Genomic DNA, 57,407 nt, shown 5'->3' with positions numbered 1-57,407 from the left:
TGGGTGAGAACTCGACCCTGGTGCGGGCGCGGGTGGCGGAGAAGCTGGCCTGGCTCGGCGTCGCCATCGACCCGGCGGCCAACCGGGCGAAGGCGACCCGCATCTCCGCCCAGGAGAGCCGCGTGCCGGTCTTCATCATCCCGACCGACGAGGAACGGATGATCGCCCGCCACACGCTGGGCGTCATCGCCGCCGATCAACTGAGCCGGGCGGCCTGAGTGTAGCGGATGCCGGCCGCTTTCCCTCTCCCGAGATGGGAGAGGGAAAGCGGCCCGGATAAGGAAGAAGTCATCATGGAACAGGTCCCCACATCTCCGGCCACAAGCCCGACCGAGAATGTCCGGCTTGGCATCCTGTCGATGCTGCTGGCGATGGTCCTGATGACCATCATGAACGCCCTCGCCAAGATCCTGGCGGAGACCTACCCGCTGGGCGAGGTGACCTTCTTCCGCAACCTGTTCGCCCTGCTGCCGGCGGTCGCCATGGTCGCCGCGGCGGGCGGGCGGAGCTGCCTGCACACCACCCACTGGCAGGGGCATCTGTGGCGGGCCGTCGTCGGTCTGGCATCGATGGTGCTGCTGTTCTGGGCCTATCACCTGATGCCGCTGGCGAATGCCGTGGCGATTTCCTATTCGGCGCCGCTGTTCCTCACCGCCCTGTCGGTGCCGCTGCTGGGCGAGAAGGTCGGTGCCTTCCGCTGGGGCGCCGTGGTTGTCGGTTTCGCCGGCGTGCTGATCATGGTGCAGCCCGGCCCCGACATGATCGACCGCGGAGCGATGGTCGCGCTGACCGCCGCCGTCTGCTACGCCCTGGCGATGATCGCCATGCGCCAGCTCGGCCGTACGGAAAAGCCGGTGACCACCGTCTTCTACTTCACCGTGGTCTCGACCCTGCTCAGCGCACTGGCCCTGCCCTTCGGCTGGACGACACCGGACGGACATGCACTGCTCCTGATGGCGGCGATGGGGATCGCCGGCGGCGGGGCGCAGTATTTCAGCACGCGGGCCTATTCGCTGGCCAGGGCGGTGGTGGTCGGCCCCTTCAGCTATGCCAGCCTGATCTATGCGACAATCCTCGGCTGGCTGGTCTGGGGCGATGTGCCGGCACCGCATGTGGTGATCGGCGCCACGGTGGTCATCGGCAGCGGACTGCTGATCCTGTACCGCGAGACCCGCCGGGCCTCCTCCGGTGACGAACGGGCCGGCTCCTCCCGGAAAGCCCGCAATGCCGGCCCGATCAGGACCGCCTGAATACCGAAGCATCAATGGATTTTGGTTCCAAGGAAGGAACAGGCATCATGGTTACGACCGATGTCCAAGGCAGCACTCCGGCCCCCCGCCTGACTGGCCGGTTTCAGCTGATCCACGGCGGACGGACCGATGCCGGCCGCGACACCCGACAGGATGCGACCGCCACCGAACGTCCAACGCTGTTCTCCCCAAGCCGCAAGACGGGACGCCCCGAACATCCGGTCTGCGCCATCGTCGGTGGCATCGGGCTGGCGGCCAAGCTGGATCTGCTGGCCCGACTGGTGGCACGGGTCGATGTTCTGGCGCTCGGCGGCGGCATCGCCAACAGTTTCCTGGCCGCCACCGGCACCGACATGGGAGCCTCGCTGTGCGACCATGACCTGATCGACCAAGCCCGCCGGATCCTGGACAAGGCGAAGGCATGCGGCTGCGAGCTGATGCTGCCGGTCGACGCGGTGGTGGCGAGCGACGTGCGCGCGGGAGCGGAAGACCGCGTCATCGCCTGCGCCGCCATCGGGCCGGAGGACATGGTGCTCGACATCGGGCCGGCGACGGTGGCCCGGCTGACCGCCTGCATCGAAACGGCCCGGACGGTGGTCTGGACCGGACCGCTCGGCGTCTACCGGATCGCCCCCTTCGACGGCGGCACCAACGCGCTGGCCTGGTTCATCGCCCGCCGGACCCGCGACGCCGGCCTGCGGTCGGTCGCGGCCGGCGAGGACACCATCGCCGCACTGGCCGCCGCCGGGGTGGAGGAGCGCTTCAGCGAACTCACCACCGCCGATGCCTTGCCCGCCTGGCTGGATGGGGATGTGCCGCACGCGCTGCCGGCCTGACGGGACGACTTCCCGGGGCCATGCGCCCCGACATTGCAATTCCTGCGGGTTGAAACCCGCTTCCTGCGGTTAAATCAGGTCTCCGCCCCAATCGGCACGGGACCGCAACGGAAAGACTGGAGCACATCATGGCTGTACGGGTAGCGATCAACGGTTTTGGCCGCATCGGCCGTCTGGTTCTGCGCGCCATCTACGAGAGCGGCCGCAAGGACGTGGAGGTCGTGGCGATCAACGACCTCGCCGATCTGAAGGCCAACGCCCACCTGCTGAAGTACGACAGCGTCCACGGCCGCTTCCCCGGCACCATCGAGACCGCCCAATCAGAAGACGGGGGCGGCGTGCTGATCGTCAACGGCCACTCCATCAAGGTCGTGCAGGAGCGTGACCCGGCCAAGCTGCCGTGGAAGGATCTCAACATCGAGATCGCCATGGAATGCTCTGGCATCTTCACCAAGCGCGCCGATGCCGCCAAGCATCTGGAAGCCGGTGCGCAGAAGGTGCTGATCTCGGCCCCGGCCACCGACGAGGACATCACCGTCGTCTACGGCGTCAACCACGACAAGCTGACCGCCGAGCACAAGATCGTCTCCAACGCGTCGTGCACCACCAACTGCCTGGCGCCGGTCGCCTTCGTGCTGAACAACCTGGTCGGCATCGAAAAGGGCTTCATGACCACGATCCACTCCTACACGGGTGACCAGCGGATCGTCGACACCAACCACAAGGACCTGCACCGCGCCCGCGCGGCGGCCCTGAACATGATCCCGACCTCGACCGGTGCGGCCAAGGCCGTCGGCAAGGTTCTGCCGGAACTGAAGGGCAAGCTGGACGGCACCGCCATGCGCGTGCCCACGCCGAACGTGTCGGTCGTCGACTTCAAGTTCACCGCCAAGCGCGCCACCTCGGTCGAGGAAATCGTCAAGGCGATCTCCGAGGCCGCCAACGGCGCCCTGAAGGGCGTTCTGGCCGCATACGACGAGGACCTGGTGTCCTCGGACTTCAACCACGATCCGCACAGCTCTACCTTCGCGCTGAAGGAGACCAAGGTCATCGATGGCAATTTCGTCCGCGTCATGGCGTGGTACGATAACGAGTGGGGCTTCTCCAACCGGATGGCCGACACCGCCGTCGCGATGGCGAACGCCAAATAGAATCAGCCCGACCCAGACCAGAAGGAGCCGGACGATGAGCAAGACGATCATGTGGGCCGAAACCGACGCCAAAGGTTTCGAGTCCGAGTGCCTGTTCAACGAGGACAGCCGCCACTACGAAGTGATGGTCTGCGCTTCGGGCCGCCGGCTCTGCCGGTCGGAGTCCTTCCCGGCCCAGTCCGACCCCATGCAGGGGATGAGCGACGACGACCGCCAGCGGGCGTTGCACTGCGCCGAGCGGCTGGTAACCGAGATCGAACACGATCTGGGCGACCGCTGACAGTACAGTTGCGAACGGCCCGGGCCGGCATCCTCGCGGTGCCGGCCCTTTCGTCGTTTCTCAGCGCACCTAACCATGGGCAGCGAAATCGGCGGTCCGTTCGACGAGGTCGTCCAGGTTGCGGCGGAACTGCTCCAGCGCGAAACCGGTGCCGAACATCCGCCACAGCCAGTCGGTCGGCATGTCGCGCGTCCGCCGTTCGGCCCGCGTGCGGTCGATGCTGCTGCGGTAGGCCGCCAGCGCATCGGCAAGCGCGGTGGAACGGTCGGGAGGCTTTCCGCCAGCCAGCGCGTCGGCCAGACCGCGCAGGGTGGCAGCCCCCGCCGCGGCGACCGGTGTCCAGTCGGGACAGATCGCTCGGTCCGGCAGGTCCTGCCGCGGCTCCCCCACCGCGCGGCGCAGCATCACCACATCGTGCCGCAGCCGCATCAGGGTGCGCAGCAGCGGATCGGGATCGGGCAGGTCGGCCAGTCGGCTGTGCCGCTCCCGCGCCGCCTCCCCCACCAGGGTCTCCAGCCGGTTGAGGGCTTGCCGGGTCCGCACCACCAGCCGGCTCATGACGGCCTGCGAGGCGTCATCGGTGGCTGCCAGCGTGTCGAGCTGTTCGGCCATCAGCCGCGCCGCCTCCGCCGCCGTGTCCAGCACGGACCTCGAGGCACGGGCCGGCGCCACCAGAAGCGAGACAACGATGCCGACAACACAGCCGAGCCCGACCTCCAGCATGCGGTCGGTGGCAAAGCTGAGCGGGCCGAGACTGGCCCCGGACGTGCCGAGCAGCACGATGATCGCGGTGATCGGAGCGATGCGGAAACCGGCCGACAGGGCGGCGAGGTAGGACAAAGGCGCCACTGCCGCCAGCAGTGCCGCCGCACGCGCCAGACCGTCCGTGTGCGGGATCAGAATGGCGATCACCCCGCCATAAACCACGCCGACCAACGATCCGACGAAGCGGTCGAGCGCCGCCTTCAGCGATCCCCCGACATTGCTTTGGGTGACGATCAGCGCCGTGATCACCGCCCAAAAACCCTGCGGCAAGTCCAGCACATCCGCCAGCGCGAAGGTCGCGAGGCTGGAGGTGGTCATCCGCAGGGCGTGCACCAGTCTCGACCGGCTCCGCGCCATCCAAGCCACCAGCACGCTCGGCCATCCGCTCATCCCATCAGTCCCGGTCAATCTTCGACTGATGCTCAGTGTCCGGCATGACGAGGCAAACCACCAGAGACAGTGCGGTGCGGCGGTCCGGGGAGCGCCATTCCGCCAGTGTCGGTCACTCCTCCTCCTCGTCTTCCTCCTCGTCCGGAACCTCCTCGAAGACGATCCGGTCTCCGACGGCGTAGAGCATGCACTCCTGGCTGCCGCCGGATTGTCCGCACCGCTCCAGCGCCGCCGTCTTCGCCTCCTCCTCGCTGTCGCGATCCCAGACTGTGGCCCAGCGGCCGGCCAGGGTCACGGCCAGCGCCTTGTGGCCGGGATTGCGCTGGTAGTTCACCATGCCGACCTTGCGGGTGTGGTCGCTGACGAAGGGTACGCTCGCCGGATCGAAGCGGCCGCTCCCGACAATCTCGACCGGCATCGGCACGAACCCTTTGGGGGGCATCACCACCTCGTCGCCCACCGCATAGAGGGTGCAGGGTTCTTCCGCACGGTACTGGCAATATTGCAGGGCACTGCGCTTGACGTCGTCCTCGGTCCGGCTGTTCGACTTGTTGGAGAAATAGGCGTAGTTGCCCTTGGCCGAGATCGCCAGCGCCTTGGGCGACGGCAATCCCGGATAGATCGCCAGCGCCTCGCGAGCCTTGGCGTTGAGATAGGGGATGGCCGACACAGTCAGCGGCCGGGCCGGCGGAGCGGCCGGTGCCGGGGTCGCGCCGGGGGCCGGGATCGGCTTTGGAACCGGGGCCGGAGCCGGGACCGGCGGAACGGCAAGGGCCGCGACCGAAACGGGCGCCCGCTCCGAAGGCGCCGCCCCGCCCAGTTCGGCGATCCGCGCCTCGGCGATGGGGGTGAAGGTGCCCTGCGGGAACTGCTTCAGATAAGCCTCGAACAGGCCACGGTTGGAACTGCCCTTGATGCTGTCCCAGAACAGCGTCTCCTTGTCGGCACCGGCACCCGCAGCGGTCGCCGCGTCGGCCGGGGGCGTCGTCACCACCGTGGTCGGACCCAGGAAATAGAAGCGCCCCTCGATGGGAGAGGCCGACACCCAGGGCTGCTGGACACCGCCGGAATTGCGCTTCACCGCGATGCCGACATCGTTGAAGACATCGAACACCGTTTCGCCCGGCTTCAGCATGGCCTTCGACAGCGCTTCGGTATAGGGGCTGTTGGAACCGGCGCCATCGGCCGCCACCGCGCCCGGCTGGGTCGCATAGGCGATGATGGTACCAGCCGGCGCCTGCATCTGCGCCAGACCGGGAGAGGCCGCGCGCATCCCGCGCCCACCGAACGGATTGTTGCGGCAGGCGTCGAGGATGACGATGTTCAGCCGGCTTTCCGCCAGCGCCATCTCGTCCAGCACACTGGCGACATCGATCAGCTCGTACCGGACATCGGCCTCCTTCTCCAGATTGGCGGAAACCGGCAGCAGATAATTGGTGCCCCGGGCCTGCATGCCATGCCCGGCATAGAAGAACAGCCCGACATCGGCCCCCGCCAGCTTGGCGCCGAAGCTGCGGATTACCCGTTCGGTGGCCGCGCGGTCCAGATCCAGCTGCGGGGCTCCTCCGATCAGCTCGAACCCGGCGGCGCGCAGGGAATCCGCCATCGCCTTGGCATCGTTGGTGGGGTTGGGCAGCCGTGGCGCGTACTGGTAGGTGCTGTTGCCCAACACCAGCGCCACACGCTTTTCCGCCGCGGCCTCGCCCGGGCCGGCCATCCAGACGAAAAGCGACAGGGCGAGCGCGACGGTCCGTCCCAGGGTGTTCACGGCAATCTTCCTTCGGATCGAAAGTGTTATGACCACTCTGCCCAGGCAACGCCGCGGGTTTCAAGGACGGCGACGTGCCTCCTGCTCCGGCCGGACATCCATTTCGTCGCCCGCCCTGGCAGCGGCTGCGCGGACCGCGTCAATGAAGACCCGCAGGGCCGGGGCCATCTGTCTCTGGCGCGGATAGCACAGGAACCGGCCGGGAAAGGCGGCGGACCAGTCCTCCAGCAACGGAACCAGCCTTCCCGCCGCGATATGCCCGGCCACCGCATCCTCGACACAGAAGCCGATCCCGATTCCCTGCAGGGTCGCGCGCAATGCCATGTCCTTGTCGTTGAAGATCAGCGGCCCGTCGACCGCGACCTCGAACCAGGATCCGTTCCCGAAGAACTCCCAGGCATAGGGCATCACATGGCCCGGCCAGCGCCAGCGGATGCAACGATGATCGACCAGATCGCGCGGATGCGCCGGCCGGCCATGGTGATCGAGATAATCGGGCGATGCCACGGCGATCTGCCGCAGGTCCGGACCGAGGCGCACGGCAACCATGTCGCGGTCGATCACTTCGCCGATCCGGATGGCCGCATCGAAGCCGCCGGCCACCAGATCCACCACCGCATCATCCAACGTGATGTCCAGCACCACATCCGGAAAGTCCCGCGCGAAGTCCACCAGCATCGGCTCGATGTAGCGCTCTGCCGCCGCGCGGAAGCTGTGGACGCGCACGATGCCGGACGGGCGGTCGCGATACTGGCGCACCTGCCCGATGGCGTCGCCCAATTCGGAGACGGCCGGCTGCACGCGACGGAACAGGTTCTCACCGGCGTCCGTCAGCGCGACGCTTCGCGTGGTCCGGTTGAGCAGCCGCACCCCCACCCGCTCCTCGAACCCGCGCACCAGTTGGCTGAGCGCCGAAGGGGAAACGCCCAACCGTTCCGCCGCCCGGCTGAAGCTCAGCGTCTCGCCGACGGCGAGGAACGCGCGAAGCTGGTTGTAGTCGCTGCCGGAGAGCATGGGATCCATGGGTCAAGAAGAGCATTCTTCAGTCTAGCTTACAAGTCTGATCAGGAATCCGGACATTCTGTAAACAGATCACGGGATATATCTCTGGTCGCGAAAGGAGACTTCCCATGACCACATGGTTCATCACCGGCATCTCGCGCGGCCTCGGACTGGCGCTTGCCAAGGCGGCCCTTGCCGAGGGCGATACCGTCATCGGCACCGTCCGCACCGGCAAACCTGACCTCCCCGCTGGACGCGGCACCCTGCATGTCCTCACCGTCGATCTTGCCGACGGCGATGCGGCCGAGGCTGCCGTCGGCGAGGCCTTCGCTCTTGCCAGCAGCATCGACGTGATCGTCAACAATGCGGGCTACGGCCTGCTGGGGGCGGTCGAAGCGGCGAGCGACGAGGAGGTCGCCCGATTGTTCGCGGTCGACGTGTTCGCCCCCTTCCGCATCATCCGGGCCGCCCTGCCCCGCCTGCGCGCCCAACGGACCGGCCACATCGTCAACATCACCTCCATCGCCGGACGGGCGCCCGGCGCCGGTTCCGGTCTCTACGCCGCAGCCAAACACGCCCTGGAAGGACTGTCCTCCAGCCTTGCGCAGGAGATCGGCCCGTTCGGCATCAAGGTGACGGCGGTGGCGCCCGGTGCCTTCCGCACCGACTTCCTGTCCACCCATTCGATCCGCAAGAGTGCTGCCGAAGACGCGGCCTACGCCGACAGCGTCGGGCGGATGTCGTCCGCCTTCGACGGCATGGCCGGCCGCCAGCTCGGCGATCCGGACCGCGCGGCGCAGGCCATCCTGACCGCCGTCCGGTCCGACACCCCGCCGCTCCATCTTCTGCTGGGGTCCGACGCCCTCGGCCGCGCCCGTGCCAAGCTCGATGCCGTGATCGCGGAAATCGACGCCTGGGAAACGGTGACCCGCGGCACAGACTTCACCAACCAGGGCTGAGCCACGCGGCAGGCCAACGGGCGGGAGACTGGAACAGCCGGGAGATCTGGAGGACCGGCATCGTCTCCCGTCCCGGTGCCTGATTGCGAACGGCCGTTCACATGTGTTGCGCAAACTGTTCATGACGCTAACCAATGACATTCAATGGCATTGGTCAGACTGCGCACTCCCAAGGGCTGGCACGGGCCGGCCAAGAAAATCGCACTGGGAGAGGAACGCCGTGCTGAAGACCACCGCCCACTCAATGGCCCGCACCGCGGTCGCCGCCGGGCTCGCCGCGCTGCTGATGACCGGAGCCGCTACCCACGCCGCCACCGCCGCCACCGCCACTGCCGATGACGGGTTGCCGAACGTGACCATCCTGGCAACCGGCGGCACCATCGCCGGCACCGGCGCCACCAGCACCACCACCGTCGGCTACACCGCTGCCAAGGTCGGAGTCGACAAGCTGATTGAAGCGGTGCCGGAGCTGAAGAAGGTCGCCAACGTCAAGGGCGAGCAGGTCTTCCAGATCGCCAGCGAGAACATGACCAACGAGCATTGGCTGAAGCTGGCCAAGCGGGTCAACGAACTGCTGGCGCAGAAGGACGTCGACGGCATCGTCATCACCCACGGCACCGACACCATCGAGGAAACCGCCTATTTCCTGAACCTGACGGTCAAGAGCACCAAGCCGGTGGTGATCGTCGGCGCCATGCGCCCGTCCACCGCCATCAGCGCCGACGGCCCGGTCAACCTCTACAACGCGGTGACGCTGGCCGGCTCCAAGGACGCCGTCGGCAAGGGCGTGCTGGTCTCGCTGAACGACCAGATCAACGCCGGCCGCGACGTGACCAAGACCAACACCTCGACCGCCGACACCTTCCGCACGCCGGAACTGGGCTTCCTCGGCTACATGCAGGACAACAAGGCGCACTTCTACCGGCAGGTCGTGCGCAAGCACACCGCGGAGGCGGAGTTCGACATCTCCAATCTCGACAGCCTGCCGCAGGTGGACATCGTCTATGGCTATGCCAACAACAACCGCACGGCGCTCGACGCCCTGGTGAAGGCGGGGGCCAAGGGCATCATCCATGCCGGCGTCGGCGACGGCAGCCTGTCCAACGCGATGAAGCCCGGCCTGGTCGACGCCCGCAAGCAGGGGGTGGTGATCGTCCGCTCGTCCCGTGTCGGCAACGGCATCGTCGCCCGAAACGGCGAGGCCAATGACGACGAGCTGGACTTCGTCGCCAGCGACACCCTCAACCCGCAGAAGGCCCGCATCCTGCTGATGCTGGCGCTGACCCGGACGACCGACACCAAGGCCATCCAGAAGATGTTCTACACCTACTGATCCGCCGGCTGATCCGCTGCCGGAGCGGGAGGGCGTTCGCTCTGCCCCGACCCTCCCCTCCCCCTTCCGGTCGGCATCCGACCTCGACATTTGCGCCGTTGACCGGACCGCCCTCCATCGTCCTTGATCGCCCTCCGTCAGATCGCGGCACAACAGCGCCGCGCCTATCGATGGTGGAAGTCAGGGAAGCGGATAATGTTCGTCGGACGGAACATCTCATTCTACAGGCCGCGACCGACGGCAATTGCGCTGCGGAGCCGGATTTACCGGACCGTGATCGCCGCTTTACTCGCCAGCACCGCGGCTGGACTGGCCGGATGCTCGACCGCCCACGTCACCACCCCGGCCCGTTCCGCCACCGAACAGCTGTTGATCTCCACCGCGGCCGACCAGGCGGCGGAGCGTCTGGCCGGGCGGCTGGCGGTGAAGGGAAGCGTCTATGTCGATGCGGCCGGGGTCGAGGGGTATGACACCAAATATGCCGTGTCCGCCGTGCGCGACGCCCTGCTGCGCCACGGGGCCGCCATGGCCGAGACCCGCGACAAGGCGGCCACCATCGTGGAACTGCGGGTCGGCGCCCTGTCGGTGGACAGCGAAAGCTCGCTGCTCGGCATTCCCAGCATCGACATTCCGATGCCGGTCAGCGGCACCTCCTCCACGCCAGAGATCTCGCTGTTCAAGAAGGAACTGACGCAGGGAGTCGCCAAGATCGCCGCCACCGCCTACGACAGGACCTCCGGCACGCTGGTATCGTCCAGCGGCCCGCAATACGGTTTCTCCAACCGGGCTGAATGGGTGCTTTTGCTGATGCTGAGCTGGGACACCAACGACCTGCTGCCGCCCGACACCCGCCCCGATCCGAAGCCCTGGGATGACTGAACCGGATGAGCGGCCGCCGTCCTTGGCCGCACCCTTGACGGCCGGATCCTTTCTGCAGCCTTATCCAGGCATCGAAACGCGGAAGGAACCCAGAGAATGACCGGTGGCCTGCCGTCCTGGTTGCTGTGGGCGCTGCTGTCGGCGGGATTCGCGGCACTGACCGCCATCTTCGCCAAGGTCGGCGTCGAGGGTGTCGGTTCCGACATGGCGACGTTGATCCGGACGGCCGTCATTTTCGCGATGCTGATCGGCATCGTCGTCGCGTCGGGCCAGTCGCTGTCGCCATCGGCGGTGTCGGGCCGGACATGGCTGTTCCTCATCCTGTCCGGCCTCGCCACCGGGGCGTCGTGGCTGTGCTATTTCCGCGCCCTGAAACTGGGATCGGCGTCGCAGGTGGCACCGGTCGACAAGCTCAGCGTCGTGCTGGTCGCGCTGTTCGGCGTCCTGTTCCTGGGCGAGAAACTGTCGGGGCCGAACTGGCTGGGCGTCGTGCTGATCGCCGCCGGCGTCATCCTGCTGGCCTTCAAGTAACGCCGGAGCCGCTGCGCCTCCTTCTCCCCCATCAGGCCGTCCGAACATGGCGGAGGAACTCCTCCGCCTGATCGCGCAGGGATAGCGCCTGCCGACCGAGGTCGGCGGCGGCGGCACGGACCTCCGAGGCCATCGTTCCGGTCTCGTGTGCGGACTGCGAGACCTCCTCGATGTTGTGGGTCACCTCCGCCGTGCGGTCGGCGGCACGCTGCACCGACTGGGCGATATCGGCGGTGGTGGCGCTCTGGCGGTCGGCGGAGACGGCAATGCGGCCGACCAGGTCGCTGACCGACATCACCTTGCGGCCGATCCCCTCGATGGCGTCGACCGCATGGCCGGTCACTGTCTGGATTTCCGCCACCTGCCGGGCGATGTCGTCGGTGGCACGCGCGGTCTGATTGGCAAGTGCCTTCACCTCGCCCGCCACGACGGCAAAGCCCTTGCCGGCCTCGCCAGCCCGCGCCGCCTCGATGGTGGCGTTCAGCGCCAGCAGATTGGTCTGGCCGGCGATCGACTGGATCAGGGTCACCACCTCGCCGATCCTGCCGGCGGCGGCGGCCAGCCCGTCCATCGTCCGGTTGGTGGCTGTCACCTCCTCCACCGCGCTGCGGACCATGCGGGCGGAGTCCTCCACCTGCCGGCCGACGTCGCCGATCGAGCCGCTCAACTCCTCCGCCGCAGCGGCAACGACGCGCACGTCGTCGCTCGCCTCGCCCGCGGCGGTGCTGACGGTGTGGGCACGGACACTGCCGTTTTCCGCGATGTCGTGCAGGCGCTGCGCATTGGCCTGCAACTGGGTCGTGGTGGCGCTCAGCACGCCGACAACACCCAGCAGCGATCCTTCGAAGGACTGCGCCACCTCCTCCATCGCCGCGCGGCGTTCCTGCATCGACCGGGTGCGCTCCGCCGCCTGGGCCTCGTGCAGCTGGGCAACCTCCAGCGCATTGTCCTTGAACACGCCGAGCGCCTTGGCCATGCCGCCGATCTCGTCCCTGCGGCCCAGCGCCGGGACGGCGACCGACAGGTTGCCGCGCGCCAACGCCTCCATCGCGTTGCGGATGTCGGACAGCGGCCGGAACATGCGCCGCGCCAGCAGCAGGCAAACGGCGGCGACCAGCAGCGTCACGACCGCACTGATGACCGCGATCATCGCCTGGGTGTCGCGGATCGCCGCGAAGAACTCCGCCTTCGCGACGCCGACATAGAGGATGCCGACGACACGCCCGTCCGGTGCCTTGATCGGGTCGTAGGCGGTGTAGAAGGTCGTCCCGAGAATGTCGGCCTGCCCGCGATACGGCACGCCGCGCGTCAGCACCGCATCATAGACCGGTCCCTTGGCCAGCGTCGTGCCGACCGCGCGGCTGCCGTCCGGTTTCAGCACATTGGTGGCGACACGGCGGTCGCCCATGAACAGGGTCGCGGTGCCGCCGACCAGCCGCTTGACCCGGTCCACCGGCTCGAAGACGTCGTTCAGGGCGCGGTCGCCGGCATAAAGCTTGCCGTCGCGCACGTCGAACGCCTGCCCATACTGGTTCAGCACATCCCAGGCAACACGCATGTTGGTCTCCTGCCGCTCCATCGCCATGCGCTCGGCATAGCCGGTCAACAGAAGCTCATTGACTCCGAATGTAGAAAATACAAGCAATAGCAAGCCGCTACTGCACAGAAGAGCAGTCTTTCCCGCAAGAGACAAAGCCCTGATCGTCATGCCAACCCCCAATTTCACCTTATAATAGGCGCCTTGTTCTTCTTTTTCGGCACCTGCCCTTTTGGGCAATCGTCTAATCAAGTGAAAAGCGGGAGAAGAGTTAAGGAAGTGTTATAATAAATCCCTGATTCGTCTTCGGGTATTTGCCTCAGTCATACGGATTGATCGAGGGGCAACGGTCGGCGGGAAAGCTTCGTTCGGCAACCGGCAACCCGCATCGCCATCGTTGCAGATGCACGAAAAGATTCCGTCCTGCGGTATGCCTCCGACCGCAAAGGACGCACAGGCTATGCATTAAGGAATATGACTACAATTCCGGACCTGACATCCCTCTCACGATGTCCCTATCAAGGGCACCGCCACAGGGTTGGCGTCGCGAGCGTCGGGTCCGCCGGAACCGGCTATTGGGTCCGGCCAGCGCCGATTCCGGTCAGGCTGTCAACGATGCGCACCAGTTCGACGACGGACCGGGCCTCCATCTTGCGCATGGCCTGACCGCGATGCAGCTTGACCGTCGCTTCGCTAAGGCCGAGGTCGTCAGCGATCTGTTTGTTGCGCAGGCCGAGGACCACCATCATCGTGATCTCGCGCTCGCGCGCGGTCAGGGTCTCGAAACGGGCGCGCTGGGTGGTCAGGCCGCGTTCCTGGCTGCGCCGCACGCCATGGGCGGCGATGGCGGCATGGATCGCGTCGAGCAGTTCCTGGTGATGCACAGGCTTCGTCAGGAATTCGAAGGCCCCCGCCTTCATCGCACGCACCGACATCGGCACGTCGGCATGCCCGCTGATGAAGATCACCGGCAGGCTGTTGCCGGACTGAGCGAGCTCCGCCTGGAAATCCAGGCCGCTGCGCCCCGGCAGCCGCACGTCCAGCACCATGCAGCCGACGTCGATGGCTGGCCGCTGCTCGACATATTGCTGCACCGAGCCGTAGCTCCTCACCTGCAGCCCGACGGAATCAAGCAGCCCTTCCAGCGCTTCCCGGACGGCTTCGTCATCGTCGATGATGATGACGGTCTCCTCCGCCGGCATGGCTTCGGCATTCCTCACCATCACTGTCCTCCGGGCGATACGGGCATCATGAATTCGAACACGCTGCCACCGGAGATGCCGGGCGTGGCGGTCAATCGCCCGCCATGCAGCTCGACAATCGACCGGCTGATCGACAGGCCCATGCCCAACCCGTCCGGCTTGGTGGTGTACAAGGCGCGGAAGATGCTGTCGACATCCGCTTCGGCGATGCCCGGCCCGCTGTCCTCGACCCGGACGCGGATCCAGCCGTCGCCGCTGCCGGTGACGATCCGCAGCAGCCGTTCGGACCGGTCGGCGGCCGATATCGCCTCGATGGCGTTCATCACCAGATTCAGGACGAGCTGCTGCAACTGCACACGGTCGCCATGGACCCAGGGCGGGCCGGCCTGCAGGTCGGTTTCCACCGTGATGCGGGCCCGCCGCAGCTCCGCCCGCACCAGTTCCAGCGTCTCGGCGATCAGCGCGCTGATGTCGACCCAGCCCGGATCGGCCGGGGTGCGGCGGGCCAGCGCGCGGATGCTGCGCACGACATCGCCGGCGCGCTGGGCGTCACGCACGATCCGCTCCACCACCACCCGGGTCTTTTCGAGGTCGGGCTGCGGTTGCGACAGATGCTGCAGGCAGGTGCCGGCATTGGTGACGATCGCCATCAGCGGCTGATTCACCTCATGCGCGACCGCCGCGGCCAATTCGCCCATCATGGTCAGCCGGCCGATATGGGCAAGGTCGGCCTGGGCCGTCCGCAGGGCCTCCGCAATCCGGCGACGCTGGGTAAGGTCGCGAAACACGAGGATCGATCCCACCGGATCGCCACGGTCGTCGATGATGGCGGAGCATCGCTCCTCCACCACGAGTCCGTCGGTGGCGTTCCCATCAGCCTCGCCCCCGCCACGGGGCAGCAGCCGCGACTGCCGTTCCGGCGGGGCGAAGTCGCCGCTGCGCAAGACGACGGCGGAGAAATCCTCCAGCGGCTTGCTTGTTTCCTCGTCCACCACGACGAAAACGGCAGACAGCGGCTGCCCGGCAGCGTCGGCCGCGGTCCAGCCGGTCATCGTCTCCGCCGCCCTGTTCATGAAATCGACCCGGCCGTCGCGGTTGCACAGGATGACGCCGTCGCGGATGCTGGCGAGGGTGGCGGCATAGCGCCGCTCGCTGAGGCGGAGCCTGGTGTCGCTGGCATGCTTGTACAACGCCATCTGGATCACGGTCCGCATCTGCGGCTCTTCAAAGGGCTTCAGCAGATAGCCGAAGGGCTCCGTCAGGCTGGCGCGATGCACCACCTCGTCATTGGCATAGGCGGTCAGGAAGACGATGGGAATGCGTTGGGCATCGCGAATCCGGCGAGCCGCCTCGATCCCGTCCATCTCTCCTTCCAGGCGGATGTCCATCAGAACCAGATCGGGCTGCTGGCTGCAGGCCAACCGGACGGCCTCCTCGCCGCTGGCCGACATGCCGACGACCACATGGCCCATACGGGACAGTTGATGCTGAATGTCGCGTGCAACGATGCGGTCGTCTTCGACGATCAGGATGCGTGCCGCGATCATTCGCTTCCCCGATTGCGCCCCCTCAAAGGAAAGGTGACGATGAATTCCGAGCCTGTGTTGAACCTGTATTGCAGATTTCCGTGCAACTGACTGGTCAAGTCCGAAACAAGCTGGAAGCCGACTGATTCCATCCTATCGGGATCGAACCCGTCGGGCAAGCCCACGCCGTCGTCCCGGACGGATAGCCGGCAGGCTTGGCCATCCATCGTCAAGGCGACGTGCAAAACGCCGCCGCGCCCGCCCGGATAGGCATGCTTCAGCGCGTTGGAGACCAGCTCGTTGACGATCAGCCCGCAGGGCACTGCCCGGTCGAGGTCCAGCTTCAGGTCGTCCAGCCCTGTTTCCAGCCGCACCGCTCCGGCTTGGCGGGAATAGGCCCGTAACAAATGGGCACAGACCGACTCCAGATGCTCGCGCATGGGCACGCGGGCGAAGTTGCCCAGACGGTACAGGCTTTCATGAACCAATGCCATCGACCGCACGCGGTCGCGGCTGTCGGCAAACAGGGCGGCCACTGTCTCGTCCTCGATCCGGCGGGACTGGAGGTTCAGCAGGCTGGTGACGAGCTGCAGGTTGTTCTTAACCCGGTGGTGGATTTCCTTCAACAGCGCGTCCTTCTCCTCCAGCGTCGCCGTCTCCAGCGATGCCGCGGCCTGGGCACCGAGCAGGGTCAGCACATTGACCCGCTGCTGGGTGAAGGCGTAGGTCGCCAGCGCATTCTCCAGATGCAGAAGACCGACGACCCGTCGGCGGCGGACCAGCGGCAGGCAGAGGATGGAGCGCGCCTCCGTCTCGTGGAAATAGGGATCGGCGGACAGCGGGCCGGCGGCACGGGTGTCGTCGACGATCACCGCCTCCTGGTCGCGGATGGCGCCATGGATGATGGCGTGGGGCAGCGGGAAGCGGTCGGCATCCTCCTGCACCAGCCGGACCGACACGCCGTAGAGGCCGGTCGTCGCCTCCGCCTCCACCCGCAGGCGCTCGCCGCGGGCGAGGATCAGCAGGCCGCGGCTGGCCCCCGCATGCTCCAGCACCAGGGTCAGCAGGGTGGTGGTCAACTGCTCCACCCCCGACTGGTCGGAGACGGTGCGCAGCGTCTCCAGCAGAGCGGCCAGATCGATCCCGTCGAAGCCGCGGGGCGTCTCCGGGACCGCCGCCTCGCCCGCCTCCAGAAGCAGGGAGGGATAGCGCCGGGCAAGTTGCCGGACCTTGGCCGACGCCCCCCAGGCGCCGTAACGCTCCGCCGCTTCGCGGATGCAGGCGAATTCCAGTGTCGGCAGCCCCATCCGGCGGTAGAAGCCGGCAGCGCACTCCTGGGCCAGCGCCTCCACATGCGGCAGGCCGGTGCGGCGGGCAGCCTGCGCGGCGCGGTCATAGCCGCGCATGGCATCCTCGGTCTGCCCCTGCGTGCGCGCCACCTCGGCCGTGACCAGCGCGAACCGGGCATCGAAGCTGTCGGGGCTGTGGCCGGCCCATTCGCGCAGTTGGGCGAGATGGCGGGAGAGCATCATCGCGTGGCGGGCGCGCTCCTCCGGCTCCGCTCCATCCATCGCTCCAGCCCTGGCCAGAGCCGCATGAAAATGGAACTCCGCCATCTCCCAATGGCCCGACGTGGTCCACAGCAACCCCTCTGCCCGTTCGGCCGCCTCGACCGCCGCACGCATCCCGCCGGCGATGCAGCGGAGCTGAAGCGTGCGGATCCAGTGCCAGCATGTGGCGATGTCCAGGCTTGGGTTGGCCAGCAGCCGTGCCTCGAAGGCGGCATTGTCGAAACCGCGCCCGTCGAAGGAGTCGAGCGCGTCGGTCCGTCCTTGCAAGGCGCGCAGCAGCTGCAATTGCGTGGTCAGGATGTCGGCACACAGACCGAACTTCACCTGCCGCACATAGGCGAGCCGCGCCTCGGCGATGCGCTGCACCGTCGTCACCGGGTCGCCCGACGCCAGCATGCTGGTGACCAGAGTCACGCTGGTGAAGCCGCCATAGGTGACGTCGCCGGCCTCCCGCGCCTCCTCGAACGCCCGCAGAAGCAGGGCGCGCTCGCTGCGGATATCGCGGGTCCAGGGCACGACATGATAGGCGAAGGTCATCAGCACCCGCGCCCGGTAACGGGTCCGCCCCTGCCGCTCCGCCAGATCGTAGCCGAGCCTGCCGAAGGCGTAGCCGGCGGCGTAATCGCCGAAATACGGCCCGGCCATCATGCCGAGATAGGCGAAGCCCAGCGCTGAGGCGTCGCTGCGCCCATGTTGCAGCGTCAGATTAGCCATCCGGCAGAGGATCAGGCAGACAAGGTCGCGGTCGCTGAAGAAGGCTGGCGGCAATGCTGCGGCCAGCACGTCCATCGTCGCCCGGCTGTCGGGATCGCCGACGGCGGACAACGACGCCAGCGACGCGATCGGCCGGCCGCCGATGGCCGCGCGCAGCCGCGCATATTCCTCCTGCGCCAGGGAGGCAGGCGGGTGGGCGGGCCAGTCGATGCCGGCGCCGCGCAGATAGGCGAGACAGGCGTCGATGGCGCGGTCGCTGCGGTCGATGGCGGTGTAGACGGTGACCAGAAGGGCGGTGATGGCGGCCCGGTCCGCCGGACATTCGGCCCGCCCGACCAACCCGAGCAGCCTCAGCTCCGCCCGCCGCAGATCGCCGCTAAGGAACTCGCATTCGGCCTGCAGATGCTCAAGCGCGAAGGCCAGCCGGTGCCGGCGCTCCCATTGGCCGCCCTCCAGCAGGCGCAGGCCCGCCAGCGCATAGGCGAGCGCGGAGCCATGGGCGCTCGCCGCCTTGGCCTGATGTCCGGCGGCGAGGTGGAGTGTCGCCACCTCCTCGCGCTCCCGCCCGTCCTGGATCAAGGGAAGGCAACGGTCATACTGGCCGACCAGCGCGAACAGCCGCTCGCCCGACAGCTCGGTGGCGAAGCCGCTGTGCAGGGCGCGGGCGATGTCGAGATGAAGACCAGCCCGTCCCTCCGCCGGAACCAGGGCATAGGCTCCCTCCTGCACCCGGTCGTGAAGGAAGCGGAAACCATCGCCCTCGCGCAGCAGCAGCCCCTCGGCCAGCACCGGCTTCAGGTTCCGCTCGGTCTCCGCCTCGGTCAGGCCGCCCGCCCGCGCCAGGGTGGCGAGCGGAGCACGGGCGCCCAACGCGGCAAGGCGGGCCAGAAGATCGCGTGCCCGCGCCGGAAAGCGGCCCAGACGTTCGGTCATCAACGAGGCGATGCTGGCACCCGACCGTGCCGTCTCCACCGCCGCCGGATCCCAGTCCCAGCGCCTGGCCGCGCGGTCGAACCACAGCCGGCCGGAGCGCTCCAGCGCGGTCAGAAGCTGCACGGCGAAGAAGGCGTTGCCGCCGGTCCGGTCTTCGACCAATGCCGCCAGCGCCGCCACCTCCTCCGGCCTGCGGTCCAGGCTGTCGGCGACCAGCCGGTGCAGGTCGTCGGACGACAGCGGACCCAGGGTGATCTCGCTGCAATCGATGTCCAGACCGGCGACTCCGGACCGGGAGGTGGCGTCCCTGATCCGGTCCAGCAGGGCGGTCAGCGGGTGATCCGGTCCCACCTCGTCGCTGCGGTAGGCGCCGACCAGCAGAAGGTGGTTGATGCTTCCGTCGGCGACCAGCCGGTCCAGCAAATCCAGCGTTGCGCGGTCGAGCCATTGCAGATCGTCGAGGACCAGGACCAGCGGGTGATCGGGACGGGCGAAGAGCTGGAGCACCCGGCGGAACAGCAGGTCGAAGCGGTTCTGCGCCTCCTGCGGTGGCAGCGGCGGGACCGCCGGCTGTTCGCCGATCAACAGGGAGAGATTGGGAATGAGCGCGGTCATCAGCGCACCGCCGTCGCCCACCGCCTTTCCCAGGTCGCGGCACCATTGGTCGCGATGGGGAACCGGCAAGGCCAGGATGCGCGTGACCAGCCCGCGGAAGGCTTCCGCAAGGCTGGCATAAGGCAGGTCGCGCCGGCCCTGGTCGAACTTGCCGGCGGCGAACAGGCCGCGTGGCGGCACCAGCTGTTCCTCCAGTGCGTGGACGACCGCCGACTTCCCCACTCCCGACCGGCCGGAAATGAGGACGACGCCCATCCGACCGCGGCCGGCAACCCGGTCGAAGGCTGCCTGGAGGACGGCGACCGGTTCCTCCCGCCCGTAGAGCCTCGGCGGCGGCTCCAACCCCTCCGGCAGGTCGTGCAGGCCGGGCGGAAAGTCGGGGATGCGCCCCTGCCCGTCCCAAAGCTGGAGGGCATGGCCGAGGTCGCGGACAAGGCCGCCGGCAGTCTGGTAGCGCTCCTCCGCCGTCTTGGCGAGAAGCCGCAGCAGGATGCCGGAGATCGCCGGCGGCAGGTCGGGCGCGTGCTGCGACGGCGGAATCGGGGCACGGGCGAGATGGCTGTGCACCCATTCGGTTGCATCGCGGGCGGCGAAGGGCAGTTCCCTGGTGAACAGCTCGTACAGCGTGACGCCCAGGGCATAGAGGTCGCTGCGCCGATCGACCGGGCGGTTCATCCGTCCTGACTGCTCCGGCGCCATATAGGGCAGCAGTGCAGCCGGGCGCTCCACCTCCTGGCGCTGCGGATCGGACAGGTCGGTCGCACGGCCGAATCCGGTCAGGCGCACCGCCCCATCCTCCCCGACCAGCAGGTTGAAGGGCCGCAGGTCGCCATGCAGAAGCCCGCGGCGGTGCAGCTGCGCCACCGATCCGGCAATGCGGAACGCCAGGGAAAGCCGCTGGCGGAAGGTTCCGACGACAACCGAAGCGGTGGACATGTAAGGGGCGGAGGCTGCCAACGCCGACAATGGCTGCCCGCCGGGATCGGCCAGGGTCAGCACCGGAACGGTGCCATGACGCAACAGGTCGAGGGGCTTGACCGCCCAGGCGGGATCGAGCAGGCGGAACAGTTCATGCTCGCGCCGCAAACGAGCCAGAACCCCGTCGGCCGGGGCCGCCGGCTCGGCCATGCGGGCCAGGATCGGAAAGGGCTGCCCCGGCCGCGTCACCCGCAGCAGCCGGGTTTCCCCGTCGCCACCCAGTGCGTGGGTGCCGGAGCCGGCCTCCGTCAGATGGTCGAGATTGGGCTCCATGACACGGCCTTTCCCCAGAATAGCGGGGACAGGATAGCGGCATTCCCCGGCAGATGGGGAAATTGCCGCGACATCGTGTCGAGCCGCTCAGGCAAACGGATGCCGGCCCGGGAGTCCGGCAGGAATCCCAGCGGGAGCGCAGCGCGGCGCACCCACCGGCATCAGGGCGTCGGCCGCCGTGTTGCGGCGGGGCCAGCTGCGCGGCGAAATGCCGACCAGACGGCTGAAAGTGCGGGTGAAATGGCTCTGGTCGGCGAAGCCGCAGGCCAGCGCCACATCGGCCAAGGTCTGCGACCCGTCGCGCATCAGCGCCTTGGCGTGGTCGATCCGCCGTTGCAGCAACCATTGGTATGGGGTGGTGTTGGCGGTGCGGCGGAAGGCCCGGACGAAATGCCCCACCGACAGCCGGCATTCGGCAGCAAGATCCGCCAGACGGATTTCCCCGTCCAGGTTGGCGGCGATCATCTCCTTCACCCGCTTTTCCTGCCAGGGCGCCAGCGTGCCCCCGGTCCTGGCTGTGCTGACCCGGCCATAGGCGGTCACGATGTGGGTCGCCAGGGCCGAGCAGACATGGTCGACATACAGCAGGCTGATCCGCTCGGGGAATTCGAGCGTCGGCAGGATGGCCGATGCCAACGCCCGCACCGTCGGATCGTCAACCGGGGTGCTGGGCCTGATCGACAGATCCTCCAACCGGCCGCCGCTGGTATCGGGGCAAGCGCTCTCCAGCGCCGCGCGGGGCAGATGAAAGGTCAGCGTGTCGAAGGCCGTGTACATGTGGCAATCGATCCTGCGGCGGTAGTCGTGGATCGTGGTCAGGCCGGCGATGTTGCCGGGCTTTTCGACAAGCCTGCCGTCGACCCAGATGTCGGAGCGGAAGTTGGACAGATGATGGCTGACCAGGAAGGCATCCTCCGATGCCGGACTGAAGCGGCCGACTCCTCCGGCAATGCACCGGATCCGCGCCACCCCCACCGTGCTGCCACCCGAGCCGAGAACCAGAACCTCAGGCTTTTCCGGCGTCGGAACGTAGCGCATCAGCAGATTGCTCTGTTGGGCCGAGGCCATGGGGCATCTCCGTTGGCGTGCTGGCGGGGCCTTCCAAGGAAGAGGAGCCACCGCCTGACTTGCCCACACAGAGTACCCGCGACCATATGCCGCAATCCACTAGACGCAGATTAGCCCCGGCAGTGTTTAGGTCGAGCAGCCCTAGACCTTGGTCTAGGTTTCCGACCTTCGATACAGGATTTCCCCGATGCGATTACTAAATTAGCAATTTCAGAGGAAACGGTCGAGCGCGGCGATTGCCGTTTCAGGCGCCGACATGTGGGGCAGATGCCCCGACGCGTCCAGGATCTCCAGGGCGCTGCCCGTCAGATGGTCTCGCAGGAACTCCGCTGCTTTGCACGTCACCGCGGCATCCTGCCGGGTCTGCAGAATGACGGCAGGGACTTTGACGTCTGCAAGGCGGCTGCGGACGTCGCTGTGCAGAATGGTCAGCAGCAGTGACAGCGCCATGTCCGGGCGCATCGCCCGCAAGGTCGCAACGAACTCGCACACCGTCGGATCCTGCGCCGGGCGGGAGACAACCGTCTGGCCGAAGCTGGCCGTCCACTGCATGTAGTCGTGGGTAGCGCTGTCGATCAGACGGTCGATGTCGGCAGGGTCGAAACCGCCGCGATAGTCGCCGACATTGCGATAGCAGGCCGACGCGCCCAACATCACCAGCTTGCGGAACAGGGAGGGCGCCTGGATGGAGGCTAGCGCCGCCACCATTCCCGCCACGGAATGGCCGACGCGGACGCAACTCCCGACCCTGAGGGCGTCGAGGACCGCCACCACGTCGCAGGCATAGGCATCCAGCGTGCCATAGCTGGCATATCGGCAATCGGGACTGGAACGGATCGGCGGTTCAGCGGCGGTTCAGCGGCGAAGCTGCCGGCCGACGGCGCAACCGGCCTGGACCACCGCCGCCTCCGCCCTTCGCACATGGCGGGTCATGCTGGCGAAGGAATGGGGAAGCCCGTCATGCAGGACCAGCCGGTGCGGGATACGGGCCTGTACCAACCTTTGGGCGAGGCGCAGGCTGTCGTCGCGCAGGCAATCCAGCCCGGCCGCCGCCACATGCAGCGGCGGCAGCCCGCGCAGGTCGGCCAACAGGGGCGCCGCCGCAGGATCGCGCGTGAATCCGCCATGGCCGAGATATTGCTGCCAGTACCAGCGCATCCGGTCCGTCGTCAGGCCAAAGCGTCCGTCTCCGAACAGCCGGTGCGAGTCGGTATCGAAATCATGGGCGAACATGCCATAGAGCAGCATGGCGAAGGACAGAGGCGGACCGGGCTCGTGCCGCGCATCGAGGGCGAGGCCGAGCGCAAGGTTGGCGCCTGCCGAATCGCCGCCGACTGCGATCCGTTCGGGATCGAGGCCATGGCAGGCGCCATGACGCACCACCCAGCGCAGGGCGGCCAGCGCCTCTCCGCGCTGATGGGGAAAGCGCCGCTCGGGCGCGAGGCTGTAGGCGACAGCGCAGACGACCGCGCCACTGTACTTGGCCAGCAGTCGCAGCAACCGGTCATGGGTATCGATGGAGTTCACGACGAAGCCGCCGCCGTGGAAATAGATCAGCACCGGCAGAGGATGGCCCTGGGCGTCGTCATCCTCGGACCCTGCCGGGGGCCGGATCAGCCGCAGACGCAAGGGACCGGCCGGGCCATCCACGATGACATCCCGGACGTCGGCAGACAGCGCCGGGCCATTGAGGAAGGCGTGGTGGCGCTCCGCCGCGTCGCGGGCCTCGGCCAGCGGCAGGCGCAGCGGGTCGGCGGGAACCAGACCGGCACGGGCGGTCAGTTCCGCCAGCTCTATGACCTGCGGATCCAGCAGGTCTCGCTGAAGCGGCAGAACGGTGTCCGGCATCGACGCTCTCCCCGGAAGTCAGAGGATGTAGGACATGACGAGGTACAGCACCGCTTCGCCATCTCCTGCATTGCGGTAGCGGTGGGGGGCGTCCGCCTCGAAAAGGATCGAATCGCCCTCCTCCAGCCGGTGACCGCCATCGGCGGTGGCGATCTCCACCCGGCCTCGGCCGACCAGGATGTTCTCGACGGTGCCGGGGGAATGACCGTCGGACGCCTCGTCGGCGCCCGGAGCCAAGCGCAATTCGTAGAACTCCACCTGCCGCTCGCCCTTCAGCGGGAAAAGGGCGCGGGAGGTGAAGAGCCCATCGCGGGAGGTCAGGCTGCGCTGCTCCACCCGCCGGATCACCGTGGTACCGGCGTCGGCGCCGCTGCTGAGCAGGCTGGAAAAGGACAGGTCCAGCGCCTTGGCCACCGTCCACAGCGTGCCGATGTCGGGACGGTGCCGCCCTTCCTCAATGGCCAGCAGAATATGCGGATCGCTGCCGGACAACTGTGCCAGCCCCTCCACCGACAGACCCTGGCGCCGGCGGAAGCCGCGCAGATTGTCGCCGATCACCCCAACCAGCCGGTCGAGGGACGGCGGAGTGGAGGATTGGACGGCGGATGGGGCGGTATCGATCGTCATGGCTCCAGTCTCCTGCGGCAGGACCGGCCGGAGCGACGCGGCTCACCCCGACAGCTGGCGGAATAATTGAACACCATTAATTCCTATATTGCAAGTAGGAAATTTCATGCACATTATGTGGATTACAGAGATTTTTGAAATTAAAACACATTATTAAATTGTATATTCTGAAGCGACGTACAGAAATGCAGAGCGCTCCGCGTATCCGGGATCGCCGGACAGACGGAGCGCTGGTTGGATCGAATGATGGGCGGCGTGCCTTTCAAGGCACCGTGGCGTCAGAAGCGCAAGCTGTCACTCGTGGCGCTGCTTTCCGGCAAAACGTTCCAGCGCGCGGCGCGCGGCGTCGAAGGCGTCGCGGATGGCAGCATCGGCGCTCTCGTGGCCATGGCTGCCGGGTTTGTCGCTGTGAACGACCAGTTCGTCTCCGGGCACGGACAGGGCGACCTGGACGGAAAACTGCTTGCCTTGATGCTGGTGGCGGTGCGGAACCTCGAAGACCACGCGCTTTGCCATGATCGTCCCGAAGAAGCGGTCGAGCTTGTCGGCATGCTCGCGAATCAGATGCTCCAGGGCGGGAGAGGGCTCGATGTTGCGGAAGGCGATCTGCACCGGTTGACGCATGACCATACTCCTTGTTCTACGCGCGGGACGGGGCGCTTTGGCGACTTCCCCCCGCGGGGCCCGCCTCCTCCGCCGGCCCTTCTGTAGAGAACCGGCGAGGGGGCTTGGTGATCTCAGGATCGCACACTGGCGGATTCGCGCATTAATCTGGGTCAATGCGGCCTATGGTTGACAGCTGTAGACTCCCGCCCGTTTCCAGGCCGAACCGGGTTTCAGGTCAGGCCGATCAGACGGATCAGGGTCAGGCTGATTGCCCCCAGAACCAGCAGGCAGAGGATGACCGCCGCGGTGACCCGCCCACCGGCCCGCGCCACCGTCCGCACGTCCACCCCCAGCCCCAGCGCCGCCATCGACACCACGGTCAGCAATGTCGCCGCATGCTCCATCGCCGGCAAGGCAACCTGCGGAATGAGGTCGAACGAGCGCAGGGCGATCATCGCCAGGAACCCCTGGATGAACCACGGCACCAGATGATGGACCGGCGGGCGGCCCGGACGCGGACAGTCCGCAGCCGTCGCCGCCCCCTCCTCGCCCAGCTTGGGTGCCAGCAGCGACAGCAGCAGGCAGACCGGCCCCAGCATCAGCACCCGCACCAGCTTCACCAGCGTGCCGATCTGCACGGCGGTGGCACCCAGCGGTGCGGTGGCGGCGATCACCTGCGGCACGGCATAGACGGTCAGACCGGCCAGCGCGCCATACTGCACCCCGCTCAGCCGCAGCCCGATGCCGAGCAGCGGCAGGCCGAGAACGACAGCGACACCCAGCACGGCGGTGAAGGCAATGGAGGCGGCGACATCGTCGCTGTGCGCGTCGATCACCGGCGCCACCGCGGCGATGGCCGAGTTGCCGCAGATCGCGTTGCCGCAGGCGACCAGCACCGCCATCCTCACCGGCAGGCCGAGCAGACGCCCGATCCCGAACCCGGCCAGCAGCGCCAACGCCACCACCCCGGCGATGCCCAGCAGCAGGGCCGGCCCCGCCGACAGGATGGTCGCGGCACTGACCGACGCGCCAAGCAGAATCACCGCCACCTCCAGCAGGATCTTGGCGGAAAAGGCGATGCCTGGATGCCAGCGCGCCGACGGCGTCCAGGCGGTGCGGAGCGCGGTGCCGATCAGGATGGCCAGAACCAGCGCCTCGATCCACGCCTCGCCGAACAGAGCCACCTCGGCCGAAGCGGCGGCGAAGGCGAGAGCCGTGACGGCAACGCACAGGGCAAGGCCGGGCAGAAGAATACGGGCATGGAAAAGCATAGGCTTTCCCGGCACCCCCTTTGCGGGTGCCACGGTGTCAGGAACCATGGGATGGGTCTCCGGAAGCAGTTGGGAACAGAAAACACCGTTCCCATGCGTAAAATTATGAAGACCGCTTCCGATCACATCCAACGCAAAGATATGATCAATTCGATAATTTTGATTTATGGATCAGGCGGGAAGGCAGTCGTCGAACTCGGGTGCCTGCCAGGATCCGCCGAGGTCGACGTTGCGCAGCAGAAGCACCAGCTCGTCGCGCGAGCGGGTGACGGCGGTGTAGAGCCAGCGCCAGCGATGCTCCCGGAAGGCGGCCGAATCGTCGACCACCGTGACCGACGGGAATTCCGACCCCTGGGAGGCGTGGCAGGTGATCAGCCACGCCCAGTCGTAAAGCTGGATGTCCTTGCCGACCCGCGGCTGGACCATCCCTTCGGTGTAATGGGCCTGGAACATCCAGGGATGGACCATCAGCTTGCTGCGCGACCGGACCTCGTCCTCCATCTGCACGCCGAGCGACCACAGCCCGGCGTCGCGCCCCTGCCCTTCGGCCGCCGGACGGGTCAGGGCGCCGATCATGCCGTTGTAGAGCCCCTCGTCCTTCTGGTTGCGCCGGCAGATGACCCGCTCCCCCGTCTGCGGCATCACGGAGTCGTGGCCGAGCAGCTTGCGCATCCGCTTGGTATAGGTGGTGCGCACGCGGTGGGTGCCGCAGATCGCCTGAGACGACGGCCGCATCACCAGCGACTGGGTGCGCTGCTCCAGCGGCAGGACATGGACCTTGCCGACCGAGCCGAAACGCCGGGGCATCTCCTGCCGGCGCAGCAGGTGGGCCAAGCGGATGACCGGGCTTTCGCGGGCGGTGCGGTGCGGCTCGGTCAGGCGGAAATCGGGTTCGCCGCTGGTGAACAGCCCCTGGCCGGAAACCGGCGGCAGCTGGTAATCGTCGGCGATGACCAGGATCTTCTTTTCGGTCCGCATCAGGTCGCGCGCCAGATCGTCGCCGATCATCGATCCCTCGTCGCAGACGATCAGGTCGGCGTCGGCCACCGGCCCGTCGCTGCGGCGGGAGAAGAACAGCTCGCCGGTGTCGCCGTCCTTGCGCGGGGCATAGAGCAGCGAATGCAGGGTCGCCGCCCCCTCGATCCCCTTCTGGCGCAAGACCTGGGCCGCCTTGCCGGTGGGGGCGCCGACCACATAGTCGGTCAGCCGGCGGCGTTCCAGCAGATGCTCCAGCACGAAGGCGGTGGTCTTGGTCTTGCCGGTCCCGGCCTCCCCGGCCAGCCAGAAAACCTGCTGGGCACTGTCGTCCTTGTACCAAGCGTCGATCGCCTTGATGGCGCGATGCTGCTCGTCGGTCGGGGTGTCGGACTGCATTGGATCGAACCGGGATCAAACCATGAATGAAGATGGCACAGTAGTCCGACCGCCCACCGCCGGTCCATAGAACTTCGCTGCGGCGACACCATCTCCTCCGGGACCATGGTTTCAGAGGAACCGGTACGCATGCGTAATCCCTATTGGCAGGGTCCTGTCACCTCGAATTTCGACGGGCTGCGTTTTTTCAATCCCGGCGAACCGGAAACCGACCGCGGCTTCCGCGAACTGCTTCGCTGGCAGCTGGGCCGGAAGGCGGTCAAATGGCCGCGGCAGGTGGCGGTGACGCCGGTGATGCCGGCCCGGAGCGTCGCCGGTCTCCGCGTGACGGTGGTGGGGCATGTCACGACCCTGGTGCAGGCCGCCGGGCTGAACATCCTGACCGACCCGGTTTGGTCCGACCGCGCCAGCCCGGTCCGCTTCGCCGGGCCGAAGCGGGTGACCGCGCCGGGCATCCGCTTCCACGACCTGCCGAAGATCGACGCGGTGCTGGTGTCGCACAATCATTACGACCATCTCGACGTGGCGACGCTGAAACGCCTGCACGACCGCGACAGGCCGCTGATGGTCACGCCGCTCGGCAACGACGTCATCCTGCGCAAGCATATCCCGGGGGTACGGACCGCGGTGGGCGACTGGTGGAGCCGGTTCGAACTGGCCCCGGGGACCGAGATCCACATCGTTCCGGCCAACCACTGGTCGGCACGCACCGGGCGCGACCGGCGGATGGCGTTGTGGGGCGGCTTCGTCCTGCGCACGCCGGCCGGATCGGTCTATTTCGCCGGCGACACCGGCTATGGCACCGGCGCGGCCTTCCGCGCCATCGGCGGGCGACTGGGGGCTTGCGATCTGGCCCTGCTTCCCATCGGTGCCTATGAGCCGCGCTGGTTCATGGCGGCCCAGCATTGCGACCCGGACGAGTCGGTGCGGATCATGCTGGACGTCGGGGCGAAGAAGGCCGTCGGCATCCATTGGGGCACCTTCGCCCTGACCGACGAGGCGCGGGACGAGCCGCCGCAGCGGCTGCGCACCGCACTTGCCGGCCATGGCATCGATCCTGCCCGCTTCGAAGTGGGCCATCCCGGAACGGTGGTGGACGCATGACCGGCTTCACCGCCGGCTCAGACGATGCCGAGATCGCCGCGGTCACCAACGATGTGCTGGGCCATTTCGGCGGCAAGCAGGCCAGCGCCACCCCGGCGGATGTGGCGGCGCCGCGGCGCTGAGGCATCGGCGCCGCCACCGCCGGCTTGCTCACGCGGGTGTCGGCGCCTGTTCCGGCAGGACGCCGGAGGCCTTCAGTTCCCGCCAGAAGTCGGCCGGGATCGGCTGGCCCATCAGCGTCACATTCTCCTGCACGCGCGCTGGATTCTTGGTACCGGGAATGACCGAGGCGACGACCGGATGCGCGGCACAGAATTGGAGGGCCGCGGCGCGCAGATCGACGCCATGGCGCTTGGCGATCTCCGCCAGCCGGTTGCGGGCCGCCACCTTGTCGGGCGACGCCTCCTGATATTCGAAATTTTTGCCCCCAGCGATGATGCCGGAATTGTAGGGGCCGCCGACCACCACATGCACGCCGCGTTCGGCACAGCGCGGGAACAGCTCGTCAAGCGCCGGCTGGTTCAGCAGGCTGTAGCGTCCGGCCAGCAGGAAGACGTCCGGATCCGCCCGCTCCAACGCCATCACGCAGGGCTCCACCCGGTTGACGCCCAGGCCCCAACCGCCGATCACCCCCTCCTCGCGCAGCTGGGTCAAGGCGACGGCGGCACCCTTCATGGCGGTGTCGAACACCTCCAGCCAGCGGTCGCCATGGGCGTCCTCGGCGCAGTCATGGATATAGGCGATGTCGATGCGCGCCATGCCCAACCGCTGCAAACTGTCCTCGATGGAGCGCCGCACGCCGTCGGCGGTGTAGTCGTAATCGACGCGGAACGGCAGGCCCTTCACAAAGGGACCATGCTGGCCGCCCTTGCTGGCGTCGGCGCGCAACAGCCGGCCCACCTTGGTCGACAGGACGAATTCGTCACGCGGGCGGCTGCGCAGGACATGGCCGAAGCGGTGCTCGGAAATACCCGGTCCATATTCCGGCGCGGTGTCGAAATAGCGGATGCCGGCGTCCCAGGCGGCGTCGAGGGTGGCTTCGGCTGCCTCGTCCGTCACCTCCTCGAACATGTTGCCGAGGGGCGCCCCGCCGAAGCCGAGTGGGCCGGGCGGTGCGAAATGGGTGCTGTTGGACATGGGATGGCCTTTCCGTCATTGGAGCTGGTCGATGCTCCCGGTCAACGCCGCGCTTCGGCCGGCCGTTCCTGCCTCATCCGGCCTCTACAGACTGTCCAGCCGGCGCTTGATTGGCATTCCGGCGATGCCCAGCTTGCTACGCGGAATAGATGGGGATCAGGGCGCAGATGGCGACGGGAGCGGACGAAAGCACGGAAATTCTCGCAGAAGCCCACCGTATTCTCGCCGCCGGGGAGGAAAGCGCCTTGACATCCCCGGCGACGCTGGGCGATCTGGCCGCCCTGCTCGCCGATATCTTCGACGAAAGCTACACCGCCGAACGGGTGCTGGCATTGCTGACGCCCGCCCGGCGCCGCGCCTTGACGAGCCGCTTCGCCGCGCCGGATGCGAGAGGCGGCGCCGGGGTCTGGCTGCCGGCCGAGATTCTGGACCGGTTGCGCAGCGTCGCCGACACGCCGCTCGACGCCATCCGCGCCCTTCTGGACAGCGGGCGCGGCCTACCCGAACCTGGCAGCGAGGAGCATTGCCGCAAGCGCCGTTGCGCGCCCGAGGTGCTGCTTTCCGACCCCGGCGGCTGGCAATGCCGGACCTGCGGCCTGACCGGGCGGGTCGATCTGCCGCCCAATCCCATCGTCGCCGGCCACCTGACCGGCCAACGCGCCCGCATCGCCGAACTGCACGCCCTGGCCGCCGCGATCCATGACGGCTGGGGTGCCGGCGCGCGCTTCACCGTTGCCGATGCCGCCGCCCACCGCCAGCCCGGCATCCCAGGCGACCGCGACCGGCTGAAGGCGCTGCTGGCGGACCTGCTGCGCGACGGTCTGCTGGAAGAGGCGCCCGGCCCGCGCGGCGGCGCCGGCTACCGCGTGCTGGAGGAACCGCCGGACTGGCTCGCCGACGCCCTGGCCGAGCGCCGCCACCAGCGCGAGGCGGAGGCGCGTGTCCGCGAGGACCGTGCCGCCGCCCTGCGCACGGTTCTGGAGAACGGGCTGACCCACGTCACCGCCGGCGGGGAGCTTGTCGAGATCGCGCAGAACGACCGCGGCCTGGAATTGCGCTTTCCTGCCATCCCATCCTGGGACTTGCGGGAAAGAGATGAAGCGGCAGGGCCATTGCCGCTGGGATGGACGGCGGCGGGCGCTGGTGCCCCCCTGTCGCCCGTCACCAGCGTCGAACCCTGGCTGGCCGCCGCGCTCGACGCCGGCGCCACGGTGGCGCCGCTGGGAACCGCCGACCCCGATGCCGAGGATTGGGGATATGAGGAGTGGCCGGACTGAAACGCCATCCGGCTTACAAATCAACCTCCAGCGTCACCTTCACCGGATCGAGCACCACCATCGTCTGAAAGGACTGCACCAGGTCATTGTCGGCGAACAGACGGCGCGACAGAACCTCGTAGCTCGCCATGTCCGGGACCAGCAGGATCAGGACGAAGCTCGCCTTGCCGGTGATGAAATAGCATTGCTGCACCTCGGGAGCCTCGCGGAACAGCCGCTTGGCGGCGGCGATGACGGGCGAACGGTCATTGACCGTCTGGACCTCCACCACCACCGTCACGCCCTGCCCGACCGCCACCGGATCGACGACCGCCACATTGCGGCGGATGATTCCGGCCGTCTCCATCCGCGCAATGCGGCGCTGCACCGCCGGGGCGGAGAGATGGACCGCCTCGCCGATCTCCCGCTGCGAGGTCTTGTTGTCCTGTTGCAGGATGCGCAGGATCGCGCGGTCCTGCTCGTCGAGCTGATCCGGCGGGCGAGCGATCGTTGAGCGCATGGCGGCTTTCGCGAAAAAATTATGCATCGACCGGGCGAAACTTAAACGCCCAGCGCACCCCCGTCACAGTATCTTTTCGTTCGAACCCATCTGCGGGAGCCCGCGCGTGACGAACGCCTCCTTCGACTCCACCACGCTCGCCCGGCCGGAGCCGGCGCTGCTGCCGCTACTGGTCCTGCTGGCGTCGCTGCTGTCGCAATATGTCGGGGCGGCCTCGGCAAAGTCGCTGTTCCCGCTGGTCGGGGCGGAGGGGGTGACCGGCCTTCGCGTCGGGCTGTCGGCGCTGATGCTGCTGGCGATTCTAAGGCCCTGGCGCAGCCTGCCGGGACGGGCGGACCTGGGCAACCTGCTGGTCTATGGCGCCACGCTGGGGGCGATGAACCTGTCGATCTACCGTGCCATGGAGCTGATCCCCATCGGCATCGCCATCGCCATCGAGGTGACCGGACCGCTGGCGGTGGCGCTGCTCGGCTCGCGCCGGCTGAAGGATTTCCTGTGGATCGCCTGCGCCGTGGCGGGCCTTGCCCTGCTGCTGCCGTTGCGGGAAGCATCCGGCACGCTGAACCCGGCCGGCATCGCCTATGCGGCGGCGGCGGCCTTCTGCTGGGCGCTCTACATCGTGTTCGGCAAACGCGCCTCCGCCCTGCCGGGCGGGCAGGCGGTGGCCTGGGGCATGCTGGTCGCCGCCAGCTTCACCGTCCCGCTCGGCATCGCCCATGCCGGTGGCGGACTGCTGGTCCCGGCGGTCCTGCTCACCGGGCTGGCGGTGGCGGTGCTGTCCAGCATGGTGCCCTACCTTCTGGAGATGATGGCGCTCCGCCGCCTGCCCAGCCATGTCTTCGGGCTTGCCGTCAGCGCCTCCCCCGCGGTGGCGGCGCTGATCGGCTTCCTGATGCTGGGCGAGCGGCTGAGCGCGCTTCAGTGGGCGGCCATCGCCTGCATCATGTTCGCCTCGGCCGGCAGCGCGCTCGCCAAGGGCAGGCGCGGCCGGACGTGACGCCCTTCTCCCGTCAGGTTGCCCGGACGGGCCGGTCGGTGGCGGGGATCTCAAGGTCGAGCAGCGCCGACGCCAAGCATTTGCCATGGGCGTCGAGCGCCAGGGACCGCGTCACACCGCCGCCCAGCGCCTGCCGCATCACGAAGTTCAGGGCGCCGACGCTGGGGATGGTGTAGCGCACCACCTCGCCATGGACGACCTCGTGGAACAGCTCCTTTACGCGGTCGGCGGTGACATGGGCCTCGATCAGCGGATAGTCCGCCTCGTCGAAGGCGATGACGGAGATGTTGGAGATGTCGCCCTTGTCGCCGGTGCGGGAATGGGCGATGTCGCGGAGTTTCATGTCAGGCCTCCATAAACTCGATGGCGGGCTTCGCCAGCTCGCGGGGCAACAGGGCGGACAGCATTGCCACAACGTCCTTCGCCGATTTGGTGGCGCCGCCGCCGCTGGCTGGGCCGTTGGTGTAGAGGGTTTCCACCTCGTTGCCGATGCGCTGCGCCTCCTTCAGGCTGCCGGTGCGGCCGACGACGCGGACGCGCACCTCGTAAGGCTCCTGCCCGCCAGCGGTGGACAGTGCGCCGCCATGGATGGAATCGACGCCAATCAGGTCGAAGCGCAGCTCGGTCGTCGCGACTCCGGTCAGCGCCAGACGTTCGCGCACGATCTCCAGTGCCAGCCGACCGCGAGCAAGCGCGCCGGGTCCGGCGTAGGAGATCTGCCCCTCGCCGATGAAGCTGTCGATATAGCCGACCGAAACCTTCAGCGTGCCGGGACGCTGGCGCCCGGTGGCGCCGGTTACCCGCACCCGGTCCGGCCCCTCCTGGACAAAGCGGACCTGCGAGAAATCGGCCACCACGTCCGGGGTCAGATAGGCGGCGGGGTCGTGGATCTCGTAGAGCAGCTGCTCCTTGCAGGTGGCGGTGGTCACGGCGCCGCCGGAACCGGCCACCTTGGTGATGACGGCGCTGCCGTCCTCGCCCACCTCGGCAATCGGGAAGCCGAGCCGGGCCAGATCGGCCACGTCCTTCACACCGGGGTCGGCGAAATAGCCGCCGGTGACCTGACCAGCGCATTCCAGCAGATGGCCGACCACCGTTCCCTTGCCCAGCCGGTCCCAGTCCTCCATCGACCAGCCGAATTCGAAGATCTGCGGGGCGAGGAACAGGGCCGGGTCGGCGACGCGACCGGTGATGACGATGTCGGCCCCGGCCTTCAGCGCCGCGACGATGGGAGCGGCGCCGAGATAGGCGTTGGCCGAAACCAGCTTGCCGGCCATCGCGGACACCGGCTCACCGGTCTCCTCGATCCGGTGGTCGCCCGACTTCAGCGTCTCCAGCACGTCGTCGCCGGACACCGCGGCGATCTTCAGCCCGCCGAGGCCGAGCGAGCGGGCGATCTCCCGCGTCCTGGCGGCGGCGGCGGCCGGATTGGCAGCGCCCATGTTGGTGACGATGCGGATGCCCTTGGCATGGCAGGGCCGCAGCACCGCCAGCATGCGCTCGGCCAGCAGCGGATCGTAGCCTTGAGCCGGGTCCTTCAGCTTGGCGCCCTGGGCGATGGCAATGGTGCGCTCCGCCAAGCATTCGAAGACGAGATATTGGATGTCGCCCTGTTCGGCCAGTTCCACGGCCGGTTCGATGCGGTCGCCGGAATAGCCGGCGCCCGATCCGATGCGGATGGTTTTCATGATGGTGCTCCTGTGTGCGGCCGCCTGTTCAAAACGATGCTTGGGCCGCGTCAGAAGGGAATGACCCCAAGGACGGCCGCGGCGACGGTCATGACCACCGAGGCGGCGAACAGGTAGGGGATCGAGAATTTCTGGTGCTCGCCCAGCCCGATGCCGCACAGGCCGACGACGAGGAAGGTGGCGGGGGTGAGCGGGCTGACCGGGAAGCCGACCGTCATCTGGCCGAGAACGGAGGCCTGGGCGATCTGGATCGGATTGCCGCCCAGCGTCTTATAGACCTCGGCCACCACCGGCATCATGCCGAAATAATAGGAGTCCGGATCGAACAGCAGGCTGAGCGGCATCGAAAGGATGCCCAGCGCGAAGGGGACATGCTGCGCCATCTCCGGCGGGACGAAGGCGACGGCGGACTGGGCCATGGCCGTCAGCATCTTGGTGCCGCTCATGATGCCGGTGAAGACGCCGGCCGCAAGCAGGATGCTCGCCATCATCAGCGCCGCCTTGGCGTGGGCGTCGACGCGGTCCTTCTGCATCTTGACGTCGGGATAGTTGATCATCAGCGCCAGCACGGTGCCGATCATGAACATCACCACCGGATCGACCGCGCCCTCGATCATCACGGCCATGATGACGGCGGTCAGGATCAAATTGACCCAGAACAACTTGGGACGGCGGATTTTGATCTGCTCCGGCGTCAGGACGCGCAGAGCCGGGCCGACCGGAGCTGAGCCGACCGGGGTCCCGCCCGCCGCAACCGCGCCACGGGCGAGGCCGAGGCCGAGGCGGCGCTCCTCGCGCTTGCCGAGCAGGAAGGCGACGGTGAAGATGAACAGAAGGCCGACGCCCTGCACCGCGATCAGCGGGTTGAAGATGTCGGTCACCGGCACCTTCAGCGCGGCGGCCGACCGGATCATCGGTCCGGTCCAGGGCAGGAAATTGACGCCGGCCGCCATCGACACGCACAGCGCCAGGATGCGCTTGTCCATGCCCAGCCGGTCATAGAGCGGCAGCATCGCCGGAATGGTGATGAGGAAGCAGACGGCACCCGACCCGTCGAGATGGATCAGCAGCGCCAGCAGGGTGGTGCCGACCGTGATGCGCGCCGGCCGGGTGCCGACAACGCGCAGGATGCGGTCGATGATCGGATCCATCATGCCGGCGTCGGTGACGACACCGAAGAAGATGATGGCGAAGACGAACATGGCGGCGGTCGGCGCGAGCGACCGGATGCCGGCAATGATGAACTTGCTGGTCTCCAGACCGAAACCGCCCACCAGCGCGGCGATGATCGGCACGGCGATCAGCGCGACCAGGGGCGACATCCTGTTGGTCATGATGACAACCAGCAGAACGACGATGGTGGCCAAGCCGAGTAACGCGAGCATGTGACCTCCTCTTTGACCGTTGTTATTGTTGTTTGACGTCCGCTGCACGAACTCTTCGCTCCCTGCGAAGGATCATGACGGAGTCCGCGGGCGACCGGCTGCGATCCCCGAGTAACGCCGCCCAAGCGGATTTCAACAAAACTTCAACTTTTGCAAAACCTGCCGGCAGCAGGGCTTTTCACAGCGCTATCATTCTATCGGACCGTGCCGAACCGGCGGCTTCGATTGACACTGTACGAACCCACAATCAGATTATAGAAATGAATTTGTTGTATCACGGTAATTTGATTCTTCTATAAGAGGCCGGCCATGATCCAGGGAGTGAGACATATCAAGGCCTTCGTCGCCGTCGCGCGGCTCGGCAGCTTCACCAGGGCGGCGGCGGAGGTCAACCTGTCGCAGCCGGCGCTGACCGTGCAGATCCGCCAGCTCGAAGAGAGCTTGGGCGTGCGGCTGTTCGACCGGAACAAGCGCCATGTGGTTCTGACCCAGGCCGGTCGCGACCTGCTGCCGGCCTTGCAGCGGGTGCTGGCCGAAATGGATGCGGTGATGAGCGCCAGCCACGATCTGGCCGGGCTGCGGCGCGGATCGGTGTCGGTCGCCACCCTGCCGTCCGTCGCCGCCGGCCTGTTGCCGATCGCCATCCGCCGTTTTGCCGCCGATCACCCGAACATCGATGTGCGGGTCAGTGACGTCGTCGCCGAGCGGATCATCCAGCTGGTCAAGGCGGAGGAGGTGGATTTCGGGATCGGCAGCCGGGTTGGCCCGGACCGCGACGTCGAAGTGACCGATTTCCTCACCGACCGGATGTGCGCCTTCTTCCCCACCGACCATCCGCTGAACGGGCGGCGTCCATTGCTGCTAAAGGACATCGTTGCATTTCCCATGATCCTGACGGCACGCGGCACCAGCGTGCGCTCATTGGTGGAGCGGGCGCTGGAAAAGGATGGGCTGGAGATCAGCCTGTCCTGCGAGGCGAACTACATGTCGACGGCGGTCGGCATGGTGCGGGCCGGGCTTGGCGTTTCGGTCCTGCCGCAGTCGGCCGTCGATGCGGCCTCCTGCAAGGGCATCGTGGTCGAGCCGATCCATACCGCCGGGCTGGTGCGCCGAATCGGCTTCATCCGCAAGGCCGGCCGTTCGCTGTCGCCGGCGGCGGAGCGATTCGCCGCCCTGCTGCGCGATGTCGCCGGCCCGTCGCTCGCCCACTTCTCCAGCATGGCTGACACCACGAAGCGGTAACGCGACCGGAAGAATTTTTTAACCGGACGGCGTTATTTTCATACCGAAATCAGCCAATCCGATTTCAGACGTCCCTTTGTATTGTAGTATATCAGTTGCCGCCCCCCGAATGCGCGCGACATGAAGGCCCCCATGAAACTCCTGGAAAATCTGACGATACGGGCGAAGCTGACCGCACTGGTCGTCTTGTCCGTCCTGGCCCCGGCGGTCGTGATCGCCATCAGCAGCAGCTTCGCCCACCAGCGCATGGTCGACGACCGCATCGACACCATCCGCTCGGCGGTGGAACTGGCGGTGGGTCTGGCGAAGGGGCTGAACACCGAGGTGGAGGCGGGAACCCTGCCCCGCGAGGAGGCGTTGGTACGCTTCCGCAACGCGGTGCATGCGATGTCCTACCATGACGGCGCCGACTATCTGTTCGCCTACGATCTCAACGGCATCGCCGTCGCCAACCCCTCGAACCACAAGGCGGTCGGTACCGACCGCACGGGCCTCCAGGACAAGGCCGGCAAATATTTCGTCCGGGAGATCGTGGAGACGATGCGCCGGCAGGACAGCGCCATCATCCATTATGTCTGGCCGAAGCTGGGGTCGGACGTGCCGCTGCTCAAGACCAACTATGTCCAGCGCTACCAGCCGCTGGGCCTGATCGTCGGTTCCGGCGTCTACACCGACGACATCGACGCCGCCTATCACGAGTTCCTCGTCAGGGCTGGCACCGCCACGGTGGCTCTGATCGCCGCGCTGGTGCTGATCGCGTTCCTGGTCAATCGCGACATCGTGCGCTCGCTGCACCGGCTGCGCGACAAGATGACCGCGCTCGCCGCCGGAGACCTCGGCGTCACTTTCCCGGAGGCGACGCGGCGCAACGAGATCGGCGGCATGGCCCAGGCGCTGCAGGTTTTCAAGGAGAACGCCCAGGCGAAAGCCAGCCTGGAGGCGAGCCAGGCCGAGCAGGCGGAGCGGGCCGCGACCGAGAAGCGCGACGCGATGACGCAGCTCGCAAGCCATTTCGAGCAGACGGTCGGCAACCTGATCCACGATGTGGCCCGCGAGACCGACGGCATCGAACAGCGGGCCCAGGACATGACGCGCGCCGCCGATCAGACGGGTACGCTGGCCGGCGCCGTCGCCTCTGCAACCGAACAGACCTCGGCCAATGTCCAGACCGTCGCCGCGGCGACGGAGGAACTGACCAGCTCGATCAATGAGATCAGTCGTCAGGTCGGCGAGTCGGCGCAGATCGCCCGCGAAGCGGTCGAAAGCGCCGAACGGGCCAATGGCAAGGTCGAAGGGTTGGCCGGCGCGGTGGAGCGGATCGGTGCCGTGGTGGGCCTGATCAACTCCATTGCCAGCCAGACCAATCTGCTGGCGCTGAACGCCACCATCGAAGCCGCCCGCGCCGGAGAGGCCGGAAAGGGTTTTGCTGTCGTGGCACAGGAGGTCAAGGCACTGGCCAACCAGACCGCAAAGGCCACGGAGGAAATCGCCGCCCAGGTTGCCGGCATCCAGGGCGAGACCACGCAGGCGGTGCAGGAGATCAAGGGGGTGGCGCAGGTCATCGGCCGGGTCAACGATGTGGCCACCTCCATCGCGTCGGCGGTCGAACAGCAGGGTGCGGCGACCCGCGAGATCAGCCGCAACATCCAGCAGGCCGCCCAGGGCAGCCATGAGGTGTCGTCCAGCATCGGCGGCGTGAACCTCGCCGCCGGCAAGAGCGGCAAGGTCGCCTATGAGGTGCTGGAAAATGTGCGGCAGCTGTCCGTGCAGACCGACAGCCTGCGCGAAGAGGTCGCCCGCTTCCTGACGCAGGTGCGGGCCGGCTGAACGGCCATCCGGGGACGCATCGCGGACGCCGCGTCCCCGCCCCCGGCCGCTGGACAGGTAAAGTCAGGTCAAGTCAGGTCACTGGCGCCGGGTTGAACAGGGTCAGCGCGTTCCGCAGCCCCCAGTGATCGGCCCAGGTCTGCCTGCGGCCGCTCGCCACCTCCAGGATTAGGCGGAACAGCTCCCAGCCCACATCTTCGATGCTGGCTTCGCCGGTGGCGATGCGGCCGGCGTCGACGTCGATCAGGTCATGCCAGCGCGACGCCAATTCCGTCCGCGTCGCCACCTTGATCACCGGTGCCATGGCAAGTCCATAGGGCGTGCCGCGGCCGGTGGTGAACACCTCGATGTTGCAGCCCGAGGCAAGTTGCAGCGTGCCGCAGATGAAGTCGCTGGCCGGGGTGGCGGCATAGAGCAGCCCCTTGCGCGTCGCACGCTCGCCCGGCGACAGCACGCCGGCAATCGGGCTGGTTCCCGACTTGGCGATGGAGCCGAGCGCCTTCTCCACCACATTGGCAAGGCCGCCCTTCTTGTTGCCGGGGGTGGGGTTGGCACTGCGGTCGGCCGAACCGACCTGGAGATAATCGTCGTACCAGCGCATTTCACGGATCAGCGCGCGGCCGGTCTCCTCGTCGATGGCGCGCGGGGTGAGCAGATGGATGGCGTCGCGCACCTCCGTCACTTCGGAGAACATGACCGTCGCCCCTGCCCGCACCAGCAGGTCGGCGGCATAGCCGACCGCCGGATTGGCGGTCACCCCGGAAAAGGCGTCGCTGCCGCCGCATTGCAGCCCGACGACGAGGTCGGATGCCGGGCAGGTCTCGCGCCGCCGCTCGTTCAGTTGCACCAGCCGGCGGTCGGCCATCTCCAGGATGGAAGCGACCATGTCGCCGAAGCCCTGATGACGTTCGTCCTGCAAGGTGACGATGCTCGGCTCGCCCCCGGCCGGCAGCAGCCGTTCCGGTTGGAGCTTCTCGCAGCCTAGTCCGACCACCATCACCGCCCCGCCCAGGTTGGGGTTGCGGGCGAGGTTCTGCAGGGTGCGGATCGGTACCGCCGCCCCCGGCGCGTTGATCGCCACCCCGCAGCCATATGTGTGGTTAAGGGCCACCACGTCATCGACGTTGGGGTATTTCGGCAGCAGTTCCTTCTTGATGCGCTCGATGGCGAAATCCATCACCCCGGCGACGCATTGCACGCTGATGCTGATGCCCAGCACATTCTTGGTGCCGACCGTCCCGTCGGGATTGCGGTAGCCCTCGAACGTATAGCCATCCAGAACCGGAGCGTCGGGCGGAACGGCGGTGGCGAGCGGCAGCGTGTCGAGTTCCGGCGGATCGGGCAGGCGGACCAGCGATTCCTCGATCCAGGCGCCACGGCGGATCGGGCGGGCGGCAGTACCGATCACCTGACCGTAGCGGACAATCGACGCCCCTTCCTCCAGATCGGCGAGCGCCACCTTATGGCCCTGCGGCACAAAGTCGGTCAGGACCAGCCCGCACTCGAACTCTGCCCCTGGCGGCAACCCGCCGGAATTCACCACGATCGCGACGTTGTCCTCTGGATGGACCAGGATGTAGAGAGGCTTCTGGGTCATGGCTTGCCCTGACTGTTTGGTCGGGTTGGAGGCGTTGCAAAGCGGCTTCACCGCACCAGACACGGCCGCTTGTTGTCGAACGTCCAACCGGGGATCAGATACTGCATCGCCGTGGCGTCGTCGCGGGCGCCCAGACCATGGCGCTTGTAGAGGTCGTGCGCCTTCGCCAATTCGTCCATGTCGATCTCGACCCCCAACCCGGGCTTCTTCGGCACGGCGACCAGTCCGCCCTCGATCCGGAACGGCTCCCTGGTCAGGCGCTGGCCGTCCTGCCAGATCCAGTGGGTGTCGATGGCGGTGATGCGGCCGGGAGCGGCGGCGGCGACATGGGTGAACATCGCCAGCGAGATGTCGAAGTGGTTGTTGGAGTGCGAGCCCCAGGTCAGCCCCCACTCGTGGCACATCTGGGCGACGCGGACGCTGCCCTGCATGGTCCAGAAATGGGGATCGGCCAGCGGGATGTCGACCGACTGAAGCTGGATGGCATGGCCCATCTGGCGCCAGTCGGTTGCGATCATGTTGGTGGCGGTCGGCAGACCGGTGGCGCGGCGAAACTCAGCCATCACCTCGCGCCCGGAATAGCCCTGCTCGGCGCCGCAGGGATCCTCGGCATAGGCCAGAACATCGCCTTTCCCCTTGCACAGCCGGATCGCCTCCTCCAGCGACCAGGCACCATTCGGATCGAGCGTGACGCGGGCCTGGGGGAAGCGGCGGGCCAGCGCCGTCACCGCCTCGATCTCCTCCTCGCCGCGCAGCACGCCGCCCTTCAGCTTGAAGTCGTTGAAACCGTAGCGGTCATGGGCGGCCTCGGCCAGCCGCACCACCGCGTCGGGGGTCAACGCCACCTCGTTGCGCAGGCGGAACCAGTCGTGCTTGGCATCCGCTTCGCTACGGTAGGCCAGATCGGTCTTCTTGCGGTCGCCGACATAAAACAGGTAGCCCAGCATCTCCACCGCGTCGCGCTGCTGCCCCTCGCCCAGCAGGGCCGCCACCGGCACCTCCAGGAACTGGCCGAGCAGGTCGAGCAGCGCCGCCTCCAGTGCCGTCACCGCATGGATGGCGATGCGCAGGTCGAAGGTCTGCAAGCCACGACCGCCGGAATCGCGGTCGGCGAAGGCGCGGCGGGCCGCATTCAGGATGTTGTTGAAGGCGCCGACCGGCTGGCCGACGACCAGGGCGCGGGCGTCCTCCAGAGTCTGACGGATCTTCTCGCCGCCGGGAACCTCGCCGACGCCGGTGTGGCCGGCGCTGTCCTTCAGGATCACCACGTTGCGGGTGAAGTAAGGGGCATGGGCGCCCGACAGATTCAGCAGCATGCTGTCCTGGCCGGCGACCGGCACGACCAGCAGTTCGGTGACTTTGGGCGAGGACATCTGAATGGCCATGATGCGGGGTCTCGACAGCGGGAATGCGGGGAAAGCGTATCAGGCGGCTTGCAGCAGCGCCTGGGTGTAGCCGAGCGCGAAGGCGAAGAAGCGCTCGCGATCGGGATCGAGGTCGGAGAAGGGCACATGATCGGGGCAGAGGATGCCCTGGTATCCGACCTCGCGGTAGGCGCGGATGCAGGCCGCCATATCGACCGAACCCTCGTCCGGCATCGCCTCGCGGAAGTCGAGATAGCCACCCTTGATGTTGCGGAAATGGACCATGAAGATGCGGTTCTGCGGACCGAACTCGCGGATCGCCTCCAGCACCGTTTCGGTCGGGTTGCGCGACATTTCGGCGATGGTGCCCTGGCAGAAATTGAAGCCGAGCGACTTGCTCTCCGGTGCCAGGGCGACGAAGCGGCGCAACCCGTCGAGCGAGCCCAGCACATGGTGCACACCGTTCAGCCCGCCCGGCGGATAGGCCGGATCGTGCGGATGGCAAGCCAGTTTCACGCCGGCTTTCTCGGCAGTCGGCAGGATGGCCTCCACCAGATATTCGATGGCGCGCCAGCCATCGGCCTCACTGATGCCGCCGGCCTCGTTCGCCATCACCTGACCGCAGGTCTCCGGCGCACCGCGCGATGCCAGCGGGGAGGGCTTGGTGCCGGTGTCGTCCTCCGGCAGGACGGTACCCCAGTAGGAGAAGCGGGCGTCATTCTCCGCCTTGTACTCGTCGGCGCGGAAAATGCTGCACTTCATGCCGCCCCGGCCTTCGACCACCCCGGTGCGGGTGATGCCGACCATAGCGACGGTGTATTTCACCGTATCGACGCCGCCGTCCGCCGCGGCTCGGATGTTGTGACGCAGCCGCTCCGCCGTCGCCGCCGCCTTCTCCGGCGCCCGCAGGCTGTCGAGCAGGATGGAGCCGACATCAAGCGCCAGACAGTCCAGCGTCAGGCCATGGCTCTCCACCCATTTGCGCTGGGCGGCGACCTTGCGGCCGTCCCACAGGCCGGCCGCGACATCGTCGTTGGCCATCACCGGCGCGTTCGGCCGGCTGTCGATGACGATGCCCCTGGCGCCGAGCTGGGCGGACAGGCGCAGGCGCTTGTCGGTGGGATTGATGAGCTGTTCGCCGATATACATTGGGAAGACCCTTTGCCAGACCGTTCGACGCTGGAATTTACTTCTTCAGTTCCATCCGCTTGATCTCGCCGACGATGACGAGGTAGCTGACCGCCGCGATCAGGGCGTTGGCGCCGACGAAGACCAGGGCGCCGTTGAAGGAACCGGAGCTTTGGATGATGTAGCCGATGACGATCGGCGTCGAGATCGACGACAGGTTGCCGCACATGTTGAACACGCCGCCGCTGAGGCCGGTGATCTCCTTCGGCGCGCAGTCCGACATGACGGCCCAGCCCAGCGCACCGATGCCCTTGCCGAAGAAGGCCAGCGCCATCAGCGAGACGACAACCCACTGCAGATCGGTGTAGTTGCAGGCGATCATCGCCATCGACATCAGCATGCCCAGCACGATGGGCGTCTTGCGCGCCGCGGTCAGGGAGTAGCCCCGGCGCAGCATGGCGTCAGACATCACACCGCCGAGGATACCGCCGACGAAGCCGCAGATCGCCGGGATGGAGGCGATGAAGCCGGCATTCAGGATCGACATGCCGCGGGCCTGGACCAGATAGACCGGGAACCAGGTGATGAAGAAATAGGTGATGGCGTTGATGCAGAACTGGCCGAGGAAGATGCCGACCATCATGCGGCTGGCGAAGAGCTGGCGGATGTAATCCCACTTCGCCCCGCCTTGCGCGGAAGCCGCCGCCTTTTGGCCGTCATCCATGTTGATCAGACCACCGCCGGCCGCGATGTGGTCCAGTTCGGCCTGATTGATGCCCGGATGGTCCTTGGGGGCGTAGACCGTCTTCATCCAGACGCCGGCCGTGACGATGCCGAGGCCGCCCATGACGCCGAACACCCAGTGCCAGCCGAAGGAGTGGGTCAGCCAGCCCATCAGCGGCGCGAAGATCACCGTGGCAAAATACTGGGCGGAATTGAAGATGGCCGACGCGGTGGCGCGCTCCTGTCCGGGGAACCAGGCCGCGACAACGCGGCTGTTGCCGGGGAAGGACGGCGCCTCGGCGAAGCCGACGGCGAAGCGCAGGGCGAACAGCATCATGACCGCGGCCCCGCCGGCGAAGAAACCGATGGACCCCTGCATCAGGGTGAAGACCGACCAGGTGAAGATGCTCAGCCCATAGACGATCTTCGACCCGTAGCGGTCGAGCAGCCAGCCGCCCGGCAGCTGCCCCAGCACATAGGCCCAGCCGAAGGCGGAGAAGATGAAGCCCATCTCGGCAGCGCTGATCCCCAGTTCCTTCGAGATTACCGGCCCGGTGATCGACAGGGTCGCCCGGTCGGCGTAATTGATGACCGTGACCAGGAACAGCATCGCCAGGATGAGGTAGCGGACCCTGGTCTGTTTGGCGGCAGGCTGGGCCGCGGCGGCAGTATTGGAATAGGACGCGCGCTCGGTGTTGGCTGCGGTGCTCTCGATTGTCATGAGATTTCCTCCCTCAAGGCATGAGGGCGGGCAGGCGCGGCAGTCCGTTCCCGGACCCGCTTGACGGATCCGGCTTGCTGGCTGCACCTTGTGTCCGGCGTCGGGAACTGAAGCCCGGCGCCTGCCCGTCCGGCGATGGGTCGTTGCCGTGGGTTAAGGGGTTACTGCGGCCCCAGCGCCTCGATCAGGGCGCGCAGGTCCTCGACCTCGGCGGGGGTGCAGTCGACCAGCGGCGCACGCACCGGACCGGCGGGACGGCCGACGACGGCGGCACCCGCCTTGACGATGCTGACCGCATAGCCGGCCTTGCGGTTGCGGATCGCCAGATAGGGCAGGAAGAACTGGTCGAGCAGCCGGTCGGTGGTCGCGGTGTCGCCGGATGCGACGGCGCGGTAGAACTCCATCGCCGTGCGCGGAATGAAATTGAAGACCGCCGACGAATAGACCGGCACGCCGATGGCGCGATAGGCGGCGGCGTAGACCTCGGCGGTCGGCAGGCCACCCAGATAGCTGAAGCGGTCGCCCATCCTGCGGCGGATGGTCGTCATCAGCTCGATGTCGCCCAACCCGTCCTTGAAGCCGATCAGGTTGGGGCAACGCTCCGCCAGCGTCGCCAGACGGTCGGCGCTCAGCTTGCAGGTGGCGCGGTTGTAGATGATGACGCCGATGCCGACCGACTTGCAGATCGCCTCGACATGGGCGGCGACGCCCTCCTGATCCGCTTCGGTCAGATAGTGCGGCAACACCAGGATGCCGGCGGCCCCGGCCTTCTCGGCAGCCTGCGCCATCTCGATGGCGATGCGGGTGGAATAACCGACGCCGGCGATGATCGGCACATCCTTGCCGCAGACCTCGACGGCCAGCGACACGATGCTCTTGTGCTCGTCGGGGGTCAGGGAAAACAGCTCGCCGGTGCCGCCGGCGGCGAACAGCGCCGACGCGCCATAGGGCTTCAGCCATTCCAGGCGGCGGGCGTAGCCGCCCGGCTCGAAGGTGCCGTCGGCGGTGAAATCGGTCAGCGGGAACGACAGGAGACCTTCGCTGACGACGGCCTTCAGGGCTTGCGGTTCCATCGGGGGGGCATCCTTGGAAAACGGTAATGGTGGCTTGGGGCGCGGGTACCGGCCGGTCTTGCAGCGGTCCGTTCGACACCGGCGGCGTCCGATAACAGGACGAGTACCATCATATCAGTCATCATACAAGTGATTTGATGCGATAAGTGGCAATCCGCTTCTCCATCAATATGGAAGCAGCGAATGCAGGAACGGCAAAGCAAAGGGACGCGGCCGGCATTGCGGCGGCGTCCCTTTGCAGCGCAGGGCCGGATTGGAAGGAAGCGGTCAGCCGGTCGCGGCAGTCGCCTTGAAGTCGCCGCCAGCGCGCAGCCGGTCGCGACTGCCGTTCAGATGCAGGCGGATGGCGGCGCGGGCGCCTTCCGGATCCTGACGCTCGATGGCGGCATAGAGGGTCTGGTGCTCGTCGTTGATCCGGCGGAGATACTGGCGGCGGGAATCTCCTTCGAGATGGCCGTAACGCACGCGGGCACGCGGGATCAGCAGCGATCCCAGATAGGAGAACAGAGCCAGAAAGTGCTTGTTTCCGGTCGCCGCGGCGATGGCGCTGTGAAAGGCCAGATCGGCGTCGATGGCATCTTCTCCCGCCTCCACCGCCGCCGTCATGGTGTCCAGAGCCTCGCGCATGCGGGCCAACTGGCTGTCGTCGCGGCGGATGGCGGCGAGGTAGGCAGCCTCCGATTCCAGGCTGATGCGGACTTCCAGCACCGAAATCGCCTCGTTCACCGCCTCCAACGTCGATTCCTCGATGCGGAAGGGCAAGATCGCTGCGTCGCGCAGGACGAAGGCCCCCAACCCCTGCCGGGTGGAGACCATGCCGACCGCCTTCAGATTGGCGATCGCCTCGCGCACCACAGTGCGGCTGACACCGAATTCATCGATCAGGTCTTGTTCGCTCGGCAGCCGGTCGCCACTCTTGTATTGCCCGCCGGAAATCCGTTCGGCCAGGGCATCCACCAGTTGCTTCGCCAGCGGATCCCGGCGCCTGCGCGCTGTCATCACCATCCTCACTCAAACCCGGCTCCGGGACGGACCGCCCGTCACCACTCCATGTTCAGAGTTAACACCCGCAAAACCTATACGACAATAGACAAGCAAGCGGAGGTGGCTGGCGAAGGATGGCGTGGATGGACGTGCTTATCGCAGCCCACTTGTATGATGACTGATGGCGTGATAGATCGCCTCTCAAACAAATATCCGGCCGCTGTTGTCGGCGGGCGCTCCTCCCCCGCGCGCCCGCCCTGCAAGGAGACACATTACATGACCATCACCGGCGAGATGCTGATCGGCGCCACGGCGCATCGCGGCAGCCAGGGCGAGTTCCGCGCCTTCGACCCCGCCAGCGGCGAAGCGCTGGAACCCGTCTTCGGCGGCGGCGGTGCCCCTGAGGTCGAGCGCGCCTGCGCGCTCGCCTGGGCCGCCTTCGACGCCTTCCGCGAGACCGGGCTGGAGCAGCGTGCCGCCTTCCTGGAGACGGTCGCCCAGAACATCCTCGACATCGGCGACGACCTGATCGCCCGCGCCATGGCCGAGAGCGGCCTGCCGCGCGCCCGGCTGGAGGGCGAGCGCGGCCGCACCGTCGGCCAGCTGCGCCTGTTCGCCCAGGTGGTGCGCGAGGGCAGCTGGATCGAGGCCCGCATCGACCCGGCCCTGCCTGCCCGTACGCCGCTGCCGCGTGCCGACATCCGCCAGCGCCACATCGCGCTGGGGCCGGTCGCGGTGTTCGGCGCGTCGAACTTCCCGCTGGCCTTCTCGGTGGCCGGCGGCGACACCGCCTCGGCCTTCGCCGCCGGCTGCCCGGTGGTGGTGAAGGGCCACGGTGCCCATCCCGGCACCTCGGAGCTGGTCGGCCGCGCCATCCAGGCGGCGGTGGCTTCCTGTGGCCTTCCCGAGGGGGTGTTCTCGCTGCTGTTCGGCACCGGCAACGAGATCGGCACGGCGCTGGTCGCCGATCCGCGCATCAAGGCGGTGGGCTTCACCGGCTCGCGCCGCGGCGGGCTGGCGCTGATGGAGGTGGCGTCCGGGCGGCCGGAGCCGATCCCGGTCTATGCCGAGATGAGCAGCATCAACCCGGTCTTCCTGATGCCGGCGGCGCTGGCCTCGCGCGCCGAGGCGCTGGGCAAGGCGTTCGTGGCGTCGCTGACCATGGGCGCCGGGCAGTTCTGCACCAACCCCGGCATCCTGCTGGCGGTGGAGGGGCCGGACCTCGACCGCTTCGTCGCCGCGGCGGTGGAGGCGGTGGGCGGCAGCGTGGCCTCGACCATGCTGACGCCGGGCATCCATGCCGCCTATGATTCTGGCGTCGCCAAGCTGGCCGGCAGCGGCGAGGTTGAGACGCTGGCGCGCGGTCTGGCCTGCAGCGGGCCGAACCAGGCGCAGGCGGCTTTCTTCACCACGACGGCGGAGGCCTTCCTGGCCGATCCGGCGTTGCAGGAGGAGGTGTTCGGCGCCGCCTCGCTGCTGATCCGCTGCCCCGACGTGGCGGCGATGACGGCGGTGGCGGAAAAGCTGGAAGGGCAGCTGACGGCGACCCTGCAGATGGATGGCGAGGACAAGGCCGGGGTGGCCGGACTGATCCCGACGCTGGAGCGCAAGGCCGGCCGCATCCTGGCGAACGGCTGGCCCACGGGGGTGGAGGTCTGCCACGCGATGGTGCATGGCGGCCCGTTCCCGGCGACCTCGGACCCGCGCAGCACCTCGGTCGGCACGCTGGCGATCCGCCGCTTCCTCCGCCCGGTCTGCTATCAGGACATCCCTGCCGACCTGCTGCCGGAGAGCTTGCGCGACGGCAACCCGCTCGGGCTGTGGCGCCGGGTCGATGGCACTCTTGGACAAAAGTAACCGCCGGTTCGAGGGAACCAGCGGCCGGCACTGACCGGCGACACCAACCCGCAACGGCTGCGTCAGAGGGGGCGCTGACGCAGGGTACACCGCCGGACCCGGCCGCAAGCCGGGTTTGGCGGCCGGGCACGGCGTGCGTCCGCGCATCGCCGAGGCATCGCTCCCACCCAGTGCATCGAAGCAAGAACAAACCGCATTTAGAGGAAACGCAGATGGTGAGATCAGCTCTGCTGCTTGGCGCAGCCACCCTTTCGCTCGCCTCCGTCATGGTGGCCGGCCCGGCTTCCGCCCAATCGAAATTCGACATCATGCTGGGCGGCGACGCCTATTTCGAGGGCGGTTATGTCAACCAGGACCGCGATTCCGGTCAGCGCAACACCGAGTTCCGCAACCGCCTGCGCCTGCTGGTGACGCCAAAGGCCAAGGCCGACAACGGTCTGGAATATGGCGCCCGTGTCCGCCTGCTGGCCGAGAACGGCACCGGCAACGTCCGCACCGTCACCAACGACCGCGCCTTCATCTTCGTCAATGGCGGCTTCGGTGTCCTGCATCTGGGCGTCGAGAACGGTCCGTCCGACGACAGCGGCATCATCGCCCCGTCGGACTGGGGCACCGGCGGCGTCGACGGCTCCTTCCCGTCCTGGCTCGGCAACAGCGCGGCCAACGCGCCGGTCACCATCGGCAACATCCGTGCCCTGATCTCCGGCAACAGCGCCACCCGCGCCACCTACTGGACGCCGGAAATCGCCGGCTTCAAGCTCGGCGCCTCCTACCAGCCGTCGTCGGACAGCAGCAACACCGACGTCAACCGCTCCAAGCTGGCGCTGGCCTCGGCCAACCGCACCGGTGCCTACCGCGACGTCTATGAAGTCGGCGGCACCTACACCAACACGCTGGGCGGCGTCGCGGTCAACGGCAGCCTGTTCTATCTCGGCGGCCAGGCCAAGAACTCCACCACCACCCCGGCGGCGAGCTTCGACGACCTGTCCTCCACCCATGCCGGCCTGACCCTGGCCTATGCCGGCTTCAAGATCGGCGGCAGCTATGCCTGGTCGGGCGACAGCGGCTATGCCAAGTCCAGCACCCCCGGCATCGTCAGCCGCGAGAAGCAGGATGTTTGGACCGCCGGTGCGCAATACACCTTCGGCGCCACGACGCTGGGCGTGGGCTACCTGAACGCCAAGGACGCCGGCGACTTGACGGTCCGCGGCCGCAGCAAGTTCGAGTTGATCACCGTCGGCGCCAAGTATGTCGTCGCTCCCGGCTTCAGCCTCGCGCCGGAATACAACCACTTCAAGCTCAGCTCCGACGTCGCCGCCAACAGCGACAAGGGCGACATCTTCATCATCCGCACCGACCTGGCCTTCTAAGAGCCACGCGCTCGGATCCAAGGCCGACCGACGTCCTGGCCTTATTCTTCCAGTCTTCGCGCCGTCCGTGGTGTTCCTCTCCATCCCACCATGGCGGTTGCGTCCCGGCGCGCTCTCCCTCGGGTGCGTCGGCCCCGGTCCAGGCTGGAGCGGGGTCACCTCACGGCCGGGCGGCATTGCTGCCCGGCCGTTTTTTCGACCTGATCCGCGGGCCGATTTCCGGCCGGATATATCCTTTTCGGCATCGCATCGGTCGAGAATCGTATTGGACAGTTATGGTTCTACGTACTTAAAGTAGGCATGACGAACAATTTCGGACCGGGCTGCGATCACGATCTTACAGCACCCCGTCCCGTCGCCTGCCTCCATCCAACAAGCACCGCAATAATACGTCAGGGAGTAAATCGGATGTCCAGGAAATGGGTGATCTCCGCCGCCACCGCCGCTGCGGCGCTGATGATCGGCTTCGGCGGGCTGGGCGGCGTCCAGGCCGCCGACAAGAAGCTGGTGGTGGGCTTCTCGCAGATCGGTTCGGAATCGGGCTGGCGTGCGGCCGAGACCAAGACGGCCAAGGCGGAGGCCGACAAGCGCGGCATCGACCTGAAGATCTCCGATGCCCAGCAGAAGCAGGAGAACCAGATCAAGGCGGTGCGCTCCTTCGTCGCCCAGGGCGTCGATGCGATCTTCATCGCGCCGGTGGTGGCGACCGGCTGGGATTCGGTGCTGAAGGAAGCCAAGGAGGCGAAGATCCCGGTGGTGCTGCTGGACCGTCAGATCGAGACCAAGGACCCCAGCCTCTACATGACCGCCGTGACCTCCGACACGGTGCATGAGGGCCGGGTGGCCGGCGAGTGGCTGGCCAAGCAGACCGGCGGCAAATGCGCCGTGGTCGAGCTGCAGGGCACCGTCGGCTCGTCGCCCGCCATCAACCGCAAGAAGGGCTTCGACGAGATCGTCGCCAAGAATCCGGGGATGAAGATCATCCGCACCCAGTCCGGCGACTTCACCCGCGCCAAGGGCAAGGAGGTGATGGAGAGCTTCATCAAGGCCGAGAATGGCGGCAAGGGCATCTGCGCCGTCTACGCCCACAACGACGACATGGCCGTCGGCGCCATCCAGGCGATCAAGGAAGCCGGCCTGAAGCCGGGCAAGGACATCCTGGTCGTCTCCATCGACGGCGTGCCGGACATCTTCAAGGCGATGGCGGAAGGCGAGGCGAACGCCACGGTGGAGCTGACGCCGAACATGGCCGGCCCGGCCTATGACGCGCTGATCGCCTTCAAGAAGGATGGCAAGGCGCCGCCGAAGTGGATCCAGACGGAGTCGGCGCTGTTCACGCCCGACACCGCCAAGGCCGAGTATGAGCGCCGCAAGGACGCCTACTGATTGAGGCTGAAATCCCCCTCTCCCCCCCCGGGGAGAGGGTCGGGGTGAGGGGGATGCGTCGCGGGACCTTAGTGAAAATCCTGCAATGCTTCCCCCTCACCCTAACCCTCTCCCCGGGGGGGAGAGGGGATTCTCCACATGTTTCGTTGCGCATCCGGCGAGGTCCGCCATGACGGCATCCACCGCTCCCCCTTCCGCTCCGCTGCTGGCGATCCGCGGGCTGTCGAAGGCGTTTCTCGGCGTCCAGGCGCTCGACGGTGTCGATTTCACCCTGCGCCATGGCGAGATCCATGCCCTGCTGGGCGAGAATGGCGCTGGCAAGTCGACCCTCATCAAGACCTTGACCGGCGTCTATCAGCGCGACAGCGGCACCGTCGCGCTGGAGGGGCGGGAGATCGCGCCGCGCGGGGTGGAGGAGGCGCAGCGCCTGCACATCGGCACCGTCTATCAGGAGGTCAACCTGCTGCCCAACCTGTCGGTGGCGGAAAACCTGTTCCTGGGCCGCCAGCCGATGCGCTGGGGGCTGGTCGATCGCGGCGCCATGCGGCGGCGGGCGCGGGCAGTGCTGCAACCCTACGGCCTGTCCATCGATGTGACCGCGCCGCTCGGGCGCTTCTCGGTAGCCACGCAGCAGATCATCGCCATCGCCCGCGCGGTCGACATGTCGGCCAAGGTGCTGATCCTCGACGAGCCGACCGCCAGCCTGGACGCGCAGGAGGTGGCGGTGCTGTTCAAGGTGATGCGGACCCTGCGGTCGCGCGGGATCGGCATCGTCTTCGTCACCCATTTCCTCGATCAGGTTTATGAGGTCTGCGACAGCATCACCGTGCTGCGCAACGGCCGGCTGGTCGGCGAGCGGCGCACGGCCGACCTGCCGCGCCTCGACCTCGTCGCCATGATGCTGGGACGGGAGCTGGAAGCGGCGGCCCATCGCATCGATCTTGGCCCGGCGGAGGTGGACAGCCGCCCGCCGCTGGCCAGCTTCAAGGGATTCGGCAAGGCGCGCAGCGTCGAACCCTTCGACCTCGACATCCGCCCCGGCGAGGTGGTGGCGCTGGCGGGACTGCTTGGCTCCGGTCGCACGGAGACGGTGCGGCTGGTCTTCGGCATGGACCGCGCCGACCGGGGCGAGGCGACGGTGGACGGCCAGACGGTGCGGCTGAAGGGGCCGCGCGACGCCGTGCAGCTCGGCTTCGGCTTCTGTCCGGAGGACCGCAAGAAGGAGGGCATCGTCGGCGAGCTGTCGGTGCGCGAGAACATCATCCTGGCCCTCCAGGCGCGGCAGGGCTGGCTGAAGCCGATTCCGCGCCGCCGCCAGGAGGAGATCGCCGACCGCTTCATCCGCCTGCTCGACATCCGCACGCCGGACGCCGAACGACCGATCCAGCTGCTGTCGGGCGGCAACCAGCAGAAGGCGCTGTTGGCACGCTGGTTGGCGACCGAGCCGCGGTTGCTGATCCTCGACGAGCCGACGCGCGGCATCGACGTCGGGGCGCATGCCGAGATCATCCGCCTGATCGAGCGGCTGTGCGCCGACGGCATGGCGCTGCTGGTTGTGTCGTCGGAGCTGGAGGAGATCGTCGCCTACAGCCGCCGCGTCGTCGTGCTGCGCGACCGCCGCCATGTGGCGGAACTGAGGGGAGGGGAGGTCAGCGTGGAGCGCATCGTCGCCGCCATCGCGTCGGAGACGCCTGTTGCCGCCGGATCGGGCGCGGAGGTGCGGCAATGACGCTGTCCGCCCCCGGCCCGTCGCGCAACCTGCCGCAATATGGCGCACTGATCGCCGTCCTGCTGGCCAACTGGCTGCTGTTTCCCGATTTCTTCGCCATCCGTCTGCAGGACGGCCGCTTGTTCGGCAGCCTGATCGACGTGCTGAACCGCGGCGCCCCGGTGGCGCTGCTCGCCATCGGCATGACCATGGTCATCGCCACCCGCGGCGTCGACCTGTCGGTCGGCGCCGTCATGGCGATCTCCGGCGCCATCGCCGCCACCATGACCGGGGCGGGCTGGAGCCTGCCGGCGGTGCTGGCGGCGTCGCTTGCCGCCGGGCTGCTGTGCGGGCTGTGGAACGGGCTGCTGGTGGCGGTTCTGCGCATCCAGCCGATCATCGCCACCCTGATCCTGATGGTCGCCGGCCGCGGCATCGCCCAGCTGGTGACCGAAGGGCAGATCGTCACCTCACCAGCCCGGCGCTGCCTTCATCGGCAGCGGATCCTTCCTGACCGTGCCGATGCCGGTGGTCCTCACCGTCGTCGTGCTGGCGGTGACGGCACTGCTGGTGCGGGCGACCGCGCTGGGGCTGATGATCGAGGCGGTCGGCGTCAACCGGCTGTCGAGTGCCGGGGCCGGCGTCAACACGCCGGTGGTTCTGGTCGCCGTCTATGTCTGGTGCGGGCTGTGCGCGGCGGTGGCCGGGCTGATCGTCACCGCCGACATCCGCGGCGCCGACGCCAACAATGCCGGGCTGTGGCTGGAGCTGGACGCCATCCTGGCGGTGGTGGTCGGCGGCACCTCGCTGCTCGGCGGGCGCTTCGGGCTGGTGCTGTCGGTGGTGGGCGCGCTGATCATCCAGGCGATGAACACCGGCATCCTGCTGAGCGGCTTCAAGCCGGAATTCAACCTGATCGTCAAGGCGGGCGTTCTGCTGGTCGTCCTGCTGCTGCAATCGCCGACGCTGACCCTGTTCCTGCCGCGGCCGAAAGCCGCCCGGCCGATCGGAACGGTCAAGCCGCCGGTGGCGCCGACCAGCGGAGGGGCGAAACCATGACCGGAGCACTCCAGCGCTTTCTGCCGCTGATCGTCACCACCGCGGTGCTGGTGGTGGGCTTCCTGATCTGTGCGGCGCAGTTCCCCAACTTCGCCTCCTGGCGGGTGGTGGCCAACCTTTTGACCGACAACGCCTTTCTCGGCATCACCGCGGTCGGCATGACCTTCGTCATCCTGTCCGGCGGCATCGACCTGTCGGTGGGGGCGGTGATCGGCTTCACCACCGTGCTGCTGGCGGTGCTGATCGAGCAGGGCGGCTGGCATCCCATTCCCGCCTTCGTCGTGGCGCTGATCGCCGCCGGTGGCTTCGGGGCGGCGATGGGCGGGGTGATCCATGTCTTCCAGATGCCGCCCTTCATCGTCACGTTGGCCGGCATGTTCATCGCCCGCGGGCTCGGCTTCGTCCTGACCACCGATTCGATCCCGATCAACCACCCGCTCTATGGCGAGCTGAACGACATGGCGCTGCGGTTCGATTTCGGACTGAAGCTGAGCCTGCCGGCGCTGCTGATGCTGGCGGTGGTGCTGGCCGCCCTGGTGCTGGCGCACTGGACGCGCTTCGGCGCCAACCTCTATGCGCTGGGCGGCAACCGCCAGTCGGCCGAGCTGATGGGCGTGCCGGTGGCGCGGACGACGGTGGCGGTCTATGGGCTGTCGGGGCTGCTGGCCGGTCTGGCGGGGATCGTCTTCTCGCTCTACACTGGGGCCGGCTATTCGCTGGCGGCGACGGGCGTGGAGCTGGACACCATCACCGCGGTGGTGATCGGCGGCACCCAGCTGACCGGCGGCTACGGCTACGTCGTCGGCACCTTCGTCGGCGTGCTGATCCAGGGGCTGATCCAGACCTACATCACCTTCGACGGCACGCTCAGCAGCTGGTGGACCAAGATCGCCATCGGCGTGCTGCTGTTCGTCTTCATCCTGTTGCAGAAGGGTCTGCTGACGGTCTGGGCCGGCCGCGGCGGCGAACCGGCGGAGGCATGATGCCCATCGAGAGGTTTCTGTTCGACACCGTTGAGGGCCGTCCGGTGGAGGGCTTCACCCTCTCTGCCGGCGGGTTGGAGGCGACGGTGATCGCCCATGGCGCCCGGTTGGTGCGGATGCTGGTGCCGGGCCGTGACGGAACCGTCGCCGACATGGTTCTGGGTTTCGACCGTGTGGCCGATTATCTGGCGAGCGACGCCTATTTCGGCGCCACCTGCGGCCGCTACGGCAACCGCATCGGCGGGGCGGCCTTCACGCTGGACGGGGTGCGCCATGGGTTGGCGGTCAACGAGCCGCCGAACCAGCTGCATGGCGGGCCGGACGGCTTCGACCGGCGGGTTTGGGGTGCACAGGTGGAAGAGGCGGAGAATGCCGTCACCTTCACGCTGGTCTCGCCCGACGGCGACCAGGGCTATCCTGGGACGCTGACGGCGACGACGCGCTACCGGTTGAGCGAGGACGGGGTGCTGGACATCACCATGACGGCGACGACCGACCGGCCGACCATCGTCAACATCGTCCATCACAGCTATTGGAACCTTGCCGGGCATGCATCGGGCGACCTGCGCGACCACTGGCTGACGGTGCGCGGCGGCTTCACCACGCCGGTCGGCGCCGACCTGATCCCGACGGGGGAAGTGCGGCCGGTGGATGGCTCGCCCTTCGACCTTCGCAGCGGGGTGGTGCTGGGCGAGGCGCTGGACGCCGTCGGCGGCTTCGGCTTCGACCACAACTGGTGCCTGGAGGGGCCGGCGGGGGAACTGCGCCCTGTGGCGGCGCTGGAGCATCCGGCATCGGGCCGGCGGATGGAATTGGCGACAGACCAGCCCGGTTTGCAGGTCTACACCGGCGGCTATCTCAACGAGAAGGTTGTCGGAAAGGGTGGGCAGCCCTACTGCCGCTTTGGCGGTCTGGCGCTGGAGAGTCAGCGCTTCCCCAACAGCCCGAACATCGGGCATTTCCCGTCGGCGCGGCTCGATCCCGGCGAGACCTACCGCCACCGCATGCAGCTGCGATTCCGGACGAGCTGAGTCGGGGAGCGGAACCGCCCACCGGCCCGCGGGGTTCATCGAAGGCACGGCAGCGGTCCCGCTGCCGCCCCTGCGATGACGCCCACGACGCCGGAAGGAATGGTCGACATGGCCGCGATGCCTGACGCCGCCCGCCCAAGCCTCAATTGCCAGCCCAGCCAGACCCCGGCCGATCCGATCCTGGTGCCCGGCCGGACCTGCTGGCGGTTGGAGAAGGCCGACCGGATGGCGGTCATCATCGACGCCGCCGCCTATTTCGCCCGGATCAAGGCGGCGATCCTGAATGCCCGCCACACGGTGATGCTGATCGGCTGGGATTTCGACACGCGGATCAAGCTCGAACCCGACGATCCGATGCCGGGCGTTCCGAACGAGCTGGGCGATTTCCTGAGCTGGATCGTCCGGGTTCGGCCGGAGCTGACCATCAATGTGCTGAAATGGGATCTGTCGGTCCTCAAGATGCCGTTCCGCGGCGGGACGCCGCTGGTCCTGCTTGACTGGATCAGCAGCCGGCGCCTGCGCTTCCGCCTGGATTCGGCCCATCCGCCCGGCGCCTGCCATCACCAGAAGATCGCCATCATCGACGATGCGCTGGCCTTCTGCGGCGGCATCGACATGACCACCGACCGTTGGGACACCCCCGACCACCGCGACGGCGATCCCCGCCGCGTCCGGCCGGACGGCGAGGTTTATGGCCCCTTCCATGACGTGACGACCGCGGTCGACGGGGCGGCGGCGCGGGCGTTGGGCGAACTGGCGAGGGAGCGCTGGCACCGGGCGACCGGCGAGAGGCTGACCCCGCCGCCGCCTGTCCCGGCCTTCTGGCCCAAGGATCTGGAACCCGACTTCCGCGACCTCCCCGTCGCCATCGCCCGCACCGATCCCCTGGCACATGATGGGGCGGCGGATCACGAAGGAACGCCGAAGACCGGCAAGAGCGGCGTGCGCGAGATCGAGGCGCTGTATCTGGCCGCCATCGCCGCCGCGCGTGATTTCATCTATCTGGAAAGCCAGTATTTCGCCTCGCAGAAGATCGTCGGCGCCATCATCGGCCGGCTGTCGGAGCCCGACGGGCCCGAGGTGGTGGTGATCAATCCGGAACGCACGCCGGCCTGGATCGAGGAGGAGTCGATGGGCAGCGCCCGCTCGCTGCTGCTCCAGCGCCTGCACGAGTCCGTCGCCAACCCGCGCTTCCGCATCCTGGCGCCGGTGACCGAGGGCGGCGAGGGCATCTATGTCCACGCCAAGGTGCTGGTGGTCGACGACCGGCTGCTGCGGGTGGGGTCGTCCAACATCAACAACCGGTCCCAGGGGCTCGACACCGAATGCGACCTCGCCATCGAGTGCGCGCCGGGCGAACGGCCGGAGGTCTGCCGTTCCATCCGCTCCGTCCGCACCCGCCTGATGGCGGAGCATCTCGGCGTCTTCGTCGAGGAGGTGAAGCGCACGGAGGAGGCGACCGGGTCGCTGATCGCCACGATCGACCGGCTGATCCGCCCGGCCGGCCGCTCGCTCCGCCCGCTGGAGCCGCAGCCGCTGACCGAGACGGAACGCAAGCTGGTGGAGGAGCGCCTGCTCGACCCCGACCGTCCGGAGCCGATGGCGGCCACCATCCTGCGCGGGGCGACGCTGTTCGGCGACGTGAACCGGACGGCATGGCGCGTCGGCGCCGGGGTGGCCGCGGCGGCGGCTGTGGGGGTCGGATTGGTGCTTCTGGCCCGCCGGAACGGGCATAGAAAAAAATGCACGGTGAGTGAATTCTCTGCTTGCGGGCCGCGATCCATCCCGCTACATAAGCGCTCCCCGCGGCGCCCAACGCGGTGCGGGGAAAGCGCTTGTGGCGGAATTGGTAGACGCGCTAGGTTCAGGTCCTAGTGGCTGAAAGGCCGTGGGGGTTCGAGTCCCTCCAAGCGCACCAACACTCCAAGTGTTGGTGTAGAGGTGCAGAAGTATAGTGGGGCCATAGCTCAGCGGAGAGCG

49 protein-coding genes, 1 tRNA gene and 1 pseudogene (1 of these 51 running past the window's edge) are annotated in these 57,407 nt (G+C 67.5%); 25 read left to right on the top strand and 26 right to left on the bottom strand.

The window, feature by feature from the left end:
* The 5 genes from I71_RS05000 to I71_RS04980 form a co-directional block, all read left to right on the top strand.
* Positions 1 to 218: the 3' end of an acetate/propionate family kinase gene (locus I71_RS05000; protein WP_042691523.1), read on the top strand. The gene continues 1,009 nt to the left of window position 1, outside the view; the window shows 218 of its 1,227 coding nt (coding positions 1,010-1,227); its start codon lies off the left edge, out of view; the stop codon is at positions 216 to 218.
* Between the two features lie 75 nt (positions 219 to 293).
* On the top strand, positions 294 to 1,250 hold the full coding sequence (locus I71_RS04995) for a DMT family transporter (RefSeq protein WP_042691519.1): 957 nt from the start codon (positions 294 to 296) through the stop codon (positions 1,248 to 1,250).
* Between the two features lie 47 nt (positions 1,251 to 1,297).
* A complete protein-coding gene (gene pgk / locus I71_RS04990) occupies positions 1,298 to 2,086 on the top strand; it encodes a phosphoglycerate kinase (protein ID WP_049975930.1) in 789 nt (262 codons plus the stop codon).
* A gap of 128 nt (positions 2,087 to 2,214) precedes the next feature.
* Positions 2,215 to 3,237 carry a type I glyceraldehyde-3-phosphate dehydrogenase gene (gap, locus tag I71_RS04985; RefSeq protein ID WP_042691516.1) on the top strand — a complete coding sequence of 341 codons (1,023 nt, stop codon included), beginning with the start codon at positions 2,215 to 2,217 and terminating at the stop codon, positions 3,235 to 3,237.
* Positions 3,238 to 3,271: 34 nt separating this feature from the next.
* Positions 3,272 to 3,517, top strand: coding sequence for a hypothetical protein (locus I71_RS04980; RefSeq protein ID WP_042691513.1), 246 nt, complete (start codon positions 3,272 to 3,274; stop codon positions 3,515 to 3,517).
* A gap of 69 nt (positions 3,518 to 3,586) precedes the next feature.
* On the opposite strand, the gene I71_RS04975 is transcribed toward I71_RS04980, so the two are convergent.
* The 3 genes from I71_RS04975 to I71_RS04965 form a co-directional block, all read right to left on the bottom strand.
* Positions 3,587 to 4,672 (bottom strand): aromatic acid exporter family protein, encoded by a 1,086-nt coding sequence (locus tag I71_RS04975; protein ID WP_042691510.1) that lies wholly within the window; start codon positions 4,670 to 4,672, stop codon positions 3,587 to 3,589.
* A gap of 112 nt (positions 4,673 to 4,784) precedes the next feature.
* Positions 4,785 to 6,440: a caspase family protein gene (locus I71_RS04970; RefSeq protein ID WP_244433639.1), complete on the bottom strand. Its 1,656-nt coding sequence runs from the start codon at positions 6,438 to 6,440 to the stop codon at positions 4,785 to 4,787.
* A gap of 60 nt (positions 6,441 to 6,500) precedes the next feature.
* On the bottom strand, positions 6,501 to 7,454 hold the full coding sequence (locus I71_RS04965; RefSeq protein WP_244433638.1) for a LysR family transcriptional regulator: 954 nt from the start codon (positions 7,452 to 7,454) through the stop codon (positions 6,501 to 6,503).
* A gap of 116 nt (positions 7,455 to 7,570) precedes the next feature.
* Between I71_RS04965 and I71_RS04960 the strand changes: the two genes are divergently transcribed.
* The 4 genes from I71_RS04960 (at position 7,571) to I71_RS04945 (ending at position 11,144) form a co-directional block, all read left to right on the top strand.
* On the top strand, positions 7,571 to 8,401 hold the full coding sequence (locus tag I71_RS04960; protein WP_042691503.1) for an SDR family NAD(P)-dependent oxidoreductase: 831 nt from the start codon (positions 7,571 to 7,573) through the stop codon (positions 8,399 to 8,401).
* A 220-nt stretch (positions 8,402 to 8,621) separates the two neighbouring features.
* Entirely contained in the window at positions 8,622 to 9,734 is a 1,113-nt protein-coding gene (locus tag I71_RS04955; protein WP_280109851.1) for a type II asparaginase, read from the top strand.
* Between the two features lie 273 nt (positions 9,735 to 10,007).
* Positions 10,008 to 10,613, top strand: coding sequence for a DUF6655 family protein (locus I71_RS04950; RefSeq protein ID WP_148294147.1), 606 nt, complete (start codon positions 10,008 to 10,010; stop codon positions 10,611 to 10,613).
* Between the two features lie 96 nt (positions 10,614 to 10,709).
* Positions 10,710 to 11,144, top strand: coding sequence for an EamA family transporter (locus tag I71_RS04945; RefSeq protein ID WP_042691499.1), 435 nt, complete (start codon positions 10,710 to 10,712; stop codon positions 11,142 to 11,144).
* 31 nt (positions 11,145 to 11,175) lie between these two features.
* Here I71_RS04945 and I71_RS04940 read toward each other — a convergent pair whose 3' ends face one another.
* The 11 genes from I71_RS04940 to I71_RS04890 form a co-directional block, all read right to left on the bottom strand.
* Complete coding sequence (locus I71_RS04940) at positions 11,176 to 12,750, bottom strand: methyl-accepting chemotaxis protein (RefSeq protein WP_049975927.1); 1,575 nt, start codon at positions 12,748 to 12,750, stop codon at positions 11,176 to 11,178.
* 503 nt (positions 12,751 to 13,253) lie between these two features.
* A complete protein-coding gene (locus I71_RS04935; protein WP_042691554.1) occupies positions 13,254 to 13,883 on the bottom strand; it encodes a response regulator transcription factor in 630 nt (209 codons plus the stop codon).
* Between the two features lie 20 nt (positions 13,884 to 13,903).
* Positions 13,904 to 15,430 (bottom strand): response regulator, encoded by a 1,527-nt coding sequence (locus tag I71_RS04930; protein ID WP_042691493.1) that lies wholly within the window; start codon positions 15,428 to 15,430, stop codon positions 13,904 to 13,906.
* Positions 15,427 to 20,493, bottom strand: coding sequence for an AAA family ATPase (locus tag I71_RS04925; protein ID WP_042691489.1), 5,067 nt, complete (start codon positions 20,491 to 20,493; stop codon positions 15,427 to 15,429). The genes I71_RS04930 and I71_RS04925 overlap by 4 nt, the downstream gene beginning before the upstream one ends.
* A gap of 87 nt (positions 20,494 to 20,580) precedes the next feature.
* Positions 20,581 to 21,561 (bottom strand): AraC family transcriptional regulator, encoded by a 981-nt coding sequence (locus tag I71_RS04920; RefSeq protein ID WP_083896977.1) that lies wholly within the window; start codon positions 21,559 to 21,561, stop codon positions 20,581 to 20,583.
* A gap of 210 nt (positions 21,562 to 21,771) precedes the next feature.
* Positions 21,772 to 22,356, bottom strand: a complete 585-nt coding sequence (locus tag I71_RS04915; protein ID WP_280109853.1) for an alpha/beta hydrolase — start codon at positions 22,354 to 22,356, stop codon at positions 21,772 to 21,774.
* A 60-nt stretch (positions 22,357 to 22,416) separates the two neighbouring features.
* Positions 22,417 to 23,409, bottom strand: a complete 993-nt coding sequence (locus tag I71_RS04910) for an alpha/beta hydrolase (protein WP_042691486.1) — start codon at positions 23,407 to 23,409, stop codon at positions 22,417 to 22,419.
* Between the two features lie 18 nt (positions 23,410 to 23,427).
* Entirely contained in the window at positions 23,428 to 24,036 is a 609-nt protein-coding gene (locus tag I71_RS04905) for a helix-turn-helix domain-containing protein (protein ID WP_042691482.1), read from the bottom strand.
* Positions 24,037 to 24,330: 294 nt separating this feature from the next.
* Positions 24,331 to 24,660 carry an HPF/RaiA family ribosome-associated protein gene (locus I71_RS04900; RefSeq protein ID WP_049975925.1) on the bottom strand — a complete coding sequence of 110 codons (330 nt, stop codon included), beginning with the start codon at positions 24,658 to 24,660 and terminating at the stop codon, positions 24,331 to 24,333.
* A gap of 212 nt (positions 24,661 to 24,872) precedes the next feature.
* Positions 24,873 to 25,913: a YeiH family protein gene (locus I71_RS04895; protein WP_042691478.1), complete on the bottom strand. Its 1,041-nt coding sequence runs from the start codon at positions 25,911 to 25,913 to the stop codon at positions 24,873 to 24,875.
* A gap of 171 nt (positions 25,914 to 26,084) precedes the next feature.
* Positions 26,085 to 27,287: an ATP-dependent RecD-like DNA helicase gene (locus I71_RS04890; protein ID WP_042691473.1), complete on the bottom strand. Its 1,203-nt coding sequence runs from the start codon at positions 27,285 to 27,287 to the stop codon at positions 26,085 to 26,087.
* A gap of 129 nt (positions 27,288 to 27,416) precedes the next feature.
* On the opposite strand from I71_RS04890, the gene I71_RS04885 reads away from it, so the two are divergent.
* Complete coding sequence (locus I71_RS04885; protein ID WP_042691469.1) at positions 27,417 to 28,391, top strand: MBL fold metallo-hydrolase; 975 nt, start codon at positions 27,417 to 27,419, stop codon at positions 28,389 to 28,391.
* Positions 28,388 to 28,513 carry a hypothetical protein gene (locus tag I71_RS40510; RefSeq protein ID WP_280109850.1) on the top strand — a complete coding sequence of 42 codons (126 nt, stop codon included), beginning with the start codon at positions 28,388 to 28,390 and terminating at the stop codon, positions 28,511 to 28,513. Before I71_RS04885 ends, I71_RS40510 begins: the two co-directional genes overlap by 4 nt.
* A gap of 28 nt (positions 28,514 to 28,541) precedes the next feature.
* Here the strand turns inward: I71_RS40510 and I71_RS04880 are convergent, their stop codons facing one another.
* A complete protein-coding gene (locus I71_RS04880; RefSeq protein WP_042691464.1) occupies positions 28,542 to 29,528 on the bottom strand; it encodes an aldo/keto reductase in 987 nt (328 codons plus the stop codon).
* A 167-nt stretch (positions 29,529 to 29,695) separates the two neighbouring features.
* Here I71_RS04880 and I71_RS04875 point away from each other — a divergent pair, with 167 nt between their 5' ends.
* Positions 29,696 to 30,805 (top strand): hypothetical protein, encoded by a 1,110-nt coding sequence (locus I71_RS04875; RefSeq protein ID WP_148294146.1) that lies wholly within the window; start codon positions 29,696 to 29,698, stop codon positions 30,803 to 30,805.
* Positions 30,806 to 30,818: 13 nt separating this feature from the next.
* Here I71_RS04875 and I71_RS04870 read toward each other — a convergent pair whose 3' ends face one another.
* On the bottom strand, positions 30,819 to 31,304 hold the full coding sequence (locus I71_RS04870) for an Lrp/AsnC family transcriptional regulator (RefSeq protein WP_042691455.1): 486 nt from the start codon (positions 31,302 to 31,304) through the stop codon (positions 30,819 to 30,821).
* A gap of 106 nt (positions 31,305 to 31,410) precedes the next feature.
* Here I71_RS04870 and I71_RS04865 point away from each other — a divergent pair, with 106 nt between their 5' ends.
* Positions 31,411 to 32,301, top strand: coding sequence for a DMT family transporter (locus tag I71_RS04865; RefSeq protein WP_085940680.1), 891 nt, complete (start codon positions 31,411 to 31,413; stop codon positions 32,299 to 32,301).
* Positions 32,302 to 32,314: 13 nt separating this feature from the next.
* On the opposite strand, the gene I71_RS04860 is transcribed toward I71_RS04865, so the two are convergent.
* From I71_RS04860 to I71_RS04850, 3 genes are read right to left on the bottom strand one after another with little or no spacing between them, the layout of a single operon-like run.
* On the bottom strand, positions 32,315 to 32,644 hold the full coding sequence (locus I71_RS04860) for a hypothetical protein (RefSeq protein WP_042691452.1): 330 nt from the start codon (positions 32,642 to 32,644) through the stop codon (positions 32,315 to 32,317).
* Position 32,645: 1 nt separating this feature from the next.
* Positions 32,646 to 33,989 (bottom strand): acyclic terpene utilization AtuA family protein, encoded by a 1,344-nt coding sequence (locus tag I71_RS04855; RefSeq protein ID WP_042691447.1) that lies wholly within the window; start codon positions 33,987 to 33,989, stop codon positions 32,646 to 32,648.
* Between the two features lie 50 nt (positions 33,990 to 34,039).
* A complete protein-coding gene (locus I71_RS04850) occupies positions 34,040 to 35,374 on the bottom strand; it encodes a CitMHS family transporter (protein ID WP_042691442.1) in 1,335 nt (444 codons plus the stop codon).
* A 309-nt stretch (positions 35,375 to 35,683) separates the two neighbouring features.
* On the opposite strand from I71_RS04850, the gene I71_RS04845 reads away from it, so the two are divergent.
* Complete coding sequence (locus I71_RS04845; RefSeq protein ID WP_042691438.1) at positions 35,684 to 36,616, top strand: LysR family transcriptional regulator; 933 nt, start codon at positions 35,684 to 35,686, stop codon at positions 36,614 to 36,616.
* A 132-nt stretch (positions 36,617 to 36,748) separates the two neighbouring features.
* The gene (locus I71_RS04840; RefSeq protein ID WP_042691540.1) at positions 36,749 to 38,443 is read left to right on the top strand and encodes a methyl-accepting chemotaxis protein; all 1,695 of its coding nucleotides are present in this window, start codon (positions 36,749 to 36,751) and stop codon (positions 38,441 to 38,443) included.
* A gap of 73 nt (positions 38,444 to 38,516) precedes the next feature.
* Here the strand turns inward: I71_RS04840 and garD are convergent, their stop codons facing one another.
* The 6 genes from garD to I71_RS04810 form a co-directional block, all read right to left on the bottom strand.
* Positions 38,517 to 40,040 (bottom strand): galactarate dehydratase, encoded by a 1,524-nt coding sequence (gene garD, locus I71_RS04835; protein ID WP_042691433.1) that lies wholly within the window; start codon positions 40,038 to 40,040, stop codon positions 38,517 to 38,519.
* A 47-nt stretch (positions 40,041 to 40,087) separates the two neighbouring features.
* Positions 40,088 to 41,425, bottom strand: a complete 1,338-nt coding sequence (gudD, locus tag I71_RS04830; RefSeq protein WP_042691430.1) for a glucarate dehydratase — start codon at positions 41,423 to 41,425, stop codon at positions 40,088 to 40,090.
* 39 nt (positions 41,426 to 41,464) lie between these two features.
* Entirely contained in the window at positions 41,465 to 42,553 is a 1,089-nt protein-coding gene (locus I71_RS04825) for a mannonate dehydratase (protein WP_042691426.1), read from the bottom strand.
* A gap of 37 nt (positions 42,554 to 42,590) precedes the next feature.
* Positions 42,591 to 43,976 (bottom strand): MFS transporter, encoded by a 1,386-nt coding sequence (locus tag I71_RS04820; RefSeq protein WP_083896974.1) that lies wholly within the window; start codon positions 43,974 to 43,976, stop codon positions 42,591 to 42,593.
* A 161-nt stretch (positions 43,977 to 44,137) separates the two neighbouring features.
* Entirely contained in the window at positions 44,138 to 45,049 is a 912-nt protein-coding gene (gene kdgD / locus I71_RS04815; RefSeq protein WP_042691423.1) for a 5-dehydro-4-deoxyglucarate dehydratase, read from the bottom strand.
* 267 nt (positions 45,050 to 45,316) lie between these two features.
* A complete protein-coding gene (locus I71_RS04810; protein ID WP_042691534.1) occupies positions 45,317 to 46,048 on the bottom strand; it encodes a FadR/GntR family transcriptional regulator in 732 nt (243 codons plus the stop codon).
* Between the two features lie 261 nt (positions 46,049 to 46,309).
* Between I71_RS04810 and I71_RS04805 the strand changes: the two genes are divergently transcribed.
* The 8 genes and pseudogenes from I71_RS04805 to I71_RS04775 all read left to right on the top strand — a co-directional run bounded on the left by I71_RS04805 (position 46,310) and on the right by I71_RS04775 (position 55,427).
* Positions 46,310 to 47,890 (top strand): aldehyde dehydrogenase (NADP(+)), encoded by a 1,581-nt coding sequence (locus I71_RS04805; RefSeq protein WP_042691421.1) that lies wholly within the window; start codon positions 46,310 to 46,312, stop codon positions 47,888 to 47,890.
* 212 nt (positions 47,891 to 48,102) lie between these two features.
* Complete coding sequence (locus I71_RS04800) at positions 48,103 to 49,260, top strand: porin (RefSeq protein ID WP_042691418.1); 1,158 nt, start codon at positions 48,103 to 48,105, stop codon at positions 49,258 to 49,260.
* 408 nt (positions 49,261 to 49,668) lie between these two features.
* Positions 49,669 to 50,646, top strand: coding sequence for a galactofuranose ABC transporter, galactofuranose-binding protein YtfQ (gene ytfQ, locus I71_RS04795; RefSeq protein ID WP_042691413.1), 978 nt, complete (start codon positions 49,669 to 49,671; stop codon positions 50,644 to 50,646).
* Positions 50,647 to 50,815: 169 nt separating this feature from the next.
* Complete coding sequence (gene ytfR, locus I71_RS04790; protein ID WP_042691410.1) at positions 50,816 to 52,375, top strand: galactofuranose ABC transporter, ATP-binding protein YtfR; 1,560 nt, start codon at positions 50,816 to 50,818, stop codon at positions 52,373 to 52,375.
* A pseudogene (locus I71_RS40810) lies at positions 52,372 to 52,761 on the top strand (ABC transporter permease); the annotation flags it as partial. The gene ytfR and the pseudogene I71_RS40810, both read left to right, overlap by 4 nt.
* 115 nt (positions 52,762 to 52,876) lie before the next feature.
* Positions 52,877 to 53,413 (top strand): hypothetical protein, encoded by a 537-nt coding sequence (locus I71_RS40500; RefSeq protein WP_280109852.1) that lies wholly within the window; start codon positions 52,877 to 52,879, stop codon positions 53,411 to 53,413.
* Positions 53,410 to 54,396, top strand: a complete 987-nt coding sequence (yjfF, locus tag I71_RS04780; protein ID WP_042691407.1) for a galactofuranose ABC transporter, permease protein YjfF — start codon at positions 53,410 to 53,412, stop codon at positions 54,394 to 54,396. Before I71_RS40500 ends, yjfF begins: the two co-directional genes overlap by 4 nt.
* On the top strand, positions 54,393 to 55,427 hold the full coding sequence (locus tag I71_RS04775) for an aldose epimerase family protein (RefSeq protein WP_083896972.1): 1,035 nt from the start codon (positions 54,393 to 54,395) through the stop codon (positions 55,425 to 55,427). Before yjfF ends, I71_RS04775 begins: the two co-directional genes overlap by 4 nt.
* A 35-nt stretch (positions 55,428 to 55,462) precedes the next feature.
* Here the strand turns inward: I71_RS04775 and I71_RS39480 are convergent, their stop codons facing one another.
* Positions 55,463 to 55,666 (bottom strand): hypothetical protein, encoded by a 204-nt coding sequence (locus I71_RS39480; protein WP_244433637.1) that lies wholly within the window; start codon positions 55,664 to 55,666, stop codon positions 55,463 to 55,465.
* On the opposite strand from I71_RS39480, the gene I71_RS34790 reads away from it, so the two are divergent.
* Both I71_RS34790 and I71_RS04755 read left to right on the top strand, forming a co-directional pair.
* Positions 55,653 to 57,302, top strand: coding sequence for a phospholipase D-like domain-containing protein (locus I71_RS34790; protein ID WP_307188957.1), 1,650 nt, complete (start codon positions 55,653 to 55,655; stop codon positions 57,300 to 57,302). The two genes, I71_RS39480 and I71_RS34790, sit on opposite strands and share 14 nt — an antisense overlap.
* Positions 57,259 to 57,345, top strand: a tRNA-Leu gene (locus I71_RS04755). Before I71_RS34790 ends, I71_RS04755 begins: the two co-directional genes overlap by 44 nt.
* The last annotated feature ends 62 nt before the right edge of the window (positions 57,346 to 57,407 follow it).

It is taken from the genome of Azospirillum sp. B506 (assembly GCF_000333595.1).
In the GTDB taxonomy this organism is placed as follows: Bacteria; Pseudomonadota; Alphaproteobacteria; order Azospirillales; family Azospirillaceae; genus Azospirillum.
This window is presented reverse-complemented; position numbering and strand designations above follow the sequence as displayed.

Bases quoted from the DNA above. Each gene is read 5' to 3' on its own strand.
- I71_RS04870 (WP_042691455.1), bottom strand. From the start codon at position 31,304: ATGCGCTCAACGATCGCTCGCCCGCCGGATCAGCTCGACGAGCAGGAC.
- yjfF (WP_042691407.1), top strand. From the start codon at position 53,410: ATGACCGGAGCACTCCAGCGCTTTCTGCCGCTGATCGTCACCACCGCG.
- I71_RS04975 (WP_042691510.1), bottom strand. From the start codon at position 4,672: ATGAGCGGATGGCCGAGCGTGCTGGTGGCTTGGATGGCGCGGAGCCGG.
- I71_RS04895 (WP_042691478.1), bottom strand. From the start codon at position 25,913: ATGCTTTTCCATGCCCGTATTCTTCTGCCCGGCCTTGCCCTGTGCGTT.
- I71_RS04910 (WP_042691486.1), bottom strand. From the start codon at position 23,409: ATGCCGGACACCGTTCTGCCGCTTCAGCGAGACCTGCTGGATCCGCAG.
- I71_RS04845 (WP_042691438.1), top strand. From the start codon at position 35,684: ATGATCCAGGGAGTGAGACATATCAAGGCCTTCGTCGCCGTCGCGCGG.
- I71_RS04900 (WP_049975925.1), bottom strand. From the start codon at position 24,660: ATGCGTCAACCGGTGCAGATCGCCTTCCGCAACATCGAGCCCTCTCCC.
- I71_RS34790 (WP_307188957.1), top strand. From the start codon at position 55,653: ATGGCGGTCATCATCGACGCCGCCGCCTATTTCGCCCGGATCAAGGCG.
- garD (WP_042691433.1), bottom strand. From the start codon at position 40,040: ATGACCCAGAAGCCTCTCTACATCCTGGTCCATCCAGAGGACAACGTC.
- kdgD (WP_042691423.1), bottom strand. From the start codon at position 45,049: ATGGAACCGCAAGCCCTGAAGGCCGTCGTCAGCGAAGGTCTCCTGTCG.
- I71_RS04840 (WP_042691540.1), top strand. From the start codon at position 36,749: ATGAAACTCCTGGAAAATCTGACGATACGGGCGAAGCTGACCGCACTG.
- I71_RS04855 (WP_042691447.1), bottom strand. From the start codon at position 33,989: ATGAAAACCATCCGCATCGGATCGGGCGCCGGCTATTCCGGCGACCGC.
- I71_RS04925 (WP_042691489.1), bottom strand. From the start codon at position 20,493: ATGGAGCCCAATCTCGACCATCTGACGGAGGCCGGCTCCGGCACCCAC.
- I71_RS04935 (WP_042691554.1), bottom strand. From the start codon at position 13,883: ATGCCGGCGGAGGAGACCGTCATCATCATCGACGATGACGAAGCCGTC.
- ytfQ (WP_042691413.1), top strand. From the start codon at position 49,669: ATGTCCAGGAAATGGGTGATCTCCGCCGCCACCGCCGCTGCGGCGCTG.
- I71_RS40510 (WP_280109850.1), top strand. From the start codon at position 28,388: ATGACCGGCTTCACCGCCGGCTCAGACGATGCCGAGATCGCCGCGGTC.
- I71_RS40500 (WP_280109852.1), top strand. From the start codon at position 52,877: ATGCCGGTGGTCCTCACCGTCGTCGTGCTGGCGGTGACGGCACTGCTG.
- I71_RS04885 (WP_042691469.1), top strand. From the start codon at position 27,417: ATGCGTAATCCCTATTGGCAGGGTCCTGTCACCTCGAATTTCGACGGG.
- I71_RS04995 (WP_042691519.1), top strand. From the start codon at position 294: ATGGAACAGGTCCCCACATCTCCGGCCACAAGCCCGACCGAGAATGTC.
- I71_RS04880 (WP_042691464.1), bottom strand. From the start codon at position 29,528: ATGTCCAACAGCACCCATTTCGCACCGCCCGGCCCACTCGGCTTCGGC.
- I71_RS04850 (WP_042691442.1), bottom strand. From the start codon at position 35,374: ATGCTCGCGTTACTCGGCTTGGCCACCATCGTCGTTCTGCTGGTTGTC.
- I71_RS04945 (WP_042691499.1), top strand. From the start codon at position 10,710: ATGACCGGTGGCCTGCCGTCCTGGTTGCTGTGGGCGCTGCTGTCGGCG.
- I71_RS04825 (WP_042691426.1), bottom strand. From the start codon at position 42,553: ATGTATATCGGCGAACAGCTCATCAATCCCACCGACAAGCGCCTGCGC.
- I71_RS04820 (WP_083896974.1), bottom strand. From the start codon at position 43,976: ATGACAATCGAGAGCACCGCAGCCAACACCGAGCGCGCGTCCTATTCC.
- I71_RS04920 (WP_083896977.1), bottom strand. From the start codon at position 21,561: ATGGCCTCGGCCCAACAGAGCAATCTGCTGATGCGCTACGTTCCGACG.
- gap (WP_042691516.1), top strand. From the start codon at position 2,215: ATGGCTGTACGGGTAGCGATCAACGGTTTTGGCCGCATCGGCCGTCTG.
- I71_RS04960 (WP_042691503.1), top strand. From the start codon at position 7,571: ATGACCACATGGTTCATCACCGGCATCTCGCGCGGCCTCGGACTGGCG.
- I71_RS04860 (WP_042691452.1), bottom strand. From the start codon at position 32,644: ATGAAACTCCGCGACATCGCCCATTCCCGCACCGGCGACAAGGGCGAC.
- I71_RS04890 (WP_042691473.1), bottom strand. From the start codon at position 27,287: ATGCAGTCCGACACCCCGACCGACGAGCAGCATCGCGCCATCAAGGCG.
- I71_RS04810 (WP_042691534.1), bottom strand. From the start codon at position 46,048: ATGACAGCGCGCAGGCGCCGGGATCCGCTGGCGAAGCAACTGGTGGAT.
- I71_RS04930 (WP_042691493.1), bottom strand. From the start codon at position 15,430: ATGATCGCGGCACGCATCCTGATCGTCGAAGACGACCGCATCGTTGCA.
- I71_RS04800 (WP_042691418.1), top strand. From the start codon at position 48,103: ATGGTGAGATCAGCTCTGCTGCTTGGCGCAGCCACCCTTTCGCTCGCC.
- pgk (WP_049975930.1), top strand. From the start codon at position 1,298: ATGGTTACGACCGATGTCCAAGGCAGCACTCCGGCCCCCCGCCTGACT.
- gudD (WP_042691430.1), bottom strand. From the start codon at position 41,425: ATGGCCATTCAGATGTCCTCGCCCAAAGTCACCGAACTGCTGGTCGTG.
- I71_RS04980 (WP_042691513.1), top strand. From the start codon at position 3,272: ATGAGCAAGACGATCATGTGGGCCGAAACCGACGCCAAAGGTTTCGAG.
- I71_RS39480 (WP_244433637.1), bottom strand. From the start codon at position 55,666: ATGATGACCGCCATCCGGTCGGCCTTCTCCAACCGCCAGCAGGTCCGG.
- ytfR (WP_042691410.1), top strand. From the start codon at position 50,816: ATGACGGCATCCACCGCTCCCCCTTCCGCTCCGCTGCTGGCGATCCGC.
- I71_RS04905 (WP_042691482.1), bottom strand. From the start codon at position 24,036: ATGACGATCGATACCGCCCCATCCGCCGTCCAATCCTCCACTCCGCCG.
- I71_RS04775 (WP_083896972.1), top strand. From the start codon at position 54,393: ATGATGCCCATCGAGAGGTTTCTGTTCGACACCGTTGAGGGCCGTCCG.
- I71_RS04805 (WP_042691421.1), top strand. From the start codon at position 46,310: ATGACCATCACCGGCGAGATGCTGATCGGCGCCACGGCGCATCGCGGC.
- I71_RS04965 (WP_244433638.1), bottom strand. From the start codon at position 7,454: ATGCTCTCCGGCAGCGACTACAACCAGCTTCGCGCGTTCCTCGCCGTC.
- I71_RS04875 (WP_148294146.1), top strand. From the start codon at position 29,696: ATGGCGACGGGAGCGGACGAAAGCACGGAAATTCTCGCAGAAGCCCAC.